Below are 48,123 nucleotides of genomic sequence, written 5' to 3'. Positions count from 1 at the left end.
GCCAGCGCGATGCCGGGTGCGAGCTGGCCCGGGGGGACCAGCGCGGGCATCAGCGCGTCCCGCGCGGGCCGGTTGAGGATCTGGGCGCAGCCGGAGACGACCAGCGCGGCGTAGGTCCAGCCGACGCCAAGCCGCAGCCCGGCGGCCAGCGCCAGCAGCAGGGTGGCGCTGGCGGTGAGGAGCAGGCTGGCGACGATCACCCGGCGCCGCTCGAAGCGGTCGGCCACGTGCCCGGCGGGCAGGAAGAGGATCAGGATCGGCAGGAACTGGGCGACCCCGACGAGGCCGAGGGCCATCGGCGAGCCGGTCTGCTCATACACCGACCAGCCCACCGCCACGCCCTGTCCGAAGTGGACGATGGCGCCGATGACGCTGATCAGCAGATAGAGCTTGAAATCCCGGGGCAGGCCCGGGCGTGGATGAGCGCTCACGGGGCGTCAGGCCACCGCGCGGGCGATGCGGGCGAGGCCTTCTTCGAGGCGGCTCGGCGGGCAGCCGAAGTTGAGCCGCACGAAGCCCGGCAGGCCGAAATCCTTGCCATCGGAGAGGCCGACGCCGTGGGCTTCGAAGTGCGCTGCGGCGTTGGCGATGCCGCGCGCCTGGAGGAAATCCCGGCAGTCGATCCACGCCAGGTAGGTGGCCTCGACGGGCGTGGTGGCGACGCCGGGGAGGGCGTCGATCACCTCGACCACCCGCGCGGCGTTGGCCCGCAGGGTGTCGATGAGGGCCTCGCGCCAGGGGCCGCAATCCCGGTAGGCGGCCTCGGTGGCGGTGAGACCGAGCACATTCACGTGGGGCACGATGCCGGCCATGGCGCGCTTGTAGCGGGTGCGGAGCGCGGCGTCGGGGATGATGGCGAAGGCGCAGTAGAGGGCCGGGATGTTCCAGGTCTTGGAGGGCGCCATCAGGGTGATGGTGCGGCGGGCGACGGATTCGTCCAGCGCGGCGATGGGGATGTGGGGCGTGGCCGGGTCGAGCACCAGGCCGCAGTGGATCTCGTCGGAGCAGATGACGAGGTTGTGGCGTTCGGCGAGCGCGGCGATGCGGGTCAGCTCGTCCCGGTCGAACACCCGGCCCACCGGGTTGTGGGGGTTGCACAGCATGAAGAGGCGCACGCCATCGGCGACGGCCGCTTCGGTGGCGGGCCAGTCCCATTCCCAGCGCGTGCCGTTCTGTACCAGCGGCGTGGTGACGAGGCGACGATCCGAGTGGGCCGGAGCGTGGAGGAAGGGCGGATACACCGGTGTGGCGGTGAAGATGCCGTCGCCCGGCTGGCCGACGGCCCGGGCGGCGATGTTGAAGCCGGTGACGACGCCCGGCAGCCACACCAGCCAGTCCGGCTCGATGCGCCAGCCGTGGTCGCGGGCGATGCCTTCGATCACCGCCTCGAGCACCGACGGCCACGGGTCGGCGTAGCCGAACACGCCGTGGTCGAGGCGGGCGCGCAGGGCGTCTAGCACCGGCGGCGGAGCGGCGAAATCCATGTCGGCGACCCACATGGGGATCACGTCGCGGCCGGCGTAGCGGCGCCATTTGATGCTGTCGGAGCCGGCGCGGTCGGGGCCGGTGGAGAAGTCGAAGGGGTTCACGCGAGGTTCTGCCGGAGGATGAAAAGGGGGCCAGTGTAAACGGCCCGCGGGGGCGGACGCGAACGTCGGCCCCCGCGGGTGGATGCGGGACGCGCTCAGACTTCCAGATGCTGGAACAGCACGGTGGACAGGTAACGCTCGCCGAAGGACGGGATGATGACCACGACCAGCTTGCCGGCGTTCTCGGGGCGTTCGGCCACCTGCAGGGCGGCCCACACGGCGGCGCCCGAGGAAATGCCGACCAGCAGGCCCTCATCCTTGGCGAGGCGGCGGGCGGTGTCGAGGGCCGCGTCGTTGGGTACCTGCACCACTTCGTCGTAGACCGTGGTGTTGAGGATGCCCGGCACGAAGCCGGCGCCGATGCCCTGGATCGGATGCGGGCCGCGCGCGCCACCCGACAGCACCGGGCTGGCGGCGGGCTCGACGGCGACGACCTTGACGCCCGGCTTCTTCGACTTGAGGGTTTCGCCGACACCGGTGACGGTGCCGCCCGTGCCCACGCCAGCCACGAAGATGTCCACCTGGCCGTCGGTGTCGGCCCAGATTTCCTCGGCGGTGGTGGCGCGGTGGATGGCCGGGTTGGCCGGGTTGTCGAACTGCTGCGGGATGAAGTAGCGCGCGTCGGCGGCGGCGAGCTCCTCGGCCTTCTTGATCGCGCCGGGCATGCCTTCGGGGCCGGGGGTGAGGATCAGGTCGGCCCCGTAGGCCTTGAGCAGCAGCTTGCGCTCGCGGCTCATGGTTTCGGGCATCACGAAGGCGCACTTGTAGCCGCGAGCGGCACAGACCATCGCCAGGCCGATGCCGGTGTTGCCGGAGGTGGGTTCGAGCACAATGGTGTCGGGCTTGATCTTGCCGGCGGCTTCGGCGGCGTCGAGCATCGCCACGGCGATGCGGTCTTTCACGCTATGGGCCGGGTTGAAGAACTCCAGCTTGAGGGCGACGGTGGCGCCGCTGGCGGGGGCCAGACGGTTGAGCTTGACCAGCGGGGTGTTGCCGACCAGCTCGGCGACGTTGTTGGCGATGCGCATTGTGGTTCTCCTTCCCGGAATGGCGTTCAATCACTAATTAATTTTAGTGCTAATTGATTTGCGTCAATAGCTGAAATTGGAATAAGCAAAGCACGCTTTGCATCCGTTTTCAAAGCCGGCGGATCTTCTCGAGCAGCGATGTGGTGGAGCGCTGGTGCTCGAAGGGGATGGAATGCACGCTGCCACCCCGGGCGAGGGTTTCGGGGGCGCCGACGATGCGATCGACCGGCCAGTCGCCGCCCTTGACCAGCACGTCGGGCTGGCATTCGAGGATGCGGGCGATGGGGGTGTCCTCGTCGAACCAGGTGACCAGATCGACGCAGCCCAGGGAGGCCATCACCGCCAGGCGGTCTTCGAGGGTGTTGATCGGGCGATCATCGCCCTTGCCCTGGCGACGCACCGAGGCGTCGCTGTTGAGGGCGACGACCATCGCGGCGCCCAGCGCCCGGGCCTGGCCCAGGTAGGTGACGTGGCCGCGGTGCAGGATGTCGAAGCAGCCGTTGGTGAACACCAGCGGCCGCGGCAGGCTGGCCACGCGGGCGGCGAGCTGGTCGGGCGGGCAGATCTTGGATTCGAAGGCAGGGGCGGGGTACATGGCGGAAGGCGGGAAGTGGGGAATGGGGAATGGGGAATGGGGAATGGGGAATGGGCGGGATTCTCCCACTTCCCACTCCCCATTTCCTACTCCCCAGGTGCTAGTGCCGTCCGCCGTAGCCGGCGAGGCCGATCATCAGCCGCACCAGGCCGTAGGCCACCCAGTTGATGAGCCGCTGCAGACGCGGGCCGCGCTGCCAGTCGACGGCGGAGATCTCGCGGCTGCCGTCCTTCATCACCCGTCGGAGCCGATGGTGGAGATCGCCCGCAAAGGCGTCGTCGCGTACCACCACGTTGGCTTCCCGGGCCAGTAGCAGGCTGAAGGGATCGATGTTGGACGAGCCGACCGTGGCCCAGCGTTCGTCCACCACCGCCACCTTGGCGTGGAGGTGGCTCAGGTGGTATTCGAAGATGCGCACGCCGCCTGCGAGGAACTGCCCGTACAGCGCGCGGGTGGCCCGCTGCTGGAGCGGGTGGTCCGTCCAGCCCTGGGTGATGAGGGTGACGTTGACGCCGCGCCGGGCGGCGGCGAGCAAGGCCTGACGGAAGCGCCGGCCGGGCAGGAAGTAGGCGTTGGCGAGGATGATCTCCCGCCGGGCGGCGGCGATCGCCACCAGATAGGCGTCCTCGATGTCGTGACGGTGGCGGATGTTGTCGCGGATCAGGAAGCCGGCTTCGACCCTGCCGCAAGGCAGCGGGCAGACCGGTGGGCTGTCGGCGATGCGCGCGCGGCGGCGGAAGGACGCCCACGCGACGAGCTCCCATACGCGGGTGACGGTGCGGTGGATGGGCCCGAGGAGCGGCCCCTCGATGCGTACCGAGAAATCCTGGCGCGGGGTGATGAGGCTCGGGTCGTCGTGGTTGTAGTCGCTGATGATGTTGATGCCGCCCACGAAGGCGATCCGCCCGTCGATGACCGCCAGCTTGCGGTGCAGCCGGCGCAGGCGATGGCGCTGGAGCGAAAAGGCGGCCATCTCGCGGCGGTAGATCAGCACATTCACCCCGGCGGCGATCAGCTCGTCCATCAGCGCGGCGACGAACTCGCGCCCGCCGAAGCCATCCACCAGCAGTCGCACGGCCACGCCCCGGGCTGCCGCCCGACGCAGGGCGGCGGCGACCCGGTGGCCGGTCTCGTCGTCGGCGAAGATGTAGGTTTCGAGGAAGATCTCGTGCCCGGCGCCGTCGATGGCGGCTTCGAGCGCGGGGAAGAACTCGGCACCGTTTTCCAGCAGCGTGAGGGCGTTGCCGGGCAGCCAGTCGACGTTCATTGCGGCCGCAGCTGGGCGGTCAGTGCCGCGTGGTCGGAGATGCGGCTCCAGGGCTGGCCGTAATGCACTTCAACCTTGTCCACCGCAAAGCCGCGCACGTAGATGCGGTCGAGGCGCAGCACCGGCAGGGTGCTCGGAAAGCTGCGGGCCGGCCGGCCGCGGATCGACACAAAGGCTTCGGTGACGCCCAGCTGGTCGGTGAGGCAGTCGTCGGCGTGGTTGCGCCAGTCGTTGAAATCGCCGGCGATGATGACCGGCGCGCCGTTCGGGGCGAGTTCGTCGAGGCGCCTGACCAGCGCTGCCATCTGACGCCGCCGGCTGCCGGCGGTGAGGCCCAGATGCACGCACACGCAGTGCACAGGGCTCGCCACGCCAGCCACCTGGATCTCGCAGTGGAGCAGGCCGCGGCTCTCGAAGCGGTGGTCGGAGACATCCTGGTTGGCCTGGGAGAGGATGGGGTGGCGGCTCAGGATGGCGTTGCCGTGGTGGCCGTGGTCGTAGATCGCGTTGCCGCCGTAGGCCGTCTGGTGCCACATGTCGCGGGCGAGGAATTCGTGCTGCGGCACGCCGGGCCAGTTGGCGTGCTGCTGGGCGTGGCGCAGGTGCATGCCCTGGACTTCCTGCAGGAAGACCACGTCCGCGCCCAGCAGTCGCAGCCGCTCACGCAGGTCGTGAATCGAGAGGCGCCGGTTGAACTGGGAAAAGCCCTTGTGGATGTTGTAGGTGCAGATGCGCAGGGTGCTCATCGAATCTCCCGTTTTTCTTCATTCTGCGCGTTCGGGGCGGCTTTGGCACGCCTGGCGCACCCGTGAAAACGGCGCCCGCAGGCGCCGTCTTGAGGGCCGGGGCAGGGCGCGCGTCAGGAGACGGCGAGCATCCGCTCCAGGGCAACCTTGGCCAGCGCGGCTTCGTGTTCGGGCACGGTGATCCGGTTGACCACGTTGCCGTCGGCGAGGTTCTCGAGGGTCCAGGCCAGGTGCTGCGGGTCGATGCGCTGCATGGTCGAGCACATGCACACGGTGGGCGCCATGAACTGGACGATCTTGCCCTCGTGCTTCACCTCTTCGGCGAGACGATTGACGAGGTTGAGCTCGGTGCCCACCAGCCAGCGGGTGCCGGGGGCGGATTCCTTGACGACCTTGATGATGTACTCGGTGGAGCCAACGAAATCCGACTGCCGGCACACCTCCAGCGCGCTCTCCGGGTGGGAGATGACCTTGCCTTCCGGGTACTGGTTGCGGAACTTGATGATGTGCGCCGGCTGGAACATCTGGTGCACCGAGCAGTGGCCCTTCCAGAGCAGGATCCTGGCCTTCTTGATCTGATCGACGGTGAGGCCGCCGTATTCCTGGTCCGGATCCCACACCACCATCTCGTCGAGGGGAATGCCCTTGTTGAAGCCCGTCCAGCGGCCCAGGTGCTGGTCCGGGAAGAACAGCACCTTCTCGCGCTGCTTGAAGGCCCAGTCAAGGATCACCGGGGCGTTGGTGGAGGTGCACACGATGCCGCCGTGCTCGCCGCAGAAGGCTTTGAGATCGGCTGCGGAGTTGATGTAGGTGACCGGCGTGATCTGCGCGTCGGGCGTTTCGAGCACTTCGGTCAGCTCGCGCCAGCAGCGCTCGACCTTGGCAAGGTTGGCCATGTCGGCCATCGAACAGCCGGCGGCGAGGTCGGGCAGGATGGCCTGCTGGTGGGGCTTGGACATGATGTCTGCCACCTCGGCCATGAAATGCACGCCACAGAACACGATGAACTCGGCGTCGGTTTCGGCGGCGAGGCGCGACAGCTTGAGCGAATCGCCGGTGAGGTCGGCGTACTGGTACACATCGGCGCGCTGGTAGTGGTGGCACAGCAGCACGGCCTTGTCGCCAAGGCGGGCTCGGGCGGCGCGGATGCGCTCGTGGGCGTCGGCGTCGGCGAGGCTGTTGAAGCGGTCGAAACTGATGGGGACGGCTTGCATCGGAGTGTCCTGTGAATCAGCCCTGGGTCCAGGGCAGGTTGGCATGGCGCCAGCCACCGACCTTGTTGCGGTGTCCGCTGGCATCCTTGTCGCCCTCGAAGCCTTCGAGGATGTTGTAGGCGTTGGTGAAGCCCGACGCGACCGCCAGGTTGGCCGCCGCGTTGGAGCGGGCGCCGCTGCGGCACAGGAACATCACCAGCGCCTCGCGATCGACCTGGCGCTGCAGCTGGGCCAGGAAGTGGGGGTTCGGTTCATTGCCCGGGTAGAGCATCCATTCGATCTCGACCGAGCCCGGCACGCGGCCGACCCAGTCCCATTCGGCACGGGTGCGCACATCCACCAGCTTGGCGCCGGGAGCCAGCTGCAGCACGTCCCAGGCTTCCTTGGGGGTGAGGGTGCCGGCGTACGCGAGATTCATGGTCCGCGCGCGTTCCTGGGCGAGAGAGAGGGTTTCGCTTAATTTTCCCATGGCGGCTGTCCGGCTAGAATGGCGGACTGCGAGTATACCGCCGGCCCCCCGGCCTGCAAGTCATGTCTCACGATGCTTCCTCCGCCGGCCTTGCCGGCTCCTCTGGCGACGACGCCAGCCGTTCCCGTGAGGCGCAGCGTGCCACCTGGGTGAGCGTGGCGATCAACGTCGTGCTCACCGTCTGCCAGATCGCGGTGGGCCTGTTCTCCCACGCCCAGAGCCTTGTTGCTGACGGCATGCACACGCTGTCCGATCTGCTCGGCGATTTCATGGTGATGTACGCCAGCCGGCACGGCGCCAATCCCGCCGACGAGCGTCACCCCTACGGCCACGGCCGCTACGAGACCGCCGCGTCGATGGTGCTCGGGCTGGTGCTGGCGGGCGTCGGCGCGGGCTTTCTGCTTACTGCCGCGGTCCGCCTGCAGAGCCTCGATGCGTTGCCGGAACTCCACCCGGCTGCCCTGTGGATGGCGCTGATCACCCTCGCCGGCAAGGAGGGCCTGTTCCGCTACATGCTCGCGGTGGCCCAGCGCCTGCGCTCGCCGATGCTGGTGGCCAACGCCTGGCATGCCCGGGCCGACGCCGCCTCGTCGCTGGTGGTGGCGGTGGGCATCGGCGGCAGCCTGGCCGGTTATCGCTTCCTCGAGCCCCTGGCGGCGGCGCTGGTGGGCTTCATGATCCTGCGCATGGGCGCGCTGCTGGCCTACGAGGCGCTGCGCGAACTCATCGATACCGGCGTCGATCCGGACGAAGTCGCCAAGATCCACGAGACGCTCAGTGCCACCGGCGGGGTGATCGACGTGCACGAGCTGCGCACCCGCCGCATGGCGCATCGGGTGCTGGTCGATGCCCACGTCCGGGTTGATCCGCGGATCAGCGTGTCGGAAGGCCACCGGATCGCCGAAATCGCCCGCGCCCGGGTGCGCTCGGGTTTTCCGGATGTGCTCGACGTGCTGGTGCACGTGGATAGCGAGGAAGACATGGCCGATACCGGCGGGCGCGGCCTGCCCGGGCGGCCGGCGCTGGTGGCCGAATTGGCCGAGATCCTCGGCGCCGAGGTGCCCCAGGCGGCGCCCGCCGTGCTGCACTACCTGGGCAACCGGGTCGAGGCCGAGGTGTTCCTGCCCTTCGACTGGTGCGCGGACCGGGCGCGGCTCGATGCCCTTCGCCGGCATGTCGCCCAGCGGGTGGCTACGTCGCCCCACTGGCGGCGCATCGAATTGTTGGGTCGGTTTGCACCATAGCGGTGCGTGCACTGGTGCATGGCACCGCTTTGGTGCAATGCATTTTGCGAGCCGCCGCCGCAGAACCTTGTGGCACAATGAACTGTTTTCGTTTGCGTGCTGGCATGTTTTCTGCTTGCCGGGTTCGCTGACTGAATTGTCGTTTTACTGAAAACCTTTTTCCACTGCGCAGCAGCTTCAACCCGTTAGGAGTGAGTTATATGACCCCGCAAGACGTCATGAAGATCGTCCAGGAAAACGAAGTCAAGTTCGTCGACTTCCGCTTCACCGACACCAAGGGCAAGGAACAGCACGTTGGCGTCCCGGTCAGCGCCTTCGACGAAGACAAGTTCGAAAGCGGCCACGCCTTCGACGGCTCCTCGATCGCCGGCTGGAAGGGTATCCAGGCCTCCGACATGCTGCTGATGCCGGATCCCAAGACCGCCTACATCGACCCGTTCTTCGACGAAACCACCCTGGTCCTGAGCTGTGACGTGATCGACCCCGCCGACGGCAAGGGTTACGACCGCGACCCGCGCTCCATCGCCAACCGCGCCGAGGCCTACCTGAAGTCCTCCGGCATCGGCGACACCGCCTACTTCGGCCCGGAACCCGAATTCTTCATCTTCGACTCCGTCGAGTGGAAGGTCGGCATGTCCGGCGCCTACCACAAGATCTTCTCCGAAGAAGCCGCCTGGGCGTCCGACCAGAAGTTCGAAGGTGGCAACACCGGCTACCGTCCCGCCGTGAAGGGTGGCTACTTCCCCGTTCCGCCGGTCGACTCCTTCAACGACATGCGTGCCGCCATGTGTCTGGCGCTCGAAGCCTGCGGCGTGCCGGTTGAAGTGCATCACCACGAAGTGGCGACTGCCGGTCAGAACGAAATCGGCACCAAGTTCGACACCCTGGTGCGTCGTGCCGACCAGACCCAGATCACCAAGTACATCGTCCAGAACGTCGCCCACCAGTACGGCAAGACCGCGACCTTCATGCCGAAGCCCATCGTTGGCGACAACGGTTCCGGCATGCACGTTCACCAGTCCATCTGGAAGGACGGCAAGAACCTGTTCGCTGGCAACGGCTACGCCGGCCTGTCCGAGACCGCCCTGTACTACATCGGCGGCATCATCAAGCACGCCCGCGCCCTGAACGCGATCACCAACCCGCTGACCAACTCCTACAAGCGTCTGGTTCCGCACTACGAAGCTCCGGTCAAGCTGGCCTACTCCGCCAAGAACCGTTCCGCTTCCATCCGGATCCCGTTCGTCAACAGCGAAAAGGCCCGCCGCATCGAGACCCGTTTCCCGGATCCGGGCGCGAACCCCTACCTGTGCTTCGCCGCGCTGATGATGGCCGGCCTCGACGGCATCCAGAACAAGATCCACCCGGGCGACCCCGCCGACAAGAACCTGTACGACCTGCCGCCGGAAGAAGACGCGCTCATCCCGACCGTCTGCTCCAGCCTCGAACAGGCTCTGGAAGCCCTGGACAAGGACCGCGAGTTCCTGACCCGCGGCGGTGTCTTCAGCAACGACTTCATCGATTCCTTCATCGCCCTGAAGCAGGAAGAAGTGAACCGTCTGCGCGTCGAAGTGCACCCGGTCGAGTTCGAGATGTACTACGCCATCTGATCCTTCCGGATCAGAAGCCGGTCAGCGTGCTGGCCGGCTGATGCGTTACCTGGGGACGGGCTTTGGCCCGTCCCTTTGTGTTTGTGGAGGACGCCCTTTGAGTTCATCATGCACCGCCACTACACTTGTCGTGACCCGCGTCCAGGCATGCCGACCATGAATTTACGAATTCCACTGTTGCTGGTTTCCCTGCTGTGCTCGCCACTGGCTGTGGCGGACATCTACAAGTGCGTCGACGAGGCTGGTCACGTCACGTACACCAACAACAAGCCGTCCGGAAAAGGGTGCAATACCCTGGCTCGGGATCAGGCGGTTTCATCGGTACCGGGCAGCGCACCGGTGTCGCGCCCTGCGACAGTGCAATCGCCCCAAAGTGGTGCGTCGTCTGGAGGTGCCGGTTTTCCGAGAGTGGATTCGGGCACCCAGAAAGCGCGTGACACCGACCGACGGCGCATCCTCGAAGAGGAACTCGCCACCGAGCAGAAGAGCCTTGAGGCGGCCCGCAAGGAACTCGAGGAGCAGGAATCTGTCCGCTATGGCAACGAGCGCAACTATCAGAAGTTGCTCGACCGCGTGCAGCCCTACAAGGACAAGGTGCAGCTTCACGAGCGCAACATCGAGGCCCTCCGGCGCGAGATCAGCAACCTGCGCTGACGCGGTTCCCGAGGCGCTTCGGGCTTGCGCCTCAGATGTGGTCTGCTTCTTGCATGGGTAAGCTTATGCAAAACGACCAGCCCGATTCCTCGCCTTCCGCCTTCGCCGGCCTCGAACTGCTCTCATCCGCAGTCGTGCTGGTGGATGACCAGTTGGTCGTCCGGTATCTCAATCCCGGCGCAGAAAACCTCTTTGCGGTGAGCAGCCGCAAGATCATCGGTTACGCCCTGCATCGCCTGCTTGGCGAGCCCGCCGGCCTGGGCAGCGCGCTCAACAACGTGCTCCGGGACAACTGGAGCTACACCGGCCACAACCTCACCGTCGCCCGGCCGGGGCTCGAGCCGCTGCACCTCGATTGCACCGTCACGCCCGTCGAGTGCGCCGAAGCCCGCCTGCTGCTCGAGTTCCGCCCGATGGACGCGCACCTCAAGGTGGCGCGGGAAGAGCAGCTCGCCCACCAGCAGCAGGCCAACCGCGAGCTGATCCGCAATCTCGCCCACGAGATCAAGAACCCGCTGGGCGGCATTCGCGGCTCGGCCCAGCTGCTGGAGCGCGAGCTCGACGACCCGCAGCTGCGCGAATACACCCAGGTCATCATCGCCGAGGCCGACCGCCTGCAGGAGCTGATGAACCGCCTGCTCACCTCCCACCGGATGATGCAGCCCACCCAGCTCAACCTGCACGATGTGCTGGAGCGGGTGCGCCGGCTCACGCTGGCCGAATTTCCGTCGATCGAGGTGCGTCGCGATTACGACACCAGCCTGCCCTACATCACGGGCGACCGCGAGCAGCTCATCCAGGCGATCCTCAACATCGTGCGCAACGCCGCCCAGGCGCTCCACGGCGTGGGCGAGATCGTGCTGCGCACCCGCGCCGCCCGCCAGGTCACGATGGCCAAGCGCCGCTTCAAGCTGGCGCTGCAACTGCAGGTCATCGACAACGGCCCCGGCATCCCCGACAAGATCCGAGACAAGATCTTCTATCCGCTGGTCTCGGGCCGCGAGAACGGCAGCGGCCTCGGCCTGTCGCTGGCCCAGAGCTTCATCGAGCAGCACCAGGGCGCCATCGACGTGGAGTCGCGCCCGGGTCGCACCTGCTTTACGGTTTATCTGCCGATCGCCCGGGACGGGGAGGGCTGATGGATGCTTGTGTGATGCACCAACGTGGTGCGACAAGCCCGATCCATTCCGGCCCTGTCCGCGATCGAAACCTTTGCCCGTTTCACTTTTGTGCGTGTGAATGACATGAATTCAGTCTGGATTGTTGATGACGACCGCTCGATCCGCTGGGTGCTCGAGAAAGCCCTGGCCCGGGAGGAGATTCCGTACAAGAGTTTCGGTACGGCGGCCGAAGTGCTGGCCGCGCTGGACAGCGCCACCCAGCCGCCCCAGGTGCTGGTGTCGGACATCCGCATGCCCGGCGAATCCGGGCTGGCGCTGCTGTCCAAGGTCAAGGCGCGCTTCCCGCAGATGCCGGTCATCATCATGACCGCCTACTCGGATCTCGAAAGCGCCGTCGCGGCCTTCCAGGGCGGCGCGTTCGAATACCTGCCCAAGCCGTTCGACGTGGATCAGGCGGTCGAGCTGGTGCGTCGCGCCATCGACGAGAGCGCCCACCAGGCCGGTGCGGTCGAGGAGCTGTCGTCCGTGCCCGAGATCCTCGGCCAGGCGCCAGCGATGCAGGAAGTCTTCCGCGCCATCGGCCGGCTCGCCCAATCCCACGCCACCGTGCTGATCAACGGCGAATCCGGTACCGGCAAGGAGCTCGTGGCCCGCGCGCTGCATCGCCACAGCCCACGCAAGGACGCGCCCTTCATCGCCATCAACACCGCCGCGATCCCCCGTGATCTGCTTGAATCCGAACTCTTTGGCCACGAACGCGGCGCCTTCACGGGCGCCCAGACCATGCGCCGCGGCCGCTTCGAGCAGGCCGAGGGCGGCACGCTGTTCCTCGATGAAATCGGCGACATGCCCGCCGAGCTGCAGACCCGTCTGCTGCGCGTGCTCTCCGACGGCAACTTCTACCGCGTCGGCGGCCACCAGCCGATCAAGGCCAACGTGCGGGTCATCGCCGCGACGCACCAGAACATGGAAGACCGGGTGCGCCAGGGGCTGTTCCGCGAGGATCTGTTCCACCGCCTCAACGTGATCCGGCTGCGCCTGCCGCCGCTGCGCGAGCGTCGCGAGGACATCCCGTCGCTGGCCAAGCACTTCATCTCCCTGTCGGCCCAGGAACTCGGCGTCGAGGCCAAGCGCCTCTCCGACGGAACCCTCAAGTACCTGCAGAGCCTGGATTTCCCCGGCAATGTGCGTCAGCTCGAAAACCTCTGTCACTGGCTCACCGTGATGGCCCCGGGTCAGACGGTCGAAGTGGCCGACCTGCCGCCCGAACTCAAGGACCAGCCCACCCGCGAGCAGCCCGCCAACTGGGGCGACGCGCTGATGGCCGAGGCCGACCGGGCCATCGCCCAGCATCCCGGCGAAGTGTTCGACATGCTCTCCCGCGATTTCGAGCGCATCCTCATTCGCCGCGCCCTGTCGGCCACCGGCGGGCGCCGGATCGAGGCTGCGCAGCTGCTGGGCATCGGGCGCAACACCATCACCCGCAAGATCCAGGAGCTTGGACTAGAAGAACCCGACCACGCCTGAAAGGGGCGGATAAACCTACTGCGCGGCCCGATCTCGCGACTCCGGTGCTCAACGTACGCTTGTACGTTTCCGCTCCTCGTCGCGACCTCGGACCGCTCGCTACGGTTTCTCCACCCCTTTTGGTCTGGAGGTTCTCTGGGGCGGCTTGAAGCCTCAGGCTCCCCAATTCCCGCCCCTGTCCGCCATAATTACCGATTCGTTTCAACGATCAGGTAATCCTTCTTGAGCCATTCCGATTTCGAGGCCCTCGACGCGGGGGCGGTGGCGGCCGTGCTGGGTGAGCTCGCCGGGCAGTTTTCGCTGGCGGTGGTGCCGGAGTGCGATTCCACCAACAGCCGGCTGATGGAAACGCCGGCTGACGACGACGGGCGGATCGCCGTGCTGGCGGCGGATCGCCAGACCGCGGGGCGTGGCCGGCGCGGCCGCAGCTGGCTGTCGTGGCCGGGCGCCGGGCTGACCTTCTCGCTGCGCTGGCATTTCATGCCGGCGCCCCACATGCCCGCCGGGCTGTCGCTGGTGGTCGGCCTGGCGGTGGCGCGCACGTTAGAGGAGCTGGGCGTCGAGGGCGTGCAGCTCAAGTGGCCCAACGACGTGCTCATCCACGGCAAGAAGCTCGCCGGCATCCTCGTCGAGCTGTCGTCGTCCCGCGGGCGTCCGCCGGCGGCGGTGATCGGCATCGGCCTCAACCTGCGCCTGCCTGCCGATGCCCAGGTGGAATCCGCCACTGGCGTCACCGATCTGGCTGCCTGTCTGGCTGCGCCGCCGGGGCCGAATCGCCTGCTCGGGCTGCTGCTCGGTCAGCTCCATCACTTCCTCGATCTCTACGCCGCCGCCGGCTTTCCGGCCCTGCGCGCCGCGTGGCAGCAGCGCAACGCTTTTGCCGACCTGCCGGTGCGCATCTTCGGCGAGGCGCAGGAACTCGCCGGCACCTGCGCGGGGGTCGATGACGACGGCGCGCTGCTCCTCGATACGCCGGAGGGCCGTCGCCGGGTGCTGTCCGGCGAGGTCTCCCTGAGGCTGGCGTAATGGATCTGCTTCTCGATGTGGGCAACACCCGCCTCAAATGGGGGCTGCGCGATGGCGATCGCTGGCTCGGTCAGGGCGCGGTGCTGCTGTCGGCGCTGGATGGCTTTGCCGACGTGCTGGCGGGGCTGGGGCCGGTGCGGCGCATGCTCGGCGCCAACGTGGCCGGGGCCACCGTCGGTGGCCGGCTTGGCGCGATGCTGGCCGAGTGCGGGCTGGAGGCCGAATGGATCAGGCCGCAGGCCGAAGGCTTCGGCGTGCGCAACGCCTATCTCGACCCCGCGCGGCTGGGGGCGGATCGCTGGGCGGCCCTCGTCGGCGCCCGGGCGCTCCACGGCAGGGCGGCGCTGGTGGTCACCTCCGGCACCGCCACCACCGCCGATCTGCTCGACGGCGCCGGGGTTTTCCAGGGCGGAGTGATCCTGCCGGGGCTTGACCTGATGCGCATGTCCCTCGCCCGCGATACCGCCCAGCTGCCCTTTGCCGACGGGCGCTTCGAGACCACGCCCAGGCGCACCGCCGACGCCATCGTCACCGGCTGCCTGCACGCCCAGGTGGGCGCCATCGAGCGGATGTTCCGGCTGGTGGCGGCCGAGGATGGCGCGCTGTGTCTGCTCAACGGCGGGGCGGCGGGCAGCCTCGCGCCCCATCTCGAGTGCCCCTTGCGCCTCGTCGAAAACCTGGTGCTCGAAGGGCTGGCGCATATGCGTCAAGAATTGTAACAGCGCGCCTCTCCACGCCTGCAGGGCATTCGGTGCCTTTTCCCGTTGACCGTGATGGGTTAGTCTTGCGGCCATGGTCACTTTACGTGTAGCGGTCCTCGTCCTGTTTCTCGCCAACCTGCTGGCGCTGGCCGTCTGGAAAGGCGGGCTCGGTGCTGGCGCGTCCGGCGGCGAGCCCGAGCGACTGAGCAACCAGCTCAATCCAGAGCGGCTTCGCCTCGTCGTGGAGTCGTCGCAGCCGGCTCCGTCTCCGCCGCCTGCGCCTGTCGTGGCGGCACCCGCCGAATCGGCGCCGGCCCCCGAGCCCGTTCCGGCCCCACCCACCCAGGCGGCCGATGCCGCGCCGCCGGCCTGCGTGGCGTTCAGCGGCCTCACCGCGGATCAGGCCGCCGAGCTGTCGGCGCGGGTCGCCAAGACAGGCTCCGGCTTCAAGCTATCCGAGAGTCGCGGTGTCGGCACCACGTCCTGGTGGGTGCATATCCCCAGCCAGGGCAACAAGGAAGGCGCCGACCGCAAGGCGGCCGAGCTTCGCCGGCTGGGCGTGGAGGATCTGTTCATCGTCCAGGATGCCGGCCCCAACCAGTTTGCGATTTCCCTCGGCCTCTTCAAGAACGAGCAGGCCGCCAGCCGTCATCTCAACCTGCTGCGTGAAAAGGGCGTGCGCAGCGCGCAGATCGCCAGCCGCGGCGCCAATGTGCTGCGGGTCGAGGTGCGCGGCCCGTCCGACAGCCTGGCCACCCTGGCGAGCGATCTTTCCGAGCGGCTCCGGGGTGCCAATCGTCTCGAATGTGCTCCATGACATTGCGGCCTTTTGTGGTGGGCCTGACCGGCGGAATCGGCAGCGGCAAGAGCGCCGCGGCGGATCTCTTTCGTGACTTCGGCGCGGCCATCGTTGATACCGACCTCATCGCCCATCAGCTCACCGCACCCCACGGCGCGGCGATGCCGGCCATCGAGGCCGCATTCGGTGCTGGCGTGGTGGCCGACAACGGCGCCCTCAACCGCCCGGCGATGCGCGCGCTGGCCTTTGAAGACCCGGACGCCCGCAAGCGCCTCGAGGCCATCCTGCACCCGATGATCCGCGACGAGAGCGAGCGCCAGTGCCGTGCCGCCACCGCGCCCTACGTGATTCTGGCGGTGCCGCTGCTGATCGAATCCGGCACTTACCGCGAACGCGTGGCGCGCCTGTGTGTCGTCGATTGCCCCGAGGACGTCCAGGTGGCGCGGGTGATGAGCCGCAGCGGGCTCGACGAACATCAGGTGCGGGCGATCATGGCCGCCCAGGCCACCCGTGCGGCCAGGCTGGCCGCCGCCGATGACGTGGTGGACAACGCCGGCAGCCTCGAAGCGCTGCGCGTCCAGGTGGCGCGCCTGCACGCCGACTACCTGGCTCAGGCGGCGCGGGCGCAGGGCCTGTGATATGATTCGCGCCGGTCTGACCGTCAATTTTCCATACCTTATCCAGGCGCGCGCGTGATCACTTACGAATATCCGCTCAACGAGAGGATCCGCACGCTGTTGAGGCTGGAAGACCTTTTCGAGAAGGTCATGCACTTTGTGCGCGCCGAAGGCTCGCTCGAACACCACGTGGCGCTCGTCACCCTGTTCGAGATCCTCGAAGTCGCGAGCCGCGCCGATCTCAAGGTCGATCTGGTGCAGGAGCTCGAACGGCAGCGCCAGATCCTCCTGTCCTTCCGTAACAATCCCCAGATTTCCGAGGAAGCCCTCTCCGGTGCCCTCTACGAGATCGAGCAGGCTTCCGCCTCGCTTCTCGCCATGGCCGGCAAGACGGGCCAGTATCTGCGCGAGAACGAATGGCTGATGAACATCCGCAGCCGCGCGGCGATTCCCGGCGGTGCCTGTGAGTTCGATCTGCCGTCCTATCACCACTGGCTCAACCGCGAGGTCGAACTTCGCCGGCGTGATCTGATGTCGTGGGTCCAGCCGCTGCTGCCGATCCGCGATGGCCTCGCCATCGTGCTGCGCCTCCTGCGCGCCAGCGGCCGGCCCGAATCCCAGGTGGCCCACCGCGGCGCCTTCCAGCAGACCATGGGCGGGCGCACGGTTCAGATGATCCGCATCCGCCTGCACGGCAGCGCCATGTGCGTGCCCGAAACCAGCGCCAACAAGTACGCCCTCAATATCCGCCTGATGCACGCCGAAACCGTGACCCGTCCGGGTCAGGTGGATATCGACGTGCCCTTCGAGCTCACTTTCTGCAATCTGTAGCAGCGTCTCAGGAGCTCTCAGGAAAGCTCAAAAATGGCTACAAGTTCTTGATTTTAAGGATTTTGTTGCCTCTTAATGTCTCGCTCAATATCATTGCATCTCAGTAGTCCTGTGTAGCTAGGTGTGTAGCTGCGTGGGGCGTGTGTAGCTAGATGATGTGTAGCTGAGAGGTGTGAGAGTGGGGGCGCTGACAGACATTCAGATCAAGCAGTGGATCAAGTCCGCGGCTGAAGTGGCGAAGGCAGATGGGGGAGGGCTGACGTTCACCCTCTCGAAGGCAGGGCGGGCCGCTTGGGTGCTGCGCTACAGATTTGGGGGCAAAGCCAGAGAGAAGACGCTGGGCCAGTACCCCGACATCTCTTTGGCCGAGGCTCGAAAGCTCGCGTTGGAAAACAGGGCGCTTGTCCAGCAGGGTGTTGACGTTGCTGCTGAGAAGCAGAAAGCGAAGCGTGAGGCTTCTACGGCCTGGACCGTTCGTCAGCTCGCAGAGGACTATCTGCAGAAGTCAGTTGGACGACTTGAAGAGTCAACGCTCAAGGGGCATCGGCAGCGCCTGCGCGACTATGTGTATCCCGTGCTGGGAAACACCCCCGCAGATGAAGTTCGCCCGATTGATCTCATCGAGATTATCGAGCGTGCAAGCAAGAAATCACTGCATGTAGCAAAGCTCGTGCTTGGGATTCAGAAGGCGATATTCGCTCATGGCATCGGGCGGCACATCATTGATGCTGACCCCGCACTCCAGCTTCGGTCAAATGCAGTACTTGGTCCGCGACCTGTCGCTAGAACGCGGGTGATGTTGTCGGAAGCAGAGCTGAAAATCATCCTGCCCTTGCTTCCGAAAATGGGCATTCAGAACGCGCTTATGGCCAAGATCCTGCTCTGTACTGCTGCACGCATCGGAGAGCTGGTGGGCGCGAAGTGGGAGAACATTGATCTCGAACAGCGCGTCTGGTTCATCCCGCCAACAGACATCAAGGGCAAGAAGGGCCGCGCACGTAACGGTGAAGACGTGCGCGGCTTCTATGTACCCCTTTCAGAGCCCGTTGTCGGCTGGTTCCAGGATCTCAAGGATCTCGCTTTTGAATCGGCCTACGTGCTTCCGATTCGATCACGAAAAAAAGCAATTGGCGACGCTCATATGGAGCCTGTGACGCTAAACGCCGCTTTCAGCAAGTTCTGGAAGACTTATCTTGCTGACAAGTGTCAGCGGTTCACTCCTCATGATCTGCGTTCAACGGCAAGAAGCCACCTTGGAAGGCTCGGAGTTGATCTCCTGATTGCGGAGCGGTGTCTGAATCACTCGCTGGGTGGTTTGGTGGCTATTTATGATCAGCATGACTATCTCGAGGAGCGACGCGCTGCCTTGGTGTCTCTGGCGGACTTCGTCGTTAATTGTTGATGATCTATTATTTGATGTTGCCAAGTAAGCCGTTTGTTGAGCTTTTTTAGAGCTCGCAAAAGGCTGTGCTTGGCAATAATTCTACATCTCGTTTCAGGCTCTTGCGCTGTGGAGCGTAGCTCTGAAGAAGATAAAACCAAGTTTTTAAGGTCCGCGGTAGGAGCAGCGGACGAAACTTCCAACTCCGCGAACTATTGTATCAACGCTAATCGATCTGGTGTGCTTATATCTCGCTTGAAGTGCTTCGGCTAGCTTTTCTCTGGTCAGACTGCAAACAAAACGTTCCTCGTTTTTAACTGACTTTAAGCTGTTGATAGTTCTTTTCTTGATTGCGTCCTTGATGCAGTCCTCAATCATGGTCATTGATCCTCTACCTACAACTTCTGATGTTGGTCTCGAATTATTTTTTGGTGATTTTTCCGCGTACTCTCCGAGATCGTCAATTAGCTTTATCTTGATTTCTTGGCTAAATGGAAAGTTCAGTGTGGTTGAGTGAAGGAAGTAGTCAATAGAAACAGTCATTGTGTCACCGGAGCACAAAGGAGGTTGGCAAGAAAAGGATACATTAATCCCTCCCGATGCTTGTGCTTTGAGATGGCGCCATTCTGAGTAAGCTCTAAGAAATCGATCACTTAGCTGAAAGTGTCGAGATGGCGTTGTGAAAACCAGCCGCATCCAAACAGCAGGGTGAAGATTGATTGATCTTCGTAACCATGTGTGAGTAGTGCGCAGATGGCTTAGAAGGTCAACTTTTTCTTTGCTTCCTTTCATGAAATCCGGGGATATGTCTTTGGACCCGAGATTCAAAAAGTGGCTTATGTCCTCGCGGTGTTCATCGTTTTCAAAAAGCATCCACATAAGAGCCTGCGTGCGGCGCCAGTCGTCGCAATCAAAATCTTCAACGTCCACCTCTCATCCTCCTTTTTCCTCACTCTTCCTCTTTCATCCTCTTTCTCAGAGGGCGCGCGACCCCTGATGTAACGGCAGCAGGCATACAAATCTTCAGTGACGGCAGGGAGATTTCCTCTTTTTTCCTCTTTCTTTGGAGTGTTGTGTACGCCAAGGAGTGCATTGTTAGAGCACAAAACCAAAACTGTAAACGCTGAACACGTCATGTGGCGGAACAGTTTAGGAATGAATCATGTCGCGTCTGAAAGAGGTTAGCCAAACGTCCCTGGTGAACTTTGATGAGTTGCCGAACTCCGCAAATGTTCGGCTGCCTGTGATGCTCAGCTTGTACGCATGCTCACGTGCAACGTTGTACAGGCTGATAAAAAAGGAAGTTATTCCACAGCCACGACGACTCGGTGATCGCGCTTCTGTGTGGCAAGTCGGTGAGGTTCGCCAGTCTCTGTGGAATCTGCAGAACGGCGCTGCTAATCCTTCAAAATAAAATCATAGTAATTAAATCTATGTCTATGTGGCGCTCGTGCAATCCATTTAAGCGCGTTTGTACGAGTGCCCTTGAGCACAGTAGTGACGGTCCCGTTTTCATAGGAAACATAACTTCAAAGGTTATGGTGATGCGTGGTTTTCGTCTGAATGGGTGCAGGCCTGCGTTTTAACGCAGGTTTTCATAAAAAAACTGCTCGTTGCAGCGGGAGTCGACGTGGTGACAAATGCACTTAGTAATAGCTGGAAACTTCACCACTTCGATAACACAGTGCGCGCCCATGTGTGCAATCCGTCATCCACTTCTAAGAGCTGATTGTTTGAGGTAAGAATAATGTGCGACTCAATTTGTATCAATTTTATGGTTAAGAGTAAAAAAATCGGAGATGGAGAGCGTCCTGCGCTCCCGTTTATGTTCAGCTTGACTCTAGATGAACAAGGTGAGCTGAAAAAGCGTAAGCCACCTTCGTACGTGGTGGTGTCGCCTCTTACCGGCGCCAAGTTCAAAATCACAGCAATCGCGAGTTATCATGATGATCTTCCTTATGTTGTTGGCTATCGAGTTGAGGCAAACATTCCCGCATGCACTGTTGGAAACAACGCATTCGTTCAGAATCACGTCAGATCAGCATCAAAAATTTCTCTTGAATTGCTAAAGAGCTGGCTTAGGCGTAATCACTTTAGCCAAGGATCTGCCGAACTATTCTCTTTGGAATCCTCGGAGATACAGTCGGTTACTCTTACATACTTGTTTGACTTGAAGGATGAGATTTCGGCAGTTAGATCCATTGATGGCCTCTTGGCCGCTGGAGACGCTCTTTTTAACTATTCAATGGCGCCCAATGTTTGCAAGCCTGTCCGTTTTTACGGTTCTGGAAATACTAAGACCGGATACTTCCATCATAGAGAGTATGTGATTACGTCTTATGTTAAGCGCGGAAGAATTCCGAAAAGTTTCTCAACTTTTGAAAGCAAAGAGATTGAGGAAAAGGTTTATGGAAAAAGTAGTCGATTGCTGAGGTGTGAGATAAAGTTGCACGGTAAGTGGTTGTGCCGGCATGGTCTTGCTAAGCCTGCTTCTTGGCATCGAGGTAAGAGAAATCCGTACGAGATCGCCTTTAGTGAAATGCGAAAATACTTTCGATTTGACGACAGGTTGCGTAGGAGGCGCCCCAGACCAGCGGATCTAGAGGTATTGAGTGAGTTTGAGCGGAAGATTGTCGATCTTCACCTGTCGGGCGCGGATGTTCGCAATCACTCTGATGTTCCGCGCTTGGCTGATCGAAAGTACTTTTCGCGCGTTAAGCGTCGTATTGAGGATCTGCTTCGGATTGATATATCAATTCCTTGGGGTGTTCAAACAAAAGCGGCTCTTGGCGAGCTGGAATGGTTGTTTTGTTATCGGAAAAGGTACCGGCCGAGCTCTCGATTTCTGGAGCATACTTTTACCAGTGAGACCGCAAAGAGGGCGATCTGCCAGCTCAAGAATATGAGCCCTATCGTTCAATGATCGTTAGAATCTTCGGCCGAATGCTCTGAGTGACTGCGGTTCGTTTAAGTTTGGGATAACGAACTTTATCGGTAGTGTGAGTGACAGGACGATTTCCAACTTTCTCGCCCCTTGGCTGATGCCTCTGAATTATTCTACGGCAGCGCCGAACGCTTGAGGTATTCATGCATGATTGAGGTTGCTGGCGCTTGCCGGAGTGCGAGGTATGGAGGCTCATTCAGTATGGTGTTTATTTGGTTTTACGTCATGTGTTCAAATGGTTAGTTGGTTTAGGCATTTTTTTGTAGTGTAACTAATGGTGAAAAATACAAGGCGGTTGCCCGGCTTGGCGGCCAATTAATGGCTTCGGCACGACGTGCTTTGGGCTGTTTTACTTCCTGATTTCTCTTAGATGAGTCCATGATTCAATCTTTCGAGTAGGTTGAGTTATGAATATTCTCTGGCCTCATCTATAAGAGTCTTTTCAAAGTTTGTTAAGTTCAGCTTTGAAGTGTCCAGTTTGCGTAGTCTGTCCAGTGCTGCATCTAAGTCTCCCCCCGTGGAAAGATATCTCTCAAGACGCTTTGCTAGCGGGAATGGAATTCCGTACTCATCAAGGGCGCTTAATGATGGATCTGAAAAGAGGTTCTCAACCTGTCCAACAAAATATGTGTAATCAGCAGATTTTATTCCAAGTTGTAGAGCAATTTCGTTTTGAATTCTATTAATGGCCATTGCAAGTCTACCAAATCTGTATTGTGGCCACTGCCGAACAAAATCAAGTACATCTTCAACTGCATCGTCCGGATTCGCGGAATTTTCGATTTCTGCTTGTATCAGTTGACGCAAAGAGTGCGATCTGAGCTGATTCACTTTGAAGGCAAGGTGCTTTCCCGACGTCACTCCGCCAATCTTGCCTCCATGGACAAAATAGTTCCAAATGGCTAGGCACAAAGATTCAAGCTGTGCATATGTTGGTAGCCCATTCCAGGATAACGCCTCGGCGTTTTCTCTATGACGAGTCATGCTCACTGCAAGATTCAATTGTTGCTGGGGGTCGATGCCTACATTGGAACGCAATGTCTCCAGCGATAATATGCGTTGCGCACGATATGGCTCCATGCGCTCACGAGATGAGCCCTCAAGATCGTTGGTATCAAGTTGAATGAGCAAGCTCTCAGGTGTGTTGTTGATGTCTTGAGTGAAAACCGGGATGTCAACAAATGGCAGGTCTTCTTGAGGCTCTGGGTGGAAGAGATATACATTCCCGACAAAGTGCTCGAACATTCGACCAGAACGTCCTCGTATATTATTGAAGGTAAAGTAGTCGTACTTTTGGGTGGCAATTTTGTTGTCGAAAATAATGACATTTTTTGCCTTTGTATTCACGCCTTCAATCAAGGTTGATGTGCATACTAGAAAATCAATCGTCTCAGAATTGAACCCTTTGACCACGACTTGCGCTAGTGCTCTTGGCATGCGTCCGTGATGCATGCCGATGCCCATCTTGAGTGCGCGAGAAAGAGTCCAATCAGGATCGTAGTTTGAGGCGACCCAGTCGGCGGCCTCTGCCATGCCTTGACTTGCCTTACCTACTTCTCCGTCGAGTAGCGCATTGGCAATTTTTCTAGCTTTTGCGGGAGAGGCACAGAAAATGAGTGTTGGCCCAGTAAGGCGTCTGCAGAGATCAACGAGTTCAACAAACTCATTACCCTTTGCAGGGGTGATCCTCGTTAGCTCGGTCACGACTGTTGAGTAATCTGTTCTGTAGAATATGCATCGGAATCTTTCTGGGAAGCCAGGGGGGATTGCTTGAATATTTGGTCCGAGCAAATAGAATTGTTTCGCCTTTTTTGATAGCTTGTAAAATGCGTGGTTGAGTGTCGCTGCTCGCTCTTTGTCGGCTGTTGGGTTTAATTTATAAAATTCATCGATTACAAATATATCTAGTGGTGGCAGTTCTGGGTAATCGACGACTCGCTCTTGTGTAAAGATAAAGATGTTCTGAGCAGAGAGCGCCTGTGACGCATGTGTTATAACCTTGTGCGTATCTCGATATCGCGATAGCCGTCTTCTTGTTTCGTCGATAAGAGCAATCGTTGGTACGACAATTACTATATTCCGAAATTTTCCTGACTCAATCAAGGCGTCAATGATTGCGCTTTTTCCGAAGCTTGTCGGGGCGCTTAGAATTACGCTTTCGCCATCGAGAATTCGCCCAAAGACTTCGGCTTGAACTTTGTGAAAAATATAACCGCGTTGGGCGTTTCTCTCCGGAGCTCTATCTTCATCACCTGTTTGGTAGAAATTTTCGGGTCGATGCATCTCTAATGCCAAAGCATCTCTTTCTGAAATTTTCTCCATGTCTAGGTAAGGGTAGAGGCCCACTTGTCTCACTAGAGAATTCAAAATTTCAGTGTATTCCTGAAATAAGTCTCGTCGATCCAAGGTGCGTAGCACCAACTCTTGCGTCTTCGGATCATATTCCGCTTGGGCTTGACTGACCAACGAGCAAAGGGTTTTCAGAATTGAAAGGATCTCGTCACTGTCCAGTGCATTCTTCTTTAGGAGGTCTAGAATAGTCTTGGTGTTAAGAAATTTCATTGCCACTCCTTCAGCATTTCATCAAGAATCTGAATTAATGTGGTTTTGGTATGGAGGGGGAGGATGAAGAGATGAATGCGTATGGGAAGTGAACCCGCTGGAACTTTCTCTGCCAATTTCTTTTGAAGCGCAGTGACCTCTTCGGTCAGTTTTTCTCGGTACACATCGTCAGATTTTTTACTGCCGCGAACGGCGTCGCTCTCGTAGGTGATAAAGATTGGGATGCAAGCTGCATCAAATACCGTATCTAAAGAGGTGTTTTGGTCGAGCAGTCGTGAGAGCTTTTCAAAATGGGGTGATGCTGGATCCAGCTTGTTCGTTATGAGCATAAACTCGTTACGCAGATAGTCTGTCTTTGTATGTGCAGCCAACTCTGTTGCGACATCGGAAATCGCTCTGCTACCGTCTTCATAGAACTTTACCTCGCCAAGCCACAGTTCTAGAGAGCCGTTGTTTGCAATAACATGAACCGCGTCAAAACCTTTGACAGTTGAATTTACTGAGTCCTTCCAGAATATTTTTGAAATGGCTGGGATGGAGCCGTAAATTTGTCTCAGTGCGATGTGAAGGAATATCTCGCCGAACTCGCCTCTTTTTCCATATTTCGGGGTCTGATACACAAGGCGTGCCGCCTTCTTTACTAATCGGACTGCGGTTCCTGGTGTAAATGTTCGCAACTCTTCGGCCGAGAGCGAGAACTCAGGAAGCCATTCCATAACGTGCTCTGCTAATGCTTTTCCACGCCATTCTCCGGCCTCATATCCGGCACACAGGGCGTCTATTGGCGGATTCGCGGATAAATCGTGAATGATCGGCGACAAGAATGCTGCAGGCGGTGCTGGATACATTTATCAATATTCACGCCAGAGGCGTGCTCCTGATTGTTTCAATTGGCTTGGTGAGTTCTTGCTTTTTGCTCACTTGCTACATTGAATATTCTCGCGTGCTGCATCTGTGTCGTCAGCACGTAGATTCGTACGCTAGCAATCCGTCCACGCTTGTGAACTTGCCATAAAAAGCTGGCTTCTCATCTATAGACAGTGCCATGAAGTGTGCCGTTGCGCATTTGATCTTTCCGCTTTCCCGGTCCCGCAGGTCTTCTTCAAACAAGCTGCTCTTTGTCTCGACAACAAAATACAGCCTGTCTTGGCCGTTTAGTTCAACCAAAACCGCCCAGTCTGGATTGTAGGAGCCTAGAGGTGTGGGTACTTTGAACCACCCTGGGAGTTTGGCGTAAACCTTAATTGCCTCGTTTTTTTCCAAGGCTTCAGCAAAGTCGCGCTCAATATTTGAGTCGTAGACCACGTGCTGATAGACAGACTTCTGGGTGTCTTGCACGAGGTTCTTCAGGTAGCCCGTTAGTTCTTGGGTTTCAAACAACTCTTGAGCGTAATACTCTTCATCGCCGAGTCGTCGGTATTTGATGCCATCAACCAACGCCATCCGCTTGCTGCGGTTGATCGCGTCTGCAGTTAGCTCGATAAACTGCTGTGGATTTCGTTTGAACTCATTGAGCCGGGTGCTTTTGGTGAGGATGTGTGCAATTGTCTTACGCGTGAGTTGAGTCCTGTCCTGCAGCTCGGTAAGCAGGTCAGGCAGCTCGATGTCACTCTCGTAGAGCGCCACGGGTTCGGAAATGGCCAGTACCGAAGCATCCACTCCCGACTTGGTGATTGACATTCCCGCTTTCTTCCATTGAAGGCGGGTCTTTGCTACTGACGGCATGCTGTTCAATGCATCAATACAATTTTCGATCAGCTTGTCGTTGTCGAAATGAACGCGGTAGGTTGTTTTATGTTTAATGCGATCCCAAAGCTCTTTAAAATCCGGGCTCACCAATACTGACTTTCGCACCGGAATATGCCTGCGCTCATCTGCATTCTTGATTTCCAGCTTGCCCGTCAGCTTCTTCAAAACCGCTGCAATTTGTTCCCTTTGGGCATTGAATTGCTCAGGCAGTGCCAACGTACCGTTCTTCAACGCTTCGCGAAGTGTGTCCTGCACTTTGCCCTTGCTGTCGATGTAGCCCTGCGACTTAAGGTGTGCCCAAAGAGCCTTGGATGCCTCAAAGCCAATAGATTCGACTTCGCCGTTCGCTTGGGTTACAGCTATTCCAGCGAATTCGTGGTTTTGCACTACGCCAAACTGAATACCTGTGTCGTTCTCGATGTCGCGTTGCAGGTTCTCCGCGAACTGCTCGTAGCTCTCGGTCGCGATTACGGTCAAGGTGTTCACCTCAAAGCCGCGAAGGCGCTCACCTTTCTGGTTTACGCAAAGGCGCAAGCCGCGACCAATTGTCTGACGACGCCACCGCTCCGTCTCGCGGGTCGAGAAGTTGCAAATCTGGAAGACATTTGGGTTGTCCCAGCCTTCTTTTAGCGCCGAGTGGGAGAAAATGAACTTCAGGGGTGATGAGAAACCCAGTAGCTTTTCCTTGTCGCGCATGATGAGGTTGTAGGTGTCATCGTCTGCGGCTGTGCTGCCGCTGGTGTCCTTCAATACCTCCACCGTCTTTCCGCCGATCTTCTTCTTGTCGATGGAGAAATAGCCGTTATGCACCTCGCTCGCGGCTGCGGAAAGATCGACCTCTGCGAACAGGCTCTGATAGTCCGGGTGCCGTGCCAGGCGCGTGTATTCTTCCTCGAACATCAAGGCGTACTCGCCTTTTACTGGGTTGCCTTGCTCGTCGTATTGGCGGTACTTGGAAACCTCATCGATGAAGAACAGGCTCAACACTTTCACGCCCAACGGATGCAGGCGCTTCTCTTTGTCCAAGTGTTCCTTGATAGTGCGGGCGATCATGGCCCGCTGAACGGCACCGGCGTCCACATCGCCCCAAGCCTCGCCCGCACGTAAGAACACCTCGCTACCGGGTACCTTCAACTCGATGAATTGATCAGCCTTGGCTGAACGAATCTCGCCGATGCGGACGTTGGCGTACAGAGGACGGCCGGTTTCCTGCTCCAGGTCGAAGCCGTCTTGAACCGTGATCGGCTCCCTACGTACCGCGCCAGAAGCGTTCTGACGATCCACCTCAATGCTGGCGGTGATCACGCCCTTTTTGTTTGTGACCGCCAGCAACTTCACGTAAGGTTTGTTGTTTCCCCCTTGTACTGTGGCGGCTGCTACCTCAATCTGCTTGACCAGCTTCTGCTCGTAGGCGTCTACAGCGTCTAGCCGGTACACCATGTTGTGCTTGTCTATGTGAGTGGCGGAGTAGCGCAGGGCGCACAGTGGGTTCATGTGCGCCAAGGCCTTCTTACCTTTGCCGTCAATGCCACCATCAACGCTTTGAGGTTCGTCCACGATCAAAATAGGGTGCGTGTTACGAATCAGATCAATAGGGCGTTCGCCCCCTGTCTTCTCGCTGGTGCGGTACATCTTGTTCTTGGACTTCTCTCGCCGCTTTGCCTCGTCGGACTCTTCTGCAGCGGCAGCAGTTTCATCGCCAAACTTGTTGATGGCCCCTACCGTGATGACCATGATCTGGATGTTAGGGTTGGTCGCAAAGTTGCGCACCTCCCCAAGACGATCAGAGTCGTACTGGAAGAATTCATAGCCCTTCGCGCCGGGGTACAGGCTCTCGAAGTGCTCACGGGTGATCTGAAGGGTTTTGTTGACGCCTTCTTTGATGGCTACGGAAGGGACTACCACCACGAACTTGGTAAAGCCGTAGCGTTGATTCAGCTCGAATACCGTGCGCAGATAGACGTAGGTCTTGCCCGTGCCGGTTTCCATCTCTACCGTGAAGTCCAGTGCCTGCTTTGCCTTCAGCGGTTCGGATGGGGGAAGCCCGTTACGCAACTGTACTTTCCGGAGGTTCTCGCTAAGTTCCTCGTCGGCCAGCAATTGCAACGCATTGCCGATGCCGCCTTCGGCCGTGAACTGCTTGCCCTCAAAGCTCTGTTGCCCCGCGTCTGTCAGTGCCTGTGCGGTCACTGTAAAGACTGAACGGCAGACTTCTTGCCCACGAAACAGGTCACAAACAGCCTCAATCGCTGCCGCTTGATAGGGAAGGTCGGATTCAAAGTGAAGTTTCATTGTTTCTTCTTGCTTGGTACGGGGCTTGCAGCGCAGTTGGGCTTCCGGCACGCCTAGTTCGTTTCATTCATGTCATCGAGGTGGATGACATCCTCTAGGCCGCAGTTGTCAAACATCGGTTGATAACTGAATCGACAGTCAGCACGCCGTCGGAAGAGATGGCTTTCAGGTGCTTCGCGATATGCTGATTGCGAGTTTGAAACAGCCTTGCCATGGAACCCAGTGATAGTCATGCGTCTCATTGGCAAATCGGCATTCCATACGGGTGTGCCCATCGTCGGTCTGGTAGAGCAGAAACTCGCCAGAAGGCGGTTGGAGTGAATTACTCATGGTCACAGACTGCGCACGTTCTTCACGCCGTGCTGCTCCAGGATAGCGGCCAGATTGCTCTTGGCTACGTCATTCTCGAAGGCACTGTCGCGGAAGACGGCGGTGGTCTCCGTGGCTGTGCCTTGCTGGTCACGCCACTGGGCCATGCCCAATGCTAGGCCCTCTGCATCTGCCACGTTGATGCGCTCATCTAAGCATGCCAGCAGGGTGCCGCCGCCAATGCTATGTACCGTCTTGCCAGCGATTTGCTTCTGCTCCATGGGTACGCACAGGTCCAGGCCAAGCTTCAGCAGAATCTCATACAGCAGGTCGTCGTTGCTACGCCCTGGCTCGATATGCTCAAGATTGGCAAAGAGCGATCCCTTCAAGTCTGCTGGATTCGGGTTCCAAGCTCGAATATTGGAAGTGTCGAGTTTGAAGACGCGGAAGCCCACATCACCGGCCTTTGCAGCACGCTGACGTTTCCCGGCCCCAACTAGTCGTGCTTTAGTGATGTCGGCAATGGATGACCAGCCAACGGATTCGCCACCAGTCAGAGGTTCCGGCAATTGAACCAGGATGCAGCGGCGGCTGCCACCGTCGTCCGCATTCTGTTGGAAGACAGCGTCCATCGTGCTACCGGTGCCTGCGAAAAAGTCAATGATCAGGTCGTTCGATTCCGGTGACGTCGCGATCTGTAGGATTCGACGTAGCAGCCGTGTGGGCTTCGGCGTATCGAAAACCACATCTGAGTTCGGAAAGTCTACAGTGGCGATCAGTTCCTTCTTCGCCTCCTGTGTGTGGCCGACTTCTTCATAGAACCACAAGGTTTGGGGTACCCGTCCGCCGCCAACTTCTGAAAGAAATCTCTTTACTGCGGGCTGGTTATTCCCATCAGCCCCCCACCAAATACGGCGATCAGCATCAAGTTCTCGAAATTTCTCTTCAGAATAGACCCAGTACCTGCCTGAAGGAGGGCCTTCAATAAGTCGTCCGCCGGGAGTCGTTATTGCATATGTTCCTTTGCTATAGAAATTTCGTGCGGACATTCCATCTGCTCGCCAGAGGCCACGAGGGTCGCTATCGGGGTTTGAGTAGTGGGCATCTTGCTCGGCCGTTCTTGGCAGGGGGCGAGGAACCCAGGTTTCAGCGTTCTTAGCATAAACGACGACATAGTCGTGATCCTCTGAAAAGTGTCGCGCCGAATTTTTTGGGGCATATACCTTCTGCCAAACGATGGACGCTACGAAGTTCTCTTCCCCGAAAACCTCATTCATCAACGAGCGAAGGTTGTGGATCTCGTGGTCAGCAATACTGACGAAGATAACGCCTTCGTCCTTAAGTAAGTTACGAGCCAGCTTTAGGCGTGGGTACATCATGTTCAGCCAGTCGGTATGAAATCTACCGCTGGCATCCGTATTGCTGGTGATCTTCGCTCCACCCTCGGTCTGTCCAGTTAGTTCCAGATAGTTCTTGATGTTGTCCTGAAAGTTGTCGGGGTAAACGAAGTCCTTACCCGTGTTGTACGGGGGGTCGATGTAGATCAGCTTGACCTTGCCCGCGTAGCTCTTTTGCAGGAGCTTAAGTACTTCCAGATTGTCGCCTTCAATCATCAAATTTTGCGTGGTGTCCCAGTCCACGCTCTCTGTAGGTACCGGGCGCAATGTACCTGTGCTGGGGGTTAAAGCAATCTGTCGTGCCTTGCGCTTGCCGTGCCAGTTCAGGCCGTACTTTTCTTCGGCGTCTGTCGACGTAGCGTCACCCATCAAAGCCTTTAGGACGTCGATGTTCAGCGCCGCAGTAGTCTTACCATCGGTCGTGGTTTCGGTTACCAGTTCAGGGAAAAGAGCCTTGAGTTTGCTGATGTTGTCGGCCACGAGGTCAGCACTTTGTGCCTCGGGTGAGTGTGCTTGAATTTGTTGGATCGTCATTCTATTTTTAGGTATTCGTTTAGATCAGTGGGAGTCAGTCGTCTTGCGGGCCGCCCATTTGACGGTCGAACGATTGGCGGATCAGTCCCATCACATAAGGCAGCTCATCAAGATTGCTCAAGCCTACTTCCACGTCGCCATTTCCCCAACGGCCCACGTTCGAGACGTCTTTGCACAAGCCCTTCGGATCGTCTAGTTCGTGAAATGGCATGTTTAGCGACAGACGCAGGCGCCTTACTTGCGGCACCACATCCACGAAGTTTGTCTCAGCCTTGTACGCCACATAGAGTTTCAAGAACTCTTCGCGAATGCAAGGATCTAGTGCCAAAACGGCTTGCCGAAACTCCTCGTACAGTGCCCGCATCGCGCCTGCTGCAAGGTGAGGGTGATCGTCAATGCTGTACTGGGTGTCTGCATCGAGGTCTCGCCAAATTGGATCGTATTGCCTCAGGACTTCGTCATCTAGTGCTGGCATTACCCATGTTTGGCTAGCCTTGAGGGCAAGTCGCTCTGCGCGTGCTTGAATTGCAGCCTCATCCCATCGGTTTGCTTCACCTAGTCCGAAGTTTAAATTCAGCGGGCTATATTTGAAGCCGATTTTATTGCCATCTTTCGACTCAATTTGTTCTTGTTTGTATTTGAACGAACTGTCGCTGTACTCGCTGTTGTAGCCTGTCAGTGTTAGGTTTCCCAGAGTGTGTAGCCAAGTTTGCTGCACGCGCTTCCACTCGGGGCCGAGTTCTGCCTTCCACTCCTCGGACAATTTTTCATTTTGAGGGAGAATGTGCTCGACGGTGTAGTCCTCGACAAGCACGCGCTCTTTGCGTCCAAAATTTTCTAGTCGGCGCAGCCAATAGCTACGGCTTCGGAAGTTGTACAGGTCTCGGATTTTGATTTCGCGTTGAAACTCCTCATTGCTCGGAAAGCGGCGATAAGAGGGAAGTATCAAAAAAGCTGCTTGCACGCTCTCAATATAGCGGTCCTTCTTGAGTGTTCTGCTCAGACCTGCAAACGTCTTGTTCAGCGAGTTAGTGGGAATGGCGCAGATGGCGCGGCGGAACACATAACTTTCCACCAAGCGAACAATCTGAACGACCTCGTCACCGGCCACGCGGCCCTGTTTGTAGTCGTGGTAAACGTCCAACAGGAACGGATACGCGACATCAACCTTAAGCTCGCGCAAGTCATGGAAAGCTTGCTTTAGCCCGGCGTTCGTCTCTGAACCCAAAGCCATGGCGCAGTAGTAAGTGGCATACGCATGGATGTCCGCCACCAAGTCACGGGTATCGCCAGTGAGGCTTCGGGCAAAGGCTTTGAACGCTACGTACACCTCGCGCACGTTGGGGATCTCACCCGTCTTGGTTGTGAGGTAGTGACGCATGAAGGCGTCGAAGTGGACTACGTAGGCGGCTTGACCAAATGCCTTCTCCATGGGGCGCCAGTACGTTTTGTAAAGCTCCGTTTGCAGCTTCGGTTCTAGCCCCATCAAAATGTAGTTGCGAATGAGGTCGGCCTGGCTGAGCTCCAGCCCGGTAGAGTTCATGCTTTCAAAGATCAACTGTGGGTTGTCTTGAGATCGATCTAAAGACACATCAACGATCACAAGCTTAGCTAGGCCCTGGCATATCGCCTCTAGTTCCCCTTGATGGGTGGCAATCAATTCTTGGAACAGTGCATAGTTTTCGGTAATGCGGGTGCTGGTCTCTGCAGGCATAGGCGCGCCTTGCAGAAGGGAGAGCAAAGTGTCTTTGTCGGTCTCGGACAGGATGAGTTTGAAATGACGCTCGCCCTCTTCGTCGGGGTTCAGCAAGTAATAGTTGCGCAGCTTCTTGTGTGAGAAGGTGTCGAGCAGTTCGCTAAGTCCTTGGGTCTCAAAGTGCTTGGCAAGCGCCGCTATGAGTAAGGTGCTGGTCGTCAGTCGCTGTTGTCCGTCAATGACCAGCAATGCCTCCTGGCTCGTGACGGACGACAACCCCCGCTCCACGTAGACGATGGAGCCGATGAAGTGTGCATTGACCTTCTCATCGCGACCTGCGCGCATCAGATCCGACCATAGCTGACGGCACTGGGCGGCGGTCCAGGAATAGTTGCGTTGGTAGATGGGGATAACGAACTGCGGAGATTTGCGCAAGAATTTGAGCAAATTGGCTTCGGTTGCTTTCACTTCTATCCCTTAGAGGTCTTGAGCGACTCGCTGACGCTCGGCCAGTAGAGCCTTGATTTCCAGGTTGACGGCGACCTGGCGGGCTATCTGCTTTTCCTTCGCGGCGGCGTTACGTGCAGTGGCGATGCGTACATCCAGTTCTGTGCATGCGCGTAGAGCCGCACGACGTTCTGCCGCTCGGGCAGGACTCTCGCTGGTCCTGAACTGCCCGGTTTGTTCCACGGCCTGCCACGCAGACAATGTGTCAAACCAGCCTTGATACAGAGCTTTCAGATGGAAGCGCGGTTGCCTACCCAGCGCCATGGCTTCCAGAAAGGCCCGACACTCTGGACCAGGCTTGATTGGGACGCTGATGGAGTCGCCATCCAGCACCGTCTTTCCCGCCTCACGCTGTGCCCAGCGGACGTGAACGACGGATGCTACCAACTGGTGGCCGTGCTCGAGTAGAAGTACCGTGGGGTACGGAACCGCACGGTGAATCAGCTCAGCCACGCGTCGAACGTTAGTGCTGACCGCTGCTGGGGCCTGCGGGCTTCGATGTTGGTCAGTCGCTACTACCTCGGTTCGGAGCCTTGCAACCAAAACAGTTACTTCCAGATAGCTGCGAAGCTCGTCTTCGTAAGCTGGAATGCCGACATTTGAGGGCTTGAGGGCCGCGTGCCAAGCTAACTCGTCAATCCCGTCCTGCACGAGCTTTCTGTCTGCGGACGTAGCTGCTCCGTTCTCGGCCAGCATTTTCTTGGGGATGCGTTGCTGAACGAGTGCGGACGACGGCAGTGCGAGTGCAGCCAGGAGTTCGTTGGCGGTAAGCGGTGCGATGTTCATGCTAACGGTGTTTCCGAGCCGTTCGGCAACACAATGAGGAATGCCACGACCTCGAAGTCGTTGGTGCCAGCAAACTCACCTTTCATCGCATGAGTCCCACCAGGTGAAAACAAGCTTGCTACGGCGCGTTCTTCGGACTTTCCGGCGATGGATGCAACCGCAGCAGCCAAGAGCTTTTGTGCCTGCCGCATGTCTTCGCCATGCCGAGTGATCTTGTCGAAGCGGGCGCACGCAGTGGCGTCGGGGAAGTCGCGCCCAACACACAGGCGCTTGAGCCGATCCAAGAATTGTTTAGCCTGGGTGTAGGGCAGCAGCACCGTTCCGTCGTCACCTACATGCACCAAGTAGTGAGGGGACAACGGGTAGTTGGGGTCAATCACTCTTGCAGCTGCGGTGCCCTCGGCGCGCAGACAGAACAAAACCCCCGGAGTAATGTCGGCATCAATGCTGCTGGTGACTGCAAAGGACCCTAGGGGCATGGCTTCCAGCTTGGAAGGGTGTTCGCGTGCGTACTCGGATAGATCGATGCGGAAGTCAGTCAGAGTGAGGTCCGTGATAGCAACGCCGCTGGAGAGGTCCTCTAGGTCGATCACGGTCTCCTGGAGCTTTAGCAACTGGTTGCGCCGGTATTCCAGATCGTTCATCTGGTTGCCGGATTGTTGCTCGATGATGTTCTCTTCGCCCGTCGCGGAGATGTCCAGAAGGACCATCCGGCCGCTTACGCGCTGCTCCAGGTTGATGTACTCCTCCAACTCCATGTTGGGCCAGAAGTTCACCAGCTGGATGCGGCTGTTGGTCGAACCGATTCGGTCGATTCTGCCAAAACGCTGAATGATCCGAACCGGATTCCAGTGGATGTCATAGTTGATGAGCCAGTCGCAGTCTTGCAGGTTTTGGCCCTCACTGATGCAATCGGTGGCAATGAGCAAGTCCAGCTCGCCTTCATTCGCGAGTTCTGCAGGGCGCTCCTTGGAGCGTGGTGAGAACGCGGTCAATATGCTAGTTAGATCACGGCGCAGGCTTGGCAGTGTGGTTTGATTACGACCGGCGCCGGTAACTAGTGCTGACTCAATGCCCAAATCTGCTTTGGCCCATCCGGCTAGATGCTCATACAGGTAGTTGGCAGTGTCGGCGAACGCCGTAAACACGATCACCTTGCGGTTGCCAGGGTTGATTGGCTGCGAGCATTTTATTGCGATGAGATCGCGGAGCTTTTGAAGCTTGTCGTCCCGAGAAGGACTGACTTGTTCGGCTGCTGCGTAGAGCGTTGCCAAACGGTTACGGTCCTCAATCAGGTCTTGTTTCCAGCGCAGCAGATCAACGTCAGTGAGCAGTACTTTGACCTTGCGACCTACCAGAAGCGACTCAAATGCAGGGTCGTCGATATCTACGCCGGCAATGTCCAGCTCTTCGATCTCTTCCTGGTGAGCGTCGATACGGGCCAACATGCCTTCCACATCTCGCAACTGGCGTTGAACCGTCAGAGCGAACGACGAGACGGCACTTTCCATGCGCTTGAGAACGTTAACGCGGAGCAGGTGGATCAAGCTTTCCTCGCGGTCAACCTGCCGGAAGAAGCTCGTGCCACCCCGAACTTGTGTGCTGTACTTCTCGTCGTAAGCGTCCTGCTTGTGGGGCAGTACATAGCGAAGGGGGGCGTACGCAGAGAGATTGAGTCGTCTGATCTCGAGGTTGATGTCGCGAATCGAGCGGAACTCACCTGCCCGGTCTACATCCGCTTTGATGTTGATCGGCGGAAGGCGATCTGGGAACCGCCCGGTTTCAGCTGTACCGTAGTATTTCTCGATGTGACGGCGTGACCGGGCGATGGTCAGATGGTCGAGCAAGGCGAAGTAGTCAAACCCGAGCATTTCTACCAGCAGGGCGGGCGTTTTGTCCTCTGAGGGCAAATCTAGCCAGCGATTGAAGGCTTTTTGTGCGCGGCGAGTGGTGCTGTCTATGCTGGCAATGCCATGCTCGAACAGTGCCGTATCGTCGCCTTCCGTCACAAAGGCAATCTGGTTGCGAAGGTCTGCCAGACGATTGTTCACTGGCGTGGCCGAGAGCATCAGCACCCGCGTCTTCACACCTTCGCGGATGATCTTGCGCATCAAGCGGTCGTAGCGCGTTTCCCTGCCTTTGTTGGCGGCCTTGTTACGGAAGTTGTGCGACTCGTCGATCACCACGAGGTCGTAGTTGCCCCAATTCACGTGGGACAGATCGATGTCCCCCGAGTGGCCGCCGTCACGGGTGAGGTCGGTGTGGTTGAGAACGTCGTAGTTCAGTCGATCAGACGCTAAGACGTTCCGTCTGTCGTTGGCCTTGTAGAGCGTCCAGTTGTCTCGCAGGCGTTTGGGGCAAAGTACCAGGACACGGTCGTTACGTAGTTCGTGATACTTGATAATGGCCAGGGCCTCGAACGTCTTACCCAGGCCGACGCTGTCTGCAATGATGCAGCCGCCAAACCGTTCCAACTTCTCGATGGCGCCAACGACACCGTCACGCTGGAATTTGTAGAGCTTTTTCCAAACCACGGTGTTACGGATACCCGTGGCCGATTTGACGATTTTCTCTTCGTCCAGGCCTTCGGTTGCGAACAGTTGTTGAAGTACTAGTGCATAGAGGCTAGCTGCATCGCGGTGCGTGGCGAGACCTCTGACTGCGAGCATCAGAGACGTTTTGGCGTCCGGGAGGTCTTCAAGCTGTGACCAGTGCGCGTCGAACCATTGACTCAACATGCGCGCCTCAGCCTGGTTTTCCGAAGCCTGAATTAAGTTCAACGGGTTGCCCGGCGTGATGCCCAACCCCTCAGTGTTGAATCCGAACGAACCAAGCACAGACTGCTGAGGAATCCCCACTTGATCTCGCAAGACCACAGTGCCTTGGGGGATGGAGTCTTTCGCGCTGCGAACATCAGCCTTAGCCCCCAGCCAACCCATCAGCGTACGTGCCAGCCAATGCGCTTGGAGCTTGTTACGAGCAGCTCGGTCTGAAGATGTGCCCAGTAGGCCGAGGTGGTCTTGGGGGCCTAGGAGGGGAGGTGCATCTGGTGGGGGAGGAACGACTAGGCGCGTGTGGTCGAGAAGCGGCAACTCATTCATCAGTTCAGCAAACGCAAAGAGTGAGAACGACTCTGACACCATGTCTAGCTTGTGGCCTCGCTTGAGGCATGGGCGAACCAAGTCCAAAACCCTGTCTGTTCCCGCGTTGCTGATGAACTTCATCGCCTTGGACTTCCTCAAGCTGCAACAAAGACGAAATCATAAATCAGATACATACACATGGGATTTCGAGCGGGCTAGACAGTCGTATTTTTGCGGCTCCGAGCAGGTAAGCCGGGTCTGTGGGTGAGAGGTTTGACGTTCTCAGAGCTCAGGAGGGGCGTTGCTGAAACCTGTAAGGTAGGCCAACGAAGCCCCGTTGCCGCGAAGCCGACAGACGTCAGGTGGAGATGAGGAGGGGCTAACGCCAGAGGTCTGCGTTCGCATTGTTGCTAAACAGCTCTGCGTCCCTGATGTACCGCTGCAGCATCGAGTCTGACGCGTGCCCAGTTTGAGCTCTAATCCGAGTTGTCGGCGCGCCACTTTGCGCCGCAGCGGTGACGAACCCAGCCCGCAGGCTATGCCCTGACAGCCGGGATGCGTCAATGCCGGCCTCGATGGCTCGTTGCTTGATGATGAGCGATACGGACTGGCCGCTAAGCCGACTGGGCATGACGTGGTCGAAGCGGTTCACTGACCGAAAGAGCGCACCGGAAGTGATGCCCGCAGCCTTCAGCCAGTTCTCGAGATGCTGCACCGGGCAGTACTTACTTCTCCGCAGGTTCGCATCGGCCTGCATACGAGGTATGGCAACGAGTCGCCCACGCTGATCCTGATCTGTCTTGCTGCGTCTGATGTTTGCGATGACGCCTTGCTCGCAGAACTGCAGATCCTCAACGTTGAGCGCGACGAGTTCCGAGCGCCGCATTGCAGAAGCGAAGCCGAACAACAGTAGTGCCGCATCCCGCTTGCCGCGCAGCCCCCTCAGTTTGCGTACCATTTTGAGCAAGTCTTCGTACTTCAGCGCCGCAGCCTGCTTAACAGCAGTGCCAACCGTGCGCCTGATTCCCTTGAGCGTAGCGCGAACAAGCAGAGCATCTGTGGGGTTTGCATGTCCCTGTGCCGTATGTGCATGTCCGATTGCTACGAGTCGTCTGGAAAGCGTTGAGTTTGAGAGCTTTCGTGCGTGATCTGCAATATAGCGCGCAATCATGGCTGGTGGCGCGGGTATTGTGCCGCCCCATGCCTCGAAGTGCGCTAAATCCGCGCGATACGCCCGCTTTGTGTTATCAGAGAACGCAGAAGTCAGGTATTGCCGTATTTCTGCATCAAGCTCGTGGTCTGCCATCAACGCAAGCAGTGCATTGTTTGAAAATACGTCATTCTGTTCAATGTGCGCTTTGCGCCGAGCGTCGCTATTGTTGTTGCGTGTTTTCATTTCTGCATGCTCTATTCAATCGTTACGTATTTTGCGCAGGTCATCAGTAGATGATCGTAATCGTGCGCTGTTGCTTCTTCGATAAAATTAACAGCAAGCTCGGGCTTGTCGCTTTGCAAGATTGCGCGACGTACGAGACCGAGAATAAGAAACGCGTTGCCGTCTTTGCTTGAGAGTTCTACGATTGCGTTTGTGAGCGGTTCTGCGTCAAAAAGTTTGTTGTCTTTCATTGTGTTCTTTCAATGCGCTGATGAGCGAAGTCAGTACTCGCAAGTCAATTTGCTAATGACTGTTATCGCTAGTTGGCGCAAAAGTAGTGATCAGCGTTGATGCGCTCAGTGCGCATTTGTTCGATGACGTGTTCGACGCATCTCCGGGGCGCAAACTCGAGAATCTGCATAAATTCGGAAGACCATGTGTGAGATAGCGATATATCGCTCCCTCAGAGCTTCAGCCGGATTTATGCAGATTCTCGAGTTTGCGCCCCGGAGAGCGTCATCTCAGTAGATGAACGATTGCGCGTTTAGCGCAAGCAAACGGATGTTCGGAGCGTGCTCAGTATTCAGACGGCAGTAGCAGCGTCGTTACGCTTCGATCTGCTTCAGTGATGATCCAGAGCCGTTCTGCTTGAGTGCCGAGCGGATAGCTAGAAAGAATGCGAAAGCCGTGTTGAACAGCTTCGCGATTTGCAGTGACATCATCTGGGTGAATATCGCCCCAGTCACCCGCTTGATGACGTTGCAGAAGTGCGAAAGCGTTCGTTGCGCTGCGATCAAGAAGATCAAGCGCGCCGTGAGTGGCAACAACTTGACCGAGTGGGAAGAGCGACTTCGGACGGTTCGAGTTTGAGAATTCAAAGTTCATGATGAGTCGAGGCTCCTTTTCAGAAGGCGAGCGAAAGCAGACAAAGTCGCGAAAGCGCGTTTGTCGATCTGAGGTGAGAACGGGGACTGGTTACTGCAGGAGAGGGCGGATCTACATCGGCACAGGATGTGCTGACGCTTTACTATTTGGAAGGGGGCGTAAGGTGCGTTTGATGGAAGCGGTTAGTAGCTGGGTACGAAACCGATTCCCTGGGTAGCGTTTCCGCGTTTCAGTTTGCACTCCTCTATCAAGCCATTTAGAAGCTCCTCGGGCGAAAGCTGTTTCTTTCCGAAGAGTTTGGCTCCGCGGCTGACGGTCGTGAAGTCGCCTGGGGTGAGCGTCGTCAGCGTATCAAGGACACCGCGAAATCGAGTGTTTTCTGATACGCCGAGTTTCTGAGGCATGTAACGAAGGAAGAGGCGCCAACGCTGCTCGGGCTTCAGGTAGTCAAACTTGATCTTGAGCACGAATCGGCGCATCGCTGCGCTGTCGAGCGAGGTCATTGCGTTTGTCGAGCAGATGAAGAGCCCGTCGAACTGTTCCATCTGAACAAGGAGTTCGTTGACTGCAGTGACATCCCAGTGCTGTTTTGCACCTTGCCGTGCGCTTAGAAAGCTGTCTGCCTCGTCGAGCAGGAGGAGGGCGCTGGTGTCGGCCGCGTGGGCAAACATCTTGGCAATCCGGGCTTCGGTCTCGCCAACGTAGGGGCTCAGAATGTCCGATGCACGCTTGGCGTGGATCGGCATCCCGAGTTCCGATGCGAGATGGTGGGCCAGGACTGTCTTTCCGGTGCCGGGCGGGCCATAAAAGCACATTGCGCCGCGACAAGAGGTTTGATCGCTGCGTAGCGCCGGGATGAGTGCGCTGACGTCATGACTTGTGTTCAAGAATTCAAGCGAGTACGTTTCTGCGCCCGTGCGGGCTTGTACGCGCTTCTGATCGAGCAGAGACATACTGCGCTCTATGACTTGCTCTGCGATGTCGTGACGTGCTGTTTTGTCGTCGCAACCGACTACGTGGAGAACCTTCGCAAGCTTGCTGATCTGTGCCGCACTCAGCTCGTCTTGCTGGGCGAGGTGTTCAAGGAATGTGGGCGGTAGTCGATGCTTCTGCAGGTGACGTTTAGCGATGCGGCGGCGAACTTGAATCGGGGGAATGGCGAGTTCTATCGAGTAGTCAAAGCGGCGCAGGTAGGCTTTGTCGATGTGGCTGATCTCGTTGGCAATCCAGATCGTGGGTACTGGGTTGGTTTCTAGCAGACGGTTGATGAAGAGCTTTCCCGGCCATTTTTGAGCCGCAACACTCGATGGACTGACCATGTCTGGATCGGGAAACACATCTTCAATCTCATCAAACAAGATCAGTGCCGTGGTGCATTGAAGGAAACGTTGGGAAAGCCGGAAGTACGACAGGCGATCTGAGCCGGAGATCGAGTCTTCGCTGTCGTTGCATGCTCGAACTTGATACAGCGGCGTTTTGATCACGCTGGCGAGCCAGCGGGCGTATTCTGTCTTGCCCGTTCCAGGCGGCCCGTAGATCAGCACATTGATTCCGGTAACGCCTTGCTGAATCCCCTCTGCCAAGTAGGTGTGCAAGAGGTCTGTCTCGGCACCCAGGTGCTCGAAGTCATGAGCGCGCAGCGTGGGTTTGGGGCTTGGCTCAAGCACAACTTTCATCAGCGACTCAATGCTATCTGCTTCGCTGAGCAGCGCGTCTTTGATTCCTCGGGGAATCTTGATATTCACGCCGATTCTTTCCGGACGAAGCTCTTGCGCTAACAAGCCTGTCGCGAACAGAGTGCTGCTGGACTGTACGTGCGCATTGATTATCTCTCGCTCTATTGAGAGTGCAACTGACATGAGCCGCACGAGTGCGTCTTTGTCCATAATCACTACGCTTGACAATAGGTCTGCCAGCACAAAATGATGATCCACCAACACAAAGAACGTCAGGATCGCTTCTTCGATGTCCGTCAGGCTGAGCAGTCTCCCGAGCATGCTGATGTTGCGTTGTAAACGCGTGGTGCGCTTTTCCGTCATGGTGTTGAGCTGGGGCAGCTGTACTTTCAGTAATTGAAGCGCCTTAGCCTTCGGAATGTTGCCTTCGCTGGGCGATATGCCAACAAGAGTGCGAATCTCTTCTGTATAGAGACTGTCGTTGAATACTCTGATAGGAACAATTTGCTTCTGCAGCATGCGTGCAATGTAAAGCGCAGCGAGAGCATCCGTGTCAGAGACGTGAACGGGCCTCACCGACGCAAAAGTTGCGTTCATAGTGATCTTTCAGAAGAGAGGGGGAGCGAGAAGAGGGGCTGCGAGTGAGCGTTGCGCTCTAGAGACAGTCAGAGTCAGAAGACTTTAACAACTATATCCAATATACAATACTTGACTGTTTTTGTCAAGTATTGTATGGGTGTGCTTCAAGCATCGCTGATGTGTCTACTTATCAAATCGCTGCGTGTGGCTATTCGATTGACTGTATTCTTTGCGTTATGTTAGCTTGGCTATGTCTATAACGAAAGGAATGCTAATGAGCGCGGTTGATGAACTGAAGGCTAAGCTTGCAACGCTTAATGAGCAGCTTGCGACGCTGACTGTTGAAAAGGTTAAGGTTGAGGCTGAGTTGAAGGACGCTGAGCGCGCATTCAAAAAGTCTGCGCTGAATGAAATTTTTGAAAAAATGAATGCTCTCGGTATCGATAAGAGCGAGATTGCTGAGATTCTAGGCTTGACGGTTGCGGCGCATAAGAAGAGAAAGGCTCGTGCGGAGAAGGGACTGGTTGAAAAGAAGGCAAAAGGGGTCCCCAAGTATCGTAGCTTTGACGATTCTGCTATGACTTGGACAGGGAAGGGGCGTAAGCCGGGATGGGTTCAAGTATATCTCGATAGGGGTGGTGATCTTGAGAGCCTTTTGATTAAAGACTGAGAATAAAAATGTCACCGTCCGGCTCTATTCTTGGCCATGACTTTCAGTTTGCGGACGCCGGACGCTGCCCAGGGAGCAATAACTCTGTTGTCTGACTCTGTGCGTGGGTGAGGACGTTCCTATAGCAGGTGAAGAGTTTACTTTGTTACTAAAAAGTGCGTTGGTTACCGTGCACTCTATTCGGCCGCGTAGCGGGTACTTGGATGCCTGAAAAATGCTCGAACAATGTCGGGAGTTTTCTGCAGTGAGCGCATGAAGCGCATCGCAAGCTTCTTCATCTGCCCGGGCCCCTTGACGATGCTGCGGCCCAGTTTGCGACTCTTCAGATGCGCCTAGGCGTGCTCGTCGGGGTTCAGAGAGGGCGAGTAAATGGGCAAACGAAACAGGCGCAGTTTCCTTCGATCTCTTCGGCGAACTTCCGGACCTATGCACTGCGATGCACCGGATGACCATCAACGACCAGGAAGATCGGACGGGGCGAGCCCTGCATCAGGCGTTTCGGAAACTCGATGAAGACGTCGGCCGTAACGTTCCCCTTCGGTGCACATGAACCGGAACTAGCTCGTCGGACTGATGGCCGAAATCAGATTGAGCTTGAAGCGGGCGCCGGTCGTTTTTACCACCGGTGTCACGCCCACCGGGGCCCACGTCGTGCCGGTGTGATAGTCCGACAATACTGCGGCTTCGTCTCCGAAGAAGATATCCGCTACGACCGCCTTGGCTTTCGCGCGAATGCGCGGAAATTCGTGTCTTATCCACTCGGTGACCAGCGCCGGGTCGCGCTGGTAGGCGCGCATCAAAGGCGGCATGCGCATGAGGCGCAGCTCGCCGCCTGGGAAGATTGCTACAGGGAGGCGATGCTGGGCATCAGACTGGCTCATGACGGTAAGTGCAATGGCCCTGGATGCGATCATTTATGGCTTCAATTAACGCCGAAGCTGCTCAAAATACTCAAGATATATCGTTTTCACAACTTGAGGTTCATTGGCGGCGATCGTCGATCTGCGAAACTCGTATTGAATATCGCTATCCGGCTCGGCGGTCTTGTCGCTATGCTTATCTCCCTCGGTCCTTGCCTCGCCGAGTAGCCTGCTGATTTGCCCTTCAGGATCTTGTGCAACTGCTTGAAGCTCCTTGTTACTGTTATGGCACGTGCCAGTGTCCCACTGTGCTTCTCGTATCGCCCATACCGCCGCATCAGAAACACTTGAAGCTATCGCCAATCGCACGGCAGAAGGTACAATCATTGCGTTCCCTTTTCCTAGCGAGTCGAATCCGGAGAAGGAGTAGCCATAGCGAAAGAACGAGATGTGACCGCTTGGCTTGTAGTTCAGATCAAGCAAGCAAATGCTCTCAGGATCACCAAAAAAATCCTTTCTTGTTATGGTTATTCGACCAGGTGGCGGACCGAACAATATATAGTCATCGTCTGGATAGACTTTCGTGTTTCTGGCCAGAACAACCAGCAAAGCAGCAAGGCGATCGGCCTCCGTTTCGAGATCCTGGAGTGCAGCGCCAGATTGGAGGCGGTCGTAGTGCTGCAATGCCCGATGAGCAATCTCATGAGCTACAACAAAACTAATCGCATCATCGTAGGATTGGCTTGCTTTCACGCTGGAGTACATGGCAACCCAGTCTTCCAGCGCGGAGTTCATTACGGTATATGCTGATTGGAGGCTCAGGCCTGTTCCGGCAATCGCTTTGGCACCGGCGTCAATCGCGCTCAATGTAGGGCTTGGGATCGAGCGTAGAAATCGCGTTCGATTCTGCAGCAGCTTGTCTAAAGCTTCTTTTTGACTGACTTTCAAAGCTGTAGCGTCAAGTGAATCGCTGCCGTCAATCAGACTCGTTAGCAGCACCCCGCGATAAATTGCTTGAACAACTCTGACGTCAATCTCAATCTCCCCGTTCGTTGCGACGAGGGCAACGGCCTGGCCGGAGTTTAAGAGCCGCACACGTTGCCGCTCAACATTGTTTAGATTCCTTTTGAAAATCCTTGCGAGCGGTTTCGCGTTGGAATGAAGCGCTCGCAGAAGTATGGCTGATTGAGCCTCAAGATCCTTGGTGATGCGATCAAGAGATTCCTGTGATAGCGGTGGGAGCTGTTCGATATCATCCGGAACGCCGTCGGGATAGAAGATCAAGGTGCTTGATCCGATAAAACTCCTCTGTTCAGACACTTGCCTCCCGAAGTTCATCGCCGTGTTCGCGGCCTCGCTGGCGAGTTGCATCGTCGTGCAGGCGGGGCACAAGGTAAGGGAGACCAGAATGGTGATGAAGGCCTTTGACGCTCGCTTCATAGCTCCACCTATGTTCTTTGTTGTGGCCTAGCTGAGGGACGCCACGGCGCGGCGTTATAAGCCGAGAATGCTGGCAGAAATTGGGGTTCTTTCAATCAAATACTGACCTGGGCCAGCGCCGAGAGCAGGGCGAATCACAATCTTCTCAGCTTTAAACCACACATTCAAAGGTTTAGAGAAGGTGCGATTCATTTCCAAGATGTCGCCCCCAGAAACCTTTGCGTCGCCGGAGTAGCCGGCAGCTTTCAGAACCTTTACGTCCAGTTCAGCAGAGGCGAGCCAGTTCTTATCTACCTTGTAAGACAGCTCAGGAGTAGAAATCGTTTCGCGGATGAGGTAATAGACGCTCTCCCCGGTGGGCTTGGCTTGAGTCGCCCAGCCTCGAAGCGCAGCAGTGAGATCGTCATCTCGCACGTACTGCCGCCTTCCTGTGCTCGCCTCAATACTGACTGTTGTGGTTCGGGAGAGGTTGGCCTTTATTGATGCTGGAATCTTAGCAGTACTTGCTCCGAGAGCCTCCAAGAGGTTATTCATCGCCAAGACACGCGACGACGAATATTTTGGTAACGCCTCTTCTCCCTCGCGAACCTTGAAAGTGATTTCAGCCACCGGATATCGCTTCTTCTCCGCATCGATACGAAAAATCGTTCCCGGACCGTCAAAAGACCGGGGCGTAACGAAAGTCTCGAATCCTTCTGATTCAAGCGGTCCAACCGGCGGCGTAGGTGGTGTTGATGTGCACCCACCCAGTGCCAAAACAGCAGCTACAGTAAGTAACGTGACGGTACTCATGACACTCTCCCACGTTTGTATGCTTGATTAATAGATTTAATTTGTCATGCGACCGGAGGTTAAAAACTACTGACTATGTGCGTACCGTGGGTACGCGCTCGGAACTGTTCCTTTTTTATAGCAGAGAAGTGGTCGTCATGCAGATTGATTCGCTCCCGGTTTTGAAGATGCTCCCGCTCTTGTGATGATTGAGCTATGAAGAAGACTGCGATCTACCTCGCGGAAGTGGGTGAATGTTCGGTGCGGATGGTGTTCGAGCAGCGTAGTGGGCAATCGTCGCAATGGGGAGGCCCTCAAGATTCGGGACGACTGTATCGGTCAGTTCGTCTAGAAGCAGATCGAACGAACTGGTCGCGTCGTTCTCTTCAAGGAAGCGTTCGATGTCTTCTAGATTACGCTCAACGTTTCTGGTGACTTTGACCACGTGTTGCTCGGTCGGCATCGGTCAGTCGCTCGTCTTGAGTGCTCGGCGACGTTTGATTGCCTGCAAAGTAGTCGTGGCATCTGCAACGCGACCCGCTGCGACGTCGTCGAGTCCTTTGCTTGCTTCATCGAGCAACAGAAGATGGATGTGCGCCCGCTCGAGGCGGTGGTAGCGATCGAGTCGCTGAGCGTCGATCAGGGCAACGTAGCTCTCGCCGTTCTTCGTGATGATCTTCTCTGCGCCAGCATTGACCTGGTCGGCTAGCTCCGGCAGGTTGGCCCGGGCTTGGGAGAGCGAGATCACGTTATTTGCTGAGAAGGTCATGTCATGCTTCAACTAAGTGAGATGTATAAATGTAGTACAGCATTCTGCATCTTCAATCTTGCCGTCGAGGTAGTTCAGAGGTTGTGCGCCATCGTGTGAGGGAGCTGACGCAGACTGTCGTCGTCTGCTTGGCTGAGCCTCCGTAGTCCCTCGCCTTGTTGCGAGACGCCATGTACGCGAGCCGCTGTGGACACGTCGCGGGTGCTCAACCGATAATCAGCACGAAGCTCTTGAGCACACAGCATCTTCGTGAGCTAGCTCGCAGCAGAACGTGCCGCTGAGCACGTCAGCAGACGCTCTGCGAATGTGTGTAGCTGGATGTGTAGCTGCCGAAAACTGACTTCTAATTTATTTATAAAAAACAATATCTTATGTTGTTTTTTGATATTACTTTCTGCAATCTGTAATGACGACGTCCAGCAAACCCCGCGTGGTCAAGTGCCCGACCTGCCGCACCGACGTCGAGTGGGTGCCGGAGAACAAGTGGCGGCCGTTCTGTTCCGACCGTTGCCGGCTGATCGACCTGGGTGCCTGGGCGACCGATCAGTATCGGGTGGCGGGCGAGACGCCCCTCGACAACGACGCCGATCCCCTCAACCGGCCGCACTGAGCGGCCGGTTTTTCGTTTACCCCCAGATCGCCCGGATGCCGGCGATGCCGTGGGCGCCAGCAGCCTTGGCGTCCGACAGGTCGTTCGGCGTGAGCCCGCCCAGGGCGAGCACCGGCAGCGGCAGCCGTTCCACCAGTTTGCCGAAGGCATCCCAGCCCAGCCCGGCTTGCCCGGGATGGCTCTGGGTGGGCTTGACCGCGCCGAGGAGCGCGTAATCCAGGCCCAGGGCGGCGGCTTTTTCCAGCTCGGCTCGGTTGTGGCAGGACGCGCCGACCCATTCGAAATCGGGTCTTGCACCGATCTCCGCGAGCCGACGGGCCGGCAGGTGCAGGCCGTCGGCGCCGATGGAGCGGGCGAGTGCCGCGTCGTCATTGACGACGACGAGGGCGCCCGCCGCGTGGCAGCGGCCCACCACAGCGTGGGCGAAGGCTTCGCGCTCCGCGGTCGGCAGCGCCGCCTCGCGGAGCTGCACCAGCTTCAGGCCGCCGGCCAGGGCCTCGTCGAGCTGCGCCAGCTGGGCATTGACGCCCGCTTCCGCGGCGTGGGTGATGCCCATCGTGCGGGGCAGGCGCAGGGCCTTCAGGATGGGGCCGTTGGCGGGGAGCATCGGGCCCACGTCCATCGCGTCGGCGTGCTGCCAGGCGAGCGCCGAATGCACCTTGTCGTGGATGTCGCCACGCCATGCCGGCACCTCGAAGAAGTGCAGGCTCACGTGGGCGTGCTCGTACTCGTGCTCGCGGACGATCCACGGCCAGGCCACGTCCACCTTCATGCCCAACTCTTCGTCCAGCTCACGGACGAGCGCGTCGCGGGGCGTCTCGCCGGGCTCGACCTTGCCGCCGGGAAATTCCCAGTAGCCGGGGTAGAAGGTGTCGGGCGCGCGCTGGCCGAGGAGAAAGCTGCCGTCCGGGCGGGTGATGACGGCCGCGGCCACATGGACGATCTTGCGAGGTGCCTGACTCATGACTCGAAGCGCCCGGCGTAGTCGCGGGCGAACTGCCAGGCCACGCGGCCGCTGCGGGAGCCGCGCAGCAGCGCCCATTGCAGCGCGTCGCCGCGGGCGGCGGGTATCTCGCCGGCCGGCACGCCAAACTCGCCCAGCCAGTGATTGACCACCGCGAGGTACTCGTCCTGGCTGAAGGGGTAGAAGGAGATCCACAGCCCGAAGCGCTCGGAGAGGGAGATCTTCTCTTCCACCGCCTCGGCCGGATGCACTTCGCCGTCCACGTGCTTGGTGGCGGCGTTCTCCGAGAAGTACTCGGGCATCAGGTGGCGGCGGTTGGAGGTGGCGTAGATCAGCACGTTGTCGGGCACCGCGGCCAGCGAGCCGTCGAGCACGCTCTTCAGCGCCTTGTAGGCGGGCTCGCCGTCCTCGAAGGAGAGATCGTCGGTGAACAGGATGAAGCGCTCCGGGCGGTCCTGAACCAGCTCGACGATGTCGGGCAGGTCGATCAGGTCGTCCTTGTCCACCTCGATGAGGCGCAGCCCGGCGCCCGCGAATTCGTTGAGCAGCGCCTTCACCAGCGACGACTTGCCGGTGCCCCGGGCGCCGGTGAGGAGCACGTTGTTGGCGCGCTTGCCGGCCAGGAACTGGCGGGTGTTGGCGACGATGCGCGCCTTCTTCTCCTCGATGTCCTGCAGGTCGTCGAGGCGGATCTGGTGGGGGCGCGGCACCGGCACCAGGGCCTTGGCGTTGTTGCGGTTGCGCCAGCGGAAGGCGGTGGAGGCGCTCCAGTCGGGCGGCGCGGCGTCGGCCGGGAGGAAGCGTTCGAGGCGTTCGAGCAGGCGCTCGGCGCGGGAGAGGAACTGGTTGAGATCAGTCATCGGGGGTGTCATCCGTGTCGTTCTTGGGCGGGCTTCTCAGGGCCAGGGCCACGATGGCCAGCAGCACCGCAACAAGGCCCAGTTCAAGGCCGATCAGCCACATGGCGCATCCTTTGCGGGCCCGGCCAGGCGGGCCGGTGGTTATACTCGGGCGGGTAAAGATTGCCAGCCGCGAGTGTACCCCATCCATGTTCCACCCCCTTCGAGCCATCCCCGCTTCTCCTGCCCTGTCCCGTCTTTCTGCCACCTGCGCCGCGCTGCTGCTGGCGGCCTGTGCCGGCGCGCCGCGTCCGGTGAGCGGCCCGTCGGCGCCGGTGGTTCAACCGTCTGCACCGGTGTCGTCACCGGCCGTTACGGCGCCCGCGCCCACCGGTGGGGCGCCGGCG

Annotated in this window: 41 protein-coding genes and 2 pseudogenes; 17 read left to right on the top strand and 26 right to left on the bottom strand. The window is 58.5% G+C overall.

Annotated elements, in window-relative coordinates; genetic code table 11:
* From QQK25_RS12550 to QQK25_RS12515, 8 genes are all read right to left on the bottom strand, one after another.
* A partial coding sequence (locus tag QQK25_RS12550) for an MFS transporter (RefSeq protein WP_284188238.1) occupies positions 1–431 on the bottom strand: 431 nt, incomplete at its 3' end.
* 6 nt (positions 432–437) lie between these two features.
* Complete coding sequence (locus QQK25_RS12545; protein WP_284188237.1) at positions 438–1,589, bottom strand: MalY/PatB family protein; 1,152 nt, start codon at positions 1,587–1,589, stop codon at positions 438–440.
* A 95-nt stretch (positions 1,590–1,684) separates the two neighbouring features.
* Positions 1,685–2,617 carry a cysteine synthase A gene (cysK, locus tag QQK25_RS12540; RefSeq protein WP_284188236.1) on the bottom strand — a complete coding sequence of 311 codons (933 nt, stop codon included), beginning with the start codon at positions 2,615–2,617 and terminating at the stop codon, positions 1,685–1,687.
* Between the two features lie 109 nt (positions 2,618–2,726).
* Positions 2,727–3,212: a D-glycero-beta-D-manno-heptose 1-phosphate adenylyltransferase gene (gene rfaE2, locus QQK25_RS12535; RefSeq protein WP_284188235.1), complete on the bottom strand. Its 486-nt coding sequence runs from the start codon at positions 3,210–3,212 to the stop codon at positions 2,727–2,729.
* Positions 3,213–3,312: 100 nt separating this feature from the next.
* Complete coding sequence (gene clsB / locus QQK25_RS12530) at positions 3,313–4,479, bottom strand: cardiolipin synthase ClsB (RefSeq protein WP_284188234.1); 1,167 nt, start codon at positions 4,477–4,479, stop codon at positions 3,313–3,315.
* Positions 4,476–5,225, bottom strand: a complete 750-nt coding sequence (locus tag QQK25_RS12525) for an endonuclease/exonuclease/phosphatase family protein (RefSeq protein WP_284188233.1) — start codon at positions 5,223–5,225, stop codon at positions 4,476–4,478. The genes clsB and QQK25_RS12525 overlap by 4 nt, the downstream gene beginning before the upstream one ends.
* Positions 5,226–5,338: 113 nt before the next feature.
* A complete protein-coding gene (nadA, locus tag QQK25_RS12520; protein ID WP_284188232.1) occupies positions 5,339–6,439 on the bottom strand; it encodes a quinolinate synthase NadA in 1,101 nt (366 codons plus the stop codon).
* 16 nt (positions 6,440–6,455) lie between these two features.
* Positions 6,456–6,908 carry a rhodanese-like domain-containing protein gene (locus tag QQK25_RS12515; RefSeq protein WP_284188231.1) on the bottom strand — a complete coding sequence of 151 codons (453 nt, stop codon included), beginning with the start codon at positions 6,906–6,908 and terminating at the stop codon, positions 6,456–6,458.
* A 62-nt stretch (positions 6,909–6,970) separates the two neighbouring features.
* Here QQK25_RS12515 and QQK25_RS12510 point away from each other — a divergent pair, with 62 nt between their 5' ends.
* The 12 genes and pseudogenes from QQK25_RS12510 (at position 6,971) to QQK25_RS12455 (ending at position 18,440) form a co-directional block, all read left to right on the top strand.
* A complete protein-coding gene (locus QQK25_RS12510) occupies positions 6,971–8,152 on the top strand; it encodes a cation diffusion facilitator family transporter (RefSeq protein WP_284188230.1) in 1,182 nt (393 codons plus the stop codon).
* Positions 8,153–8,352: 200 nt separating this feature from the next.
* Positions 8,353–9,762 (top strand): type I glutamate--ammonia ligase, encoded by a 1,410-nt coding sequence (gene glnA, locus QQK25_RS12505; RefSeq protein WP_153161975.1) that lies wholly within the window; start codon positions 8,353–8,355, stop codon positions 9,760–9,762.
* Between the two features lie 108 nt (positions 9,763–9,870).
* Positions 9,871–10,095 (top strand): annotated as a pseudogene (locus QQK25_RS12500) (DUF4124 domain-containing protein); the annotation flags it as partial.
* 75 nt (positions 10,096–10,170) lie between these two features.
* On the top strand, positions 10,171–10,416 hold the full coding sequence (locus QQK25_RS12495) for a hypothetical protein (RefSeq protein ID WP_284188239.1): 246 nt from the start codon (positions 10,171–10,173) through the stop codon (positions 10,414–10,416).
* Between the two features lie 65 nt (positions 10,417–10,481).
* Positions 10,482–11,555, top strand: a complete 1,074-nt coding sequence (gene glnL / locus QQK25_RS12490; RefSeq protein ID WP_153161977.1) for a nitrogen regulation protein NR(II) — start codon at positions 10,482–10,484, stop codon at positions 11,553–11,555.
* Positions 11,556–11,660: 105 nt separating this feature from the next.
* A complete protein-coding gene (gene ntrC, locus QQK25_RS12485; protein WP_284188229.1) occupies positions 11,661–13,064 on the top strand; it encodes a nitrogen regulation protein NR(I) in 1,404 nt (467 codons plus the stop codon).
* Positions 13,065–13,286: 222 nt separating this feature from the next.
* Positions 13,287–14,090 (top strand): biotin--[acetyl-CoA-carboxylase] ligase, encoded by an 804-nt coding sequence (locus QQK25_RS12480; protein WP_284188228.1) that lies wholly within the window; start codon positions 13,287–13,289, stop codon positions 14,088–14,090.
* Complete coding sequence (locus QQK25_RS12475; RefSeq protein ID WP_284188227.1) at positions 14,090–14,809, top strand: type III pantothenate kinase; 720 nt, start codon at positions 14,090–14,092, stop codon at positions 14,807–14,809. Before QQK25_RS12480 ends, QQK25_RS12475 begins: the two co-directional genes overlap by 1 nt.
* Before the next feature lie 73 nt (positions 14,810–14,882).
* Positions 14,883–15,608: an SPOR domain-containing protein gene (locus QQK25_RS12470; protein WP_284188226.1), complete on the top strand. Its 726-nt coding sequence runs from the start codon at positions 14,883–14,885 to the stop codon at positions 15,606–15,608.
* The gene (gene coaE, locus QQK25_RS12465) at positions 15,605–16,228 is read left to right on the top strand and encodes a dephospho-CoA kinase (protein WP_284188225.1); all 624 of its coding nucleotides are present in this window, start codon (positions 15,605–15,607) and stop codon (positions 16,226–16,228) included. Before QQK25_RS12470 ends, coaE begins: the two co-directional genes overlap by 4 nt.
* 54 nt (positions 16,229–16,282) lie before the next feature.
* Complete coding sequence (zapD, locus tag QQK25_RS12460; protein WP_284188224.1) at positions 16,283–17,038, top strand: cell division protein ZapD; 756 nt, start codon at positions 16,283–16,285, stop codon at positions 17,036–17,038.
* Between the two features lie 178 nt (positions 17,039–17,216).
* Entirely contained in the window at positions 17,217–18,440 is a 1,224-nt protein-coding gene (locus tag QQK25_RS12455; protein ID WP_284188223.1) for a tyrosine-type recombinase/integrase, read from the top strand.
* Positions 18,441–18,584: 144 nt separating this feature from the next.
* Here QQK25_RS12455 and QQK25_RS12450 read toward each other — a convergent pair whose 3' ends face one another.
* Positions 18,585–19,349, bottom strand: coding sequence for a hypothetical protein (locus tag QQK25_RS12450; protein WP_284188222.1), 765 nt, complete (start codon positions 19,347–19,349; stop codon positions 18,585–18,587).
* Positions 19,350–19,581: 232 nt separating this feature from the next.
* Here QQK25_RS12450 and QQK25_RS23645 point away from each other — a divergent pair, with 232 nt between their 5' ends.
* Together QQK25_RS23645 and QQK25_RS12445 are read left to right on the top strand one after the other, a co-directional pair.
* Positions 19,582–19,833: a helix-turn-helix transcriptional regulator gene (locus QQK25_RS23645; RefSeq protein WP_368736556.1), complete on the top strand. Its 252-nt coding sequence runs from the start codon at positions 19,582–19,584 to the stop codon at positions 19,831–19,833.
* A 333-nt stretch (positions 19,834–20,166) separates the two neighbouring features.
* Positions 20,167–21,342 (top strand): hypothetical protein, encoded by a 1,176-nt coding sequence (locus tag QQK25_RS12445; RefSeq protein ID WP_284188221.1) that lies wholly within the window; start codon positions 20,167–20,169, stop codon positions 21,340–21,342.
* 426 nt (positions 21,343–21,768) lie between these two features.
* Here QQK25_RS12445 and QQK25_RS12440 read toward each other — a convergent pair whose 3' ends face one another.
* From QQK25_RS12440 to QQK25_RS12390, 11 genes are all read right to left on the bottom strand, one after another.
* Positions 21,769–23,925 carry a DEAD/DEAH box helicase gene (locus tag QQK25_RS12440; protein ID WP_284188220.1) on the bottom strand — a complete coding sequence of 719 codons (2,157 nt, stop codon included), beginning with the start codon at positions 23,923–23,925 and terminating at the stop codon, positions 21,769–21,771.
* Positions 23,922–24,773, bottom strand: a complete 852-nt coding sequence (locus QQK25_RS12435; protein ID WP_284188219.1) for a HamA C-terminal domain-containing protein — start codon at positions 24,771–24,773, stop codon at positions 23,922–23,924. The genes QQK25_RS12440 and QQK25_RS12435 overlap by 4 nt, the downstream gene beginning before the upstream one ends.
* Positions 24,774–24,885: 112 nt before the next feature.
* Positions 24,886–28,017: a type III restriction-modification system endonuclease gene (locus QQK25_RS12430; protein ID WP_284188218.1), complete on the bottom strand. Its 3,132-nt coding sequence runs from the start codon at positions 28,015–28,017 to the stop codon at positions 24,886–24,888.
* A gap of 281 nt (positions 28,018–28,298) precedes the next feature.
* Positions 28,299–30,206 carry a site-specific DNA-methyltransferase gene (locus QQK25_RS12425; protein ID WP_284188217.1) on the bottom strand — a complete coding sequence of 636 codons (1,908 nt, stop codon included), beginning with the start codon at positions 30,204–30,206 and terminating at the stop codon, positions 28,299–28,301.
* Between the two features lie 34 nt (positions 30,207–30,240).
* Positions 30,241–32,370 (bottom strand): GmrSD restriction endonuclease domain-containing protein, encoded by a 2,130-nt coding sequence (locus QQK25_RS12420; protein WP_284188216.1) that lies wholly within the window; start codon positions 32,368–32,370, stop codon positions 30,241–30,243.
* 9 nt (positions 32,371–32,379) lie between these two features.
* Complete coding sequence (locus tag QQK25_RS12415; RefSeq protein WP_284188215.1) at positions 32,380–33,195, bottom strand: DUF4391 domain-containing protein; 816 nt, start codon at positions 33,193–33,195, stop codon at positions 32,380–32,382.
* Positions 33,192–36,419, bottom strand: a complete 3,228-nt coding sequence (locus QQK25_RS12410) for a helicase-related protein (protein WP_284188214.1) — start codon at positions 36,417–36,419, stop codon at positions 33,192–33,194. Before QQK25_RS12410 ends, QQK25_RS12415 begins: the two co-directional genes overlap by 4 nt.
* 238 nt (positions 36,420–36,657) lie before the next feature.
* Complete coding sequence (locus QQK25_RS12405) at positions 36,658–37,674, bottom strand: site-specific integrase (RefSeq protein WP_284188213.1); 1,017 nt, start codon at positions 37,672–37,674, stop codon at positions 36,658–36,660.
* 11 nt (positions 37,675–37,685) lie between these two features.
* Positions 37,686–37,904 carry a hypothetical protein gene (locus QQK25_RS12400; protein WP_284188212.1) on the bottom strand — a complete coding sequence of 73 codons (219 nt, stop codon included), beginning with the start codon at positions 37,902–37,904 and terminating at the stop codon, positions 37,686–37,688.
* 325 nt (positions 37,905–38,229) lie between these two features.
* A complete protein-coding gene (locus QQK25_RS12395; protein WP_169146425.1) occupies positions 38,230–38,538 on the bottom strand; it encodes a hypothetical protein in 309 nt (102 codons plus the stop codon).
* 182 nt (positions 38,539–38,720) lie between these two features.
* Positions 38,721–40,733 carry an AAA family ATPase gene (locus QQK25_RS12390; RefSeq protein WP_284188211.1) on the bottom strand — a complete coding sequence of 671 codons (2,013 nt, stop codon included), beginning with the start codon at positions 40,731–40,733 and terminating at the stop codon, positions 38,721–38,723.
* Between the two features lie 334 nt (positions 40,734–41,067).
* On the opposite strand from QQK25_RS12390, the gene QQK25_RS12385 reads away from it, so the two are divergent.
* Positions 41,068–41,463 (top strand): H-NS histone family protein, encoded by a 396-nt coding sequence (locus QQK25_RS12385; RefSeq protein WP_284188210.1) that lies wholly within the window; start codon positions 41,068–41,070, stop codon positions 41,461–41,463.
* A 557-nt stretch (positions 41,464–42,020) separates the two neighbouring features.
* On the opposite strand, the gene QQK25_RS12380 is transcribed toward QQK25_RS12385, so the two are convergent.
* The 4 genes from QQK25_RS12380 to QQK25_RS12365 form a co-directional block, all read right to left on the bottom strand.
* The gene (locus tag QQK25_RS12380; protein WP_284188209.1) at positions 42,021–42,377 is read right to left on the bottom strand and encodes a hypothetical protein; all 357 of its coding nucleotides are present in this window, start codon (positions 42,375–42,377) and stop codon (positions 42,021–42,023) included.
* 12 nt (positions 42,378–42,389) lie between these two features.
* Positions 42,390–43,763, bottom strand: coding sequence for a M48 family metalloprotease (locus tag QQK25_RS12375; protein ID WP_284188208.1), 1,374 nt, complete (start codon positions 43,761–43,763; stop codon positions 42,390–42,392).
* A 54-nt stretch (positions 43,764–43,817) separates the two neighbouring features.
* Entirely contained in the window at positions 43,818–44,555 is a 738-nt protein-coding gene (locus tag QQK25_RS12370) for a hypothetical protein (protein ID WP_284188207.1), read from the bottom strand.
* Between the two features lie 445 nt (positions 44,556–45,000).
* Positions 45,001–45,303 carry a type II toxin-antitoxin system Phd/YefM family antitoxin gene (locus QQK25_RS12365; protein ID WP_284188206.1) on the bottom strand — a complete coding sequence of 101 codons (303 nt, stop codon included), beginning with the start codon at positions 45,301–45,303 and terminating at the stop codon, positions 45,001–45,003.
* A 406-nt stretch (positions 45,304–45,709) separates the two neighbouring features.
* On the opposite strand from QQK25_RS12365, the gene QQK25_RS12360 reads away from it, so the two are divergent.
* Positions 45,710–45,913 carry a DNA gyrase inhibitor YacG gene (locus QQK25_RS12360; protein WP_284188205.1) on the top strand — a complete coding sequence of 68 codons (204 nt, stop codon included), beginning with the start codon at positions 45,710–45,712 and terminating at the stop codon, positions 45,911–45,913.
* Positions 45,914–45,929: 16 nt separating this feature from the next.
* On the opposite strand, the gene QQK25_RS12355 is transcribed toward QQK25_RS12360, so the two are convergent.
* Both QQK25_RS12355 and QQK25_RS12350 read right to left on the bottom strand, forming a co-directional pair.
* Positions 45,930–46,877: a Nudix family hydrolase gene (locus QQK25_RS12355; RefSeq protein ID WP_284188204.1), complete on the bottom strand. Its 948-nt coding sequence runs from the start codon at positions 46,875–46,877 to the stop codon at positions 45,930–45,932.
* Entirely contained in the window at positions 46,874–47,737 is an 864-nt protein-coding gene (locus QQK25_RS12350; protein ID WP_284188203.1) for an ATP-binding protein, read from the bottom strand. The genes QQK25_RS12355 and QQK25_RS12350 overlap by 4 nt, the downstream gene beginning before the upstream one ends.
* A 188-nt stretch (positions 47,738–47,925) precedes the next feature.
* Between QQK25_RS12350 and QQK25_RS12345 the strand changes: the two are divergent.
* Positions 47,926–48,123 (top strand): annotated as a pseudogene (locus QQK25_RS12345) (hypothetical protein); the annotation flags it as partial.

Source organism: Zoogloea oryzae (assembly GCF_030161255.1).
GTDB classification, from domain to species: domain Bacteria; phylum Pseudomonadota; class Gammaproteobacteria; order Burkholderiales; family Rhodocyclaceae; genus Zoogloea; species Zoogloea oryzae.
Note: the sequence above shows the minus strand (reverse complement) of the source record. Positions and strands in the feature narration are given on the sequence as shown.

Bases quoted from the DNA above. Each gene is read 5' to 3' on its own strand.
- cysK (WP_284188236.1), bottom strand. From the start codon at position 2,617: ATGCGCATCGCCAACAACGTCGCCGAGCTGGTCGGCAACACCCCGCTG.
- rfaE2 (WP_284188235.1), bottom strand. From the start codon at position 3,212: ATGTACCCCGCCCCTGCCTTCGAATCCAAGATCTGCCCGCCCGACCAG.
- clsB (WP_284188234.1), bottom strand. From the start codon at position 4,479: ATGAACGTCGACTGGCTGCCCGGCAACGCCCTCACGCTGCTGGAAAAC.
- QQK25_RS12525 (WP_284188233.1), bottom strand. From the start codon at position 5,225: ATGAGCACCCTGCGCATCTGCACCTACAACATCCACAAGGGCTTTTCC.
- nadA (WP_284188232.1), bottom strand. From the start codon at position 6,439: ATGCAAGCCGTCCCCATCAGTTTCGACCGCTTCAACAGCCTCGCCGAC.
- QQK25_RS12515 (WP_284188231.1), bottom strand. From the start codon at position 6,908: ATGGGAAAATTAAGCGAAACCCTCTCTCTCGCCCAGGAACGCGCGCGG.
- QQK25_RS12510 (WP_284188230.1), top strand. From the start codon at position 6,971: ATGTCTCACGATGCTTCCTCCGCCGGCCTTGCCGGCTCCTCTGGCGAC.
- glnA (WP_153161975.1), top strand. From the start codon at position 8,353: ATGACCCCGCAAGACGTCATGAAGATCGTCCAGGAAAACGAAGTCAAG.
- glnL (WP_153161977.1), top strand. From the start codon at position 10,482: ATGCAAAACGACCAGCCCGATTCCTCGCCTTCCGCCTTCGCCGGCCTC.
- ntrC (WP_284188229.1), top strand. From the start codon at position 11,661: ATGAATTCAGTCTGGATTGTTGATGACGACCGCTCGATCCGCTGGGTG.
- QQK25_RS12475 (WP_284188227.1), top strand. From the start codon at position 14,090: ATGGATCTGCTTCTCGATGTGGGCAACACCCGCCTCAAATGGGGGCTG.
- QQK25_RS12470 (WP_284188226.1), top strand. From the start codon at position 14,883: ATGGTCACTTTACGTGTAGCGGTCCTCGTCCTGTTTCTCGCCAACCTG.
- coaE (WP_284188225.1), top strand. From the start codon at position 15,605: ATGACATTGCGGCCTTTTGTGGTGGGCCTGACCGGCGGAATCGGCAGC.
- QQK25_RS23645 (WP_368736556.1), top strand. From the start codon at position 19,582: ATGTCGCGTCTGAAAGAGGTTAGCCAAACGTCCCTGGTGAACTTTGAT.
- QQK25_RS12445 (WP_284188221.1), top strand. From the start codon at position 20,167: ATGTGCGACTCAATTTGTATCAATTTTATGGTTAAGAGTAAAAAAATC.
- QQK25_RS12440 (WP_284188220.1), bottom strand. From the start codon at position 23,925: ATGAAATTTCTTAACACCAAGACTATTCTAGACCTCCTAAAGAAGAAT.
- QQK25_RS12435 (WP_284188219.1), bottom strand. From the start codon at position 24,773: ATGTATCCAGCACCGCCTGCAGCATTCTTGTCGCCGATCATTCACGAT.
- QQK25_RS12425 (WP_284188217.1), bottom strand. From the start codon at position 30,206: ATGACGATCCAACAAATTCAAGCACACTCACCCGAGGCACAAAGTGCT.
- QQK25_RS12415 (WP_284188215.1), bottom strand. From the start codon at position 33,195: ATGAACATCGCACCGCTTACCGCCAACGAACTCCTGGCTGCACTCGCA.
- QQK25_RS12410 (WP_284188214.1), bottom strand. From the start codon at position 36,419: ATGAAGTTCATCAGCAACGCGGGAACAGACAGGGTTTTGGACTTGGTT.
- QQK25_RS12405 (WP_284188213.1), bottom strand. From the start codon at position 37,674: ATGAAAACACGCAACAACAATAGCGACGCTCGGCGCAAAGCGCACATT.
- QQK25_RS12400 (WP_284188212.1), bottom strand. From the start codon at position 37,904: ATGAAAGACAACAAACTTTTTGACGCAGAACCGCTCACAAACGCAATC.
- QQK25_RS12395 (WP_169146425.1), bottom strand. From the start codon at position 38,538: ATGAACTTTGAATTCTCAAACTCGAACCGTCCGAAGTCGCTCTTCCCA.
- QQK25_RS12390 (WP_284188211.1), bottom strand. From the start codon at position 40,733: ATGCTGCAGAAGCAAATTGTTCCTATCAGAGTATTCAACGACAGTCTC.
- QQK25_RS12385 (WP_284188210.1), top strand. From the start codon at position 41,068: ATGAGCGCGGTTGATGAACTGAAGGCTAAGCTTGCAACGCTTAATGAG.
- QQK25_RS12380 (WP_284188209.1), bottom strand. From the start codon at position 42,377: ATGATCGCATCCAGGGCCATTGCACTTACCGTCATGAGCCAGTCTGAT.
- QQK25_RS12375 (WP_284188208.1), bottom strand. From the start codon at position 43,763: ATGAAGCGAGCGTCAAAGGCCTTCATCACCATTCTGGTCTCCCTTACC.
- QQK25_RS12370 (WP_284188207.1), bottom strand. From the start codon at position 44,555: ATGAGTACCGTCACGTTACTTACTGTAGCTGCTGTTTTGGCACTGGGT.
- QQK25_RS12365 (WP_284188206.1), bottom strand. From the start codon at position 45,303: ATGACCTTCTCAGCAAATAACGTGATCTCGCTCTCCCAAGCCCGGGCC.
- QQK25_RS12360 (WP_284188205.1), top strand. From the start codon at position 45,710: ATGACGACGTCCAGCAAACCCCGCGTGGTCAAGTGCCCGACCTGCCGC.
- QQK25_RS12355 (WP_284188204.1), bottom strand. From the start codon at position 46,877: ATGAGTCAGGCACCTCGCAAGATCGTCCATGTGGCCGCGGCCGTCATC.
- QQK25_RS12350 (WP_284188203.1), bottom strand. From the start codon at position 47,737: ATGACTGATCTCAACCAGTTCCTCTCCCGCGCCGAGCGCCTGCTCGAA.